We start from the raw sequence: 57,414 nt of genomic DNA, 5'->3' as shown, positions 1-57,414 counted from the left end.
CCGGGTGCCTCGATGGAGCAGGAGCACTGCTGCGACTGCGGAACGTTCTTCATGACGCTGTCGACATGTCGACCGCAGCCAGCCCAGGTGGTCTTACCGCATGCCGGACACGGGACGGGGTAGCACATGGCGGTCCTTTCTGGCGGGTACATCCCAACTCTGGCACATACCTAGGGGGGTATGCAAGTGCCCGTGGGGGTATGAGGGAAGGGGTGGGCCGGAGCCGATCGGTAGACGGCAGTGGTCTTGCCGGATTAAACGCGAGGCTGTGCTGGCGGCGGCAGAAGGCGTTTGATGGTCGCCAGTCTGCAAATGCGGTTGTCCCTCAGGGGTTGATGCTCCACGCACGCGCGAGTTGCGACGCTATCGTCCGCGAGTTTCTGCGAACCCGCGCAGTTGCGTCCCACTTCCATTCCCACACCCAGGCGGGTCCGGACGGGAGCATCCCGGCGGTGGCGAGCATCGGAGACAACGGATTCGGCGGCATCCATGATGAATGCCCGCGCGAGGGGCAAACGAACCTATCCAGGTGGGTACGCACGTTTGCGTGGACGACCTGTAGATCAGCGTGGCGGTTAGCATTGCGCAGGCTGAAACGACTCGTGCACGCGGCCCTGAAGGGAATGAATATTGTCCGAACCCGCGACACCATCGACCGGCGACGACTGGATCGAGACCGAGCTACAGAGAGTCAAGGACGAACACGTTCATGACCCACGAGACGATTGGTACACCGAGGACGATCTCGTGGAGAACGGGTATCGCCGCGAAGCCCTGGTCGATCTGTTCGGTCACCCGATTCCAGGACATGACGGGGTCCCCGGGTGGACAGTCTCATCGGTAGCGAAGATCGAGCAGACCCAGTTGGCACCTGCCTACGAGCTGCTTCGGTCGGCGTTCGGCACCTTCGATGACGAGGCCGACACGATGACCAGTCGCGTGTTCCACTACTACAACTAGTTCCGCAACTAGTTCCGCACGAGTCGGTCGACGGCCGACGAGGCCAACTCCTTCAGCTCATCGGCGAACGGACCGAAGTCCATCACGTCCGGGGCGTGCGCGTCTTGGCAGCGTCGAGGCGGTAGAGGCGCGAGAGAACTCCGTCGTCGACCTGCTCGGGACCCACTCCAGCGCAGACCACCTCCGAGCGAAGTTACGTGACGAGAACGGCTAGCTAGGTATACTCGAAACACTCTGTCTAGCAGACTGTTTGAGCCCTCACCTGACATAATATCTGTTATCGGCCATGATTATCATTTTCAGTAAAGGCTCTTGCATCGGGTCCCGACGCGACCGTTAAGAGCCACGGCATTCGTCACCGCGCAACGCCGGTTCCCCTCCCAGATACGCTCGCCGACGACAGCGTCCAGGTCGACGACTTCGGAGCCGATCGCCGTCCCGCCACTTGCTCCAGTCTCAACTGCCTAGGTCGGACATCGACCCTGCGAACTGAACACCGAGGTTGTCGATCGCGTCCACAGAAGGGGGATTCCACGCCGGTGGCAGCTCGATTGCCTCGTCGCGTTCTAGTCGAGACATTGACGGATACGACGTAATCATTCCGCTGGTGATCCATTCGACCACCGCCGCGCCCACGTCGCTGTCCCTGCCGAACCCTGTGACCGTCCCCAGCATGCAGCCGATCTCGATAGTCGCGAAGTGAAATCTCTCCGATATTTCAACTCCGTCGACCATACGCACTTTCGGCAGCGCGACTGATCCGCGGTGCGTGTGGTTGCGCCAGCTTGAATGCAGCACGGCTAACGTGACGACCCAACCGCCGGGAATTTGATCCATCACTGTCCGCCGGTCGCGGGGATCAACCGTCGGTGTGGGCTTCTCCGAATTCGGCTCAGCCATATGGTCAACTACAGCGGTTTTGACCAGCCAGCGGCGCACAACATCGACCTCAGCGCCCGTAAGAGTGGCCTCCCCGGAAATAAGCCGGCGGAGAACCGGATTCGCAGCAACTTCGAGCTCGCTCATCCATCCCGAGTTGCACTCACGGCAGACCCGACGTGAAGTGATGTCGAACATTGCCACCGGCCGAACGGCCTTCCCGCCTTTCAGCTGACCGGACTTATCGGTCGCGCTTGCGTAGGTGTGATCCTCAGCGTGCCTGACCGTGTCGCGAAGCGATCGGGCGAACACGTGTTCTTTGCTGAGCGACACCTCAGGCGCAGACCGTCCGCAGAAGTCGCAGGCTCGCGGAGTGTTCATTTTCGCATCCTCTTCCAGTTCTGCGGATGCACACCCGCTTTGAGAAAAGACAAGGTCAGCATAGTTGCGTGAGGCCAGCGAGCGAGCTGGGCCTTGGGCGACCGCTGCCACTAGATGTTGGGCCTCAAGGATGCGCCTGAGGCTACATGTGGGGTCCACCCAGGCGTGTCGTGTCCGATCTGTCGGACTCAACGCCTAGACTGACGCCTGCAGAAATGCCTGAAGCCTCGGGCATAGACGCCGAGGCTTCAAGTGTTGGTCGATCGTGGTTGACTTCCGACTCTAGGACTCACGGTGTCCCGCAACAAATCGACGCGCTGTAGTTCCAGTGAAGTCTCGGTCTGCAGGAGACCTGGATGCGCGAGATCTGGAGGAGCCACCTTGGCTACTTCGAAGCCCATGAAGTCAGGAACCAAAGCCCCGAGTTCGGGTCAGGTTGAAATCGTCGGACCTCGCGGCGGTCGCACCGGCGACGAGCGGACCACCACCAAAGGCAATCCACTGCCTCCGACCCCCAAGGCCGGCCAGGGCTACATCATGGTCGATCGCACCAAGAACGGCGCAGGCCGCAGCAAGTAGATCCACCGCTTCAGGCGAACAACCCACATCTCGGAAGGGGCGTGGGTTGTTCGCATTTACTAAATTGCGTTGGCTCGCCTCGGTCTTGACGTTGACCTACGACGGAAGCGCCGGCCCCGACGTCCAGGCGGTATGGACGTCGGACTTGAAGTCTTCGCCCTCCACACTCGCGGCAGTTGGCCGTCTCAAGCGTCCGCTGGCTGATCGATTGCCGCCTCGTAGAACGCGTCTGCCAGCGCCATGATGACAGCACTGATACCCGGGCCGTCGCTGAAAAAGTAGTCGGCCATGGTGTTGTGGGCATTCTGATTGTCGACGACCGCCTCGGTGACCGCCGCTTGGAAGTCCTGCGACTCGACGAACTGCTTCTTTGAGTTCACTCGTGTCTGGTTCACCAAGTCCGGATTGGTCAACAGTTGATGTACCAGTCCCTGTACGAATTCACGGACCTGGGCCGCGGAGAACGACTCGGCTCCGAATAGGTCGTTCATTTTGTCGATAACGACCTGCAGGGCAACGTATTTCGGGTCCTTCCGGCTACCGGTGCCAGCGGAGCTGATGCCTTTGAGCTCGCCGTCCCCGGTCAACGAGATGTCGACCGCACCGGCCTTGGTGTGTTTGACCCCGACCAAGATCACATCCGACAGGTCCACCTCCGCGGCCCAGGACGAGTCCGCGATGAGCTTGTCCAACAGTCGCAGGAAGATCGACAGCATCTCCATGAACGGGTCGCCGTAGTCGACGATCTGACTCATAAAGTCATACAGCCGGACGTAGGTGGAAACGTCCTTGCGAAAGAGATCGAGAGTGTTCAGTGCAACGGTGTCGTCGGCCTCGATGGCTGCCGCGTAGCGGCGAGCGAACTCGTTCTTAGCCGGGCTCATCGCTGCCGACAGTGCGTTGTGGCCCTTGCGTGTGACCCACAGTTCAGCGACCTGGCGCACATGCTCCGGCGTGTAGATCCCCGACTGCGCAAGTTTGGTGGCCAAGTGCGCGACGACGTACGGGTCGGTCTCGGTCTCCAGTCTGGCACCCGTGAAGTACGGCTCGAACGCCACCCTGATGTCCTCGGGCTTGTTCACGAAATCGATCACGAACGTCTTGCGTTTGCGTTCTCCGCCAGCCGTGCGGTGCGTGCGGTTGAGCCGGGACAAGGTCTGCACGGCAGTGACTCCCGAAAGCTTCTTGTCCACGTACATTGCCGTTAGTAACGGCTGATCGAACCCGGTCTGAAACTTGTTGGCGACCAGCATGATCTTGTAGGTCGTGCCCTTGAACGCGGCAGCCAGATCCGAACCCGCACCGGGATTGAGGTTGGGTTCGGTGAACTCGTCGTCTTTACTCGGCTGCGGCCCCCACCCCGAGGCCCACTCCTCGTTCTCGTCCATCGTCACCGAACCGGAAAACGCCACCAGCGTCCGGTAGTTGTACGACGCATCCTCGGCAGACCGCTTGTCGATGTAGGCATCGATTGCCTTCTTGTACTTCACCGCAGCCTTGCGGGAGTCGGTCACGACCATCGCCTTGGCTTTGCCCTCCAATAAATGCGCGACGTTGGCGTGGAAGTGCTCGACGATGATCTGGACCTTCTGAGCGATGTTGGTCGGATGCAACCTGACCCATCGCATCAACCCCTTGCGAGCAGCGGACTCTTCCACCTCTCTGCCGTCGCCGCTTTCGGCTTTGCCGGCGATCTTCAAGGCGGTGTCGTAGGTCTGGTAACCCTTGAGGACGTCGAGGATGTACTCCTCCTCAATGGCTTGGCGCATCGAGTACAGATGAAACTCCACCGGTTTGCCGTCAGGGCCCGGCCGGCCGAACAGCTCCAGGGTCTTGTTTTTCGGTGTCGCGGTGAACGCGAGAAAAGAGATGCTCTCCGATTCGGCGCGCGCAGTCATCTCCGCCGCCAGGATCGTCTCGACGTCGACCTCCCCGCCTTCCTCGATCTCCTGGACTTCCTCGGCGGTCAGCACAGCTTTGAGCTTGGAGGAGATTTGACCGGACTGCGACGAATGCGCTTCGTCGGCGATCACCGCGAAACGGCGGCCCTTGAGCGAGGAGTCCTTGCGGATCTCCTCAAGCGCGAAAGGGAAGGTCTGCACGGTCACCGCGATGATCAGCTCATTGTTCTTCAAAGCCGTTGCCAGCAAACCGGATTTCGATTTCGCGCCCGCCTTGCGGACGTCCTCCGGGCTGATCGTGGCCACGATCTTCCCCGACCCATCGATCTGGCGTATCGCGTCCTGCAGTTGCCCGTCGAGCACGGTGCGGTCCACCACGACGATCACCGAGTCGAACACCTTCTTGTCGCCGACGTGTAGCCGCGCCAGCCGGTGCGCGGTCCAGGCGATGGTGTTCGTCTTGCCCGATCCTGCCGAATGCTCGATCAGGTAGCGCTTGCCCACCCCTTCTTCGCGCACCGCGGCCACCACGTTCGTCACCGCCTCCCACTGGTGAAACCGGGGGAAGAGCATGCTCGTGCGGCGTACCGACGTCCCGGTCGCCACGTCCCACTCCTGCTTGGTCTCCACGAGCATCAGCCGGCCGATGATCGTAAGCCAGGCGTCCTTTTCCCAGACCCGCTCCCACAGGTAGGCCGTGGCCGACCGACCGCCCTCAGCGGGCGGGTTCCCCGCGCCGCCTTTGTGGCCGACGTTAAACGGCAGAAAGTGCGTCGTGGTGCCTTCGAGTCGGGTGGTCATCGCTGCGAGGTCGTTGGAAACTGCGAAGTGGACCAGCGCTCGGTGACCGAACGAGAGCAACGGTTCCGGCCGCCCGTTGGTCATGGGGCCTCGGTCCTTGCGGTACTGGCTGATGGCGTTGTCGAGAGACTGGTTGAAGTCGGTCTTGATTTCGACGGTGGCGACCGGGAGGCCGTTGACGAAGAACACCAGGTCGATGCTGCGTTGGTCGGCGGTAGAGAAATGCACCTGCCGCATCACCCGTACCCGCATCGCGGCGTACTGCTCGTTGCTGGTGGCGTTCAAGCTCGTTTCGGGGCGGAATTGCGCCACCTTGAGCCGGCCGCCGCCGATGTACTGCACGCCATTGCGCAGAATGTTCAGCGTCCCGCCGCCGTGTTCGAGGGGCTTGTCGAGGGCGATGGTCAGCACGTCGAGGAACTTCGCCTGCGACCCGGCAGCTTTCAGTGCTCTTTCATACGCCGGCTGTTGGGTCTGCTTCAGCCACGCGAACAGGTCCTCGGGAAACAGTGCCCGTTCCCGGTCATAGCCGGTGTCTTTCGGCGAATACAGCCAGCCGTGACCATTGAGGTACTCGCAGATCTCGGACTCGAACACGATCTCGTGGTGAACGGCCATCAGACAGTCTCCCGTACGTCGATTTGCCCCGTCACTGCGGCCGTGATCAGCGCCGATCGCCGTTCCTTCGAGAGCTCGATGAATCGCTCCGTCTCAGCGATGAGTGTGTCGATCTTGTCAGTCTGACCGTTGAGATACGCAGTAATGCGGCGCTGCACAGAGAGACCTGGAAGCCAAATCGGCGTTGTACGCAAGATTGGGAGCCGAACATTTGCCACCGTTGAGCCATTGACCGAGAGTAGAAAGTGGTCCTGCACACGATTGGAGTAAAGCTGCCACATTAAAAAATTTCCCACACAAACCGTGGGGTCGATCCGCAGCAGAACCATCCGCTGGCCCAGGCAGAGCTGATCGCTGGGAACCATGCATGCTTCACCAGCGGGTGCCTCACGTGTGAACAGGACGTCTCCGATGGATGGTGCGCCTCCCGCATTCCGAGCCTTCCATGTGTCTGCGTCGACAGGCAATCCGTTTCCCGGGCGAAACTTTCCGTTACGGACGGAGGAGGTTCGAACTGCCTCGTATGCACCGAAGTCTGAGACCTCAGGCGTGGTGTGCGGGCAGTCGACGACGTCGATGCAGGCGTTCTGCAACCGGACGTTTGGGACGTGATCGCCAAAGACGCTGTCAATGAGCGAGTGGCGACGCTCGCGGAGTATTTCGATCAGGCACCGCTGCTCCTCTATGAGCGTGTCGATGTGGGCGGTCTCGTGGTCGAGGTAGTCACAGACTGCACGCTGATACTCGACGGGTGGCAGGGGAAGAGGAATCCGAGCGAGCTTCTCGGCGGTGAGGTGTGGCATCGAGACAACGTTGGAGTAGGCGCGAATAAAGCCGCTCGCTCGTAGCGCGATCAGGTAGAACGCGATGAATCGGCCGTCGGCGTCCCCGATCGGTCGCAATCGGTTGATCGAGTTCTGGAATCCCCAGCCGGACAAGTCCTCGCCAACATACGCGGCGCGGCCGAATCCGCCTTGGCCGCCCTCGACGACGACAACGTCACCCGTCCGGATGCTCAACTTCTCCAACTCGGCAGCGCTGAACCACATCTCGTTCACGTCATCGAGGGCCAGCAGGCCGTCAGGTTGCACGTTCGCGGCGCGCATATATGGGGCAGTCACGTCGCTGCCTGAGTCCTTGCTCTGCAGCATCTTGCCGAGCGTCACAGTTGCAGCGTTCTTGATCAGGCCCCTCTGCCACCCATCCGGCAAAGAAACCCACAATGGCCCCGTCACTGCTCTACCTGTCGAAGTAGGTCGAGGATCTTGCCGACCTGTTTGTCTAGATCAGCATCGATCTCAGCGAGTGACCGCGGTGGGAGGTACCTATAGAAATGGCGCGTAAAGGGGATCTCGTAGCCAGTTTTGGTCTTCGTCCAGTCGATCCAGGCGTTGGGGGCATGGGGCTGTACTTCAGCCTCAAAGTAAGCCGCGACAACCTCGGTGATACCGGCTGCTCCCGCGGTGGAGCCGCCATAAGTGAACGGCACGTTCTCGGTGTCGCGCCTCTTGGCGTCCGGCTTGGGATCACCTTTGCGATCGGTAACTAGATTTCCGCCGTCGTCCAGCAGTGGCCGCTCGACGGTCACTGTCCAGTAGCCGAACTCGTCGTTGCGCAGCACCTTGGAATGGTGAGGATCGGCGTCAGTAAAATCGGCATACAGTTTCACGACCTCGGCGCAGTCACTCTCGCTGAGTTCGCGGTTCTTGGAGCCGAGGTTCTTGCGCATTTTGGTCCAGAACGACGTGCCGTCGACGAGCTGAATTAGACCCTTTCGGTCGGGGTGCTTGGTGTTGTCAAGGATCCAGATGTATGTGGAGATGTCGGTGTTGAAGAACATGTTGGTCGGCAGCGCAACGATGGCCTCGACGAAATCGTTCTCCAACAGCCATTTTCGGATATTTGACGGCCCAGATTCAGCGCCGCCGCTGAAGAGCGGCGAGCCGTTCAAGACAATGCCGACACGGCCGCCGCCGTCCTCGGGGGCGCGCATCTTGTGTGCCAGGTGAAGCAGGAAGAGCATCTGCCCATCCGACGTCGACGGAAGGCCGGGGGCGAACCGGCCGTACGGGCCTGCTTCGGCGTGCTCCTTTTTGACTGCCTTGGCGTACTGCTTCCAGTCGACCCCGTAGGGCGGATTGGCCATGCAGAAGTCGAACTTTCGTGTTTTGAATGCGTCGTCGGTGAGAGTGTTTCCGAACGCGATATTGGTCGAGTCGTGGCCCTTGGCGAGCAGGTCGGACTTGCAGATCGCATACGACTGCGGGTTGTACTCCTGGCCGTACAGGCTCAGCTTTGCATCGGGGTTCTGCGCGAGCAAGTGCTCCTCGGCGAGGGTGAGCATGCCGCCGGTGCCCGCAGTCGGGTCATACAGCGTGCGGACGATGCCTGCCTCGGTCAGGTCAACGTCTTTCTCGGCGAAGAGTAGGTCGACGAGCAGCCGGATCGCGTCGCGCGGAGTGTAGTGATCGCCGGAGGTTTCGTTCGCGGCCTCGTTGAACTTACGAATGATGTATTCGAACGCATCGCCCATGTCGGCGTTGGAAACGACCCCTGGATGTAGGTCGATGGCCTTGAAGGATGCGATGACCTCACCCAACAGCTCTGACTTTTCCAGAGCGAGGATCTCCTTCTTGAAATCGAAGTACTCGAATACGTCGACGTCGGGCGAGAACCGATCGATGTAGTCGGTCAGGTTGTTTGCCAGCTCGTCAGGCTCGTTCAGGAGATTGGCAAAGGAGTAATTCGACGTGTTGTAAAACGGCCGGCCGGTGGCCTTCTTGACCTCGACCTTGAGCCGGTTGGGGTTGTCATACCGTGTCGCGAGCTCGCGCACCACCTCCCGATCAGGCTCGATGATGGCGTCGAGGCGGCGCAGGATCGTAAGCGGGAGGATGACGTTGCCGTACTGGTTAGGTCGGTATGGACCCCGAAGATGGTCAGCGATCGACCAGATGAAACTACCGAGGGTGCTCACAACGCTCCTTACGAAATCACTCATTCATGACTGCTGCAGACCTCGCGGCGCACTCCAGCAGTTGACGTATCAAAGGGCATCATCGCAGCAACACCAGGCACAGCCGTCACACCCCGCCAAACGAAGCGATCGCGACTGGCCCTGACGACCGTGTTCAGCGAAACATCCTGAGCACAATGGGGCGGCCGGTTATCTGTCAAAGTTTCTCTATCGACCAGCGGTCTACGACTTTGAGACGCCGCAACGAAGACCCGTCGGCGGCTCCCTCGCCGTTGTGGCACACACGCCTATTCAGGGCCCACTACCCTTTCTGGGCCTGACATAAGGGCTCCTTATCGGCCGCCCATGATGAGGCCTGCTGGTCACTCCCCGCGGCTTTCGACGTCCTTCGTCAGGCGTGACTGGTACCGACTGTGCGCGGGGCACCGACTGTTCGTTCGCAACCCGTGAGCACGAAGTCCGCTCCACGGCGTCTCCCTACGACGTAGCCAGGCGCGCCGACGCACCATCAGAGGGGTCCTCGGAGCGAGGTGCTGTTGCCGTCGAATGCGTCCGAGAGGGCGTCGGGGTCGCCTCCGGCGTGCGATGCGATCCCCGATGACAGGTGCGCCGTGCCTCGCTCGAAGTTCGCGCACGCTGCGGTCAATCGCCGCTTCGTGTACCGCCAGCGCCGCGTGGTCGACGCAGGCGGTTGCCTCGATGGCCGTTTGGCGCTGCTACTGCGGTCGAAACACGGTCGCGGTCACGGTCGAGCGATGTTTTCCTCTCACCGAGCTGATGGAAGGGGCAACTGCTTGCGTCGTCGGAAGTCTGCCAGTGGCCGACACCGACTCGAATGTCAGGGCGCGCCGGCGACGGCCCGGCCGGTGCGACTGTGTCGGTAGGCCGACAGTCGCAATGCCCGCAGCCATTCCGGTTGCGGCCGCACCTCGGTGGGACTGTTGAGTACCGGATCGAACGCGTCGATTTCGTCCTCGGGCGGTACGAGACCTGTCGAGTGCACCACCGCGACCGGCGAATGCGCCGGACTCACAGGCATGTTCGATCACGAAGCTGACTTTGTCGTGTGCAACAGCGGTTCTGATGTCGTCGATGCTCATACCCTCGATGGCCGGACTGGTGATCCGTGCCCGCAGCCACCACATGTCACCTCGGTACTTCAGAGCCATCAGTGAGGACAGGTGGGCGGAGTTCCACGACGCCGATGGCCACGGCACCATGCGCACGATCCGTCCGGTGGCAGATCCTGCGAGCAGTAGATCCCACGGTGACCCGCCCTGTTCGGTCGGTGGTAGGCGAAGGGACAGGCCCGCAACGTCCGGTAGGCCGGACGGCACACCGATTCCTTTCGACACTCGTACCGACACAGCGCACGAGCGCAGAGGCAGTCCCGACTCCTCCGCAAGCAAGCGCACCAGAGCGCCGTCGAATTGGACACCGTCCGGGTGAAAAGCCCGCGCCGACCGCAGAGTCGATGCGACGCGGAACGGCAGACCCAGCACAGTGGCGATCATTGTGTGTCCTTGCTGCGCGGCCGGTGTGCGCGTACGACGACGAGAGTTTCGGTATCGGTGCCGGGTTCGATGCGGCCTTGCGCGGCGAGCCAGTGCGATCGAGCGTGCATGACCGGCCCGAAGCGGTGTTGGTGCTTGGCCACCACCCGGGCACCGAAACCGTTGTCGGACAACATATCGACGGTTCGGTCGGGGTTTGCGCAATCGGACTGCACCAGCAGCAGCACTCCCCCCGGCGTGAGCAGTCGGAGCGCGTGTGTGCACAGTTGATCGAGCACGACTCGGCCGTCGAGGCCGGCGTCCCACGCACGGGCGAGGCCGGTCCCGGTCGGCACGGTCGGTGAGGGTACGTACGGCGGATTGCACAGCAGCACGTCGAACCGCGCCAGTGCCAGTGCCTCGGCGAAGGAGCCGAGTCGGACATCGACGTCCACGCCCGCCGTGCGGGCGTTACGGGCCGCGCAGGACACAGCTCGCTCGGAAAGGTCGAACGCGACGACCTCGCGGGCCCCTGCGCGCGCCGCTGCGATGGCGACCGCCCCGCTCCCGGTGCACATGTCCAATACCCGCGCACCGCCCGCGACGCCGGATGCTGTCATCGCCTCGCACAGCATCCAGGTGTCGTGTTGCGGTGCGTACACACCCGCTGCCACCTCGATCTGCAGGTAGCGGGGATCAACCGTTGTCATCGTCGGGCTCCTGTGCTGATAGGGCTGAACTCGCTGGGCAAAGGATCATTCGCGGCGGAGCGACCCAGGAACTTGTCGAGCTATTGCCCGGACCGTCCGCGATTGTCGGTGGTAGGTCAGGTTTCGTCGGGGTCGAGGGCGTCCTTGATCTTGCCCATGACGCCCTTCTCGGTGCCGAATGCAGCTGCAGCAGGCTCGCCTTTGGATCCGTCGTAGGTCGCATACAGCTTAGGGTCGGGTGCAGGTGCGGATGCTTTGCCTCCCAACGGTTGTGGGTCGGCCAGGAAGCCCATCTGCCGTTTGCCGTCGGGCGCGAGACGGTTCGCCCACCCGCCTGTCGCGGAGAATTCACCGTCCGAGAGGTGCCACAGATCGGTGGCGTGCTCGGAGGCTTCTTCGTCGAAGAGCGCATCGGGGGCAACTGCGCCGGCGAGGTCGTCTGCTTGAAGTTCTTCGATGGCCGCGAGCCACAAGTTCTGATGATGGGTGTCGCGGGCCAGATTGAACTGCAGCATTGCCTTCACGCCCGGGTCGTCGGTCATGTTGTAGAGCCGGGCGGTCTGCAGACGGCCTTGCGCTTCGGCGGCGACGTTGGCGCGGAAGTCCGCGAGCAGGTTCCCGCTGGCGACGATGTAGCGGCCGTTCCACGGGTAGCCGTTCGAGTCCGCCAACAGCGGTCCCCCGCCAGACACGATGGCCTGTTGGGGGTCCATCCCGCCCATGACCGCGGCGACGACGGGATCAGCGGCCGCGTTCTTCGTCGATTCGGTGGCTGGGGCACCTTCGAGGAGTCGGGCGACCATGGTGGCGAGCATTTCGACGTGGCCCATCTCTTCGGTGGCGATGTCCATGATCAGGTCTTTGTACTTGCCTTCCATGCGACAGTTCCAGCCTTGGAACAGGTACTGCATGGTGACGGTCATTTCGCCGTACGCGCCGCCGATGAGCTCTTGAAGTTTGTGAGCGTAGACCGGGTCCGGCTTTTCGGGTTTGGCGTCGAACTGCAGGTAGTCGGTGTGTCGAAACATGTAAACTCCACATCGGATCAGGATTCGCTGGGCAACCCTGTTCTGGTACCCGCCCCTTGGTTTGGTAAACATTGCGCGACAACGGTTTCGAGCTGAAAGCAGTGCCCGTTCCGGCAACTCTTACCTGCCGCAATACACCTTGCGCGGCGACCCATCGCTCAAAAAACACTTCCTGAATCCTCGACGCTGACGATTGCGACTGGCCGTGGCTGCCGCGATCCACGTGTTCTCCCGATAGAGGAGCAGCACCTGCCGATGTCGACACCCGTCGACGGTTCCAGACTCGGTAGCGGTGCGCCTCACGCCTATGCCGCGCGCACGCCGATCCGTCATGATGTGAGTCATGTTCGCGGGATTCGAGGAATCGGTGATCGAAGTCGAGGGCGGTACCTCGATCCTGGCTCGCCACAGCGCCTCCGGCGGATTTCCGGTGTTGCTCCTGCACGGGCACCCGCGGACCTCCGCGACCTGGCACCGTGTCGCCCCGTTGTTGGTGGACGCCGGATTCACGGTGGTGTGCCCGGACTTGCGGGGATACGGCCGTTCCCGAGGCCCCGCACCGACACCGGACCATTCCGCGCACTCGAAGAGGGCTGTGGCCGCGGACATGGTGCAGGTCATGGCCGCGCTCGGCCACGACCGGTTCGGCGTGGCCGGGCACGATCGTGGGAGCTATGTCGCACTGCGGCTTGCGTTCGACCGTCCCGACCGGGTCGCGGCGGTCAGTTTTCTCGACGGGATCCCGATCACCGAGCATCTCGATCGTGCGGATAGTCGGTTCGCAATCCAATGGTGGCATTGGTTCTTCTACGCTCAACCGGACCTGCCCGAACGCGCCATCGCCACTGACCCCGCAGCCTGGTACCGGGGCGACCCGGACCTGATGGGAGCCGGCAACTACAGGGAGTGGCGTTCGGCGATACAGAATCCCGGTGTGGTGCGTGCGATGCTCGAGGACTACCGCGCCGGCCTCACGATCGATGTCGATCACGAACGCACCGACCGCGCGCAGGGCCGAACACTGGCCATGCCCGTGCAGGTGCTCTGGTCCTCACGCGACGACCTCGAGGAGCTCTACGGTGATCCTCTCCATATTTGGCGGCCCTGGGCACCCAGCGTCGTCGGGCACAGCATCGGCTCGGGGCACCACATGGCCGAAGAAGCCCCGAACGAACTCGCCAGCGCCCTGTCTACGTTCTTCGGTCCGCTGCACCCGTAATGGGGGGGATCGACGGAAATCGAAAACCGTACCTGCCGCTGGAGCCATCTCGTACCGCTTGTCCGAGACGTCGTCTTTGCCACCGCTTCCCGACGGCCTGCGACGCCGACCCCGCACTGTCCTCCGGTTTGTCGACGCAGGCCATCAGGGTCGATACGATACCGACGATGCGTTCGGCGGAGAGAGTGAAGGGCGGTGTGGTGTTCGATGTCCATTGATGCGGTGGCGGCAGGGTTCGAGGTCTTCGAGGTCACTGTCACACATGTCTACGACCTGACCATTCTCTCGGTCAGCGGCGAACTCGATCTCGTAACGGCACCTCAGTTGACCGAGTCGATCGACGCGGTCATCACCGAACACACACCCGCTGCGTTGATCATCGATCTCACCGGTGTGCCGTTCCTGGCATCGATGGGCATGACCGTTCTGGTCCGGACCTGCGAGTATCTCGGACGGTCGACCAGGTTCGCTGTCGTCGCCGACGGCCCGCGGACGAGCAGACCGTTGACGCTGATGGGTCTCGATGACACCTTCGCCCTCTACAGCGACCTCGGCTCCGCAGTCGCGGCATTGGCCTCGTGAACGCAGCGCGGGCGGCCGACATCCCTCAGCGCGAAAAGCCGAGTGTCGACGCACCGAACGGGCATCGACCTGTCCCGGCGCACGCACTCGGTGAGGTCATGTCGGCCCTGGCTCTGACTTTGCAGCAGGACTTCGACAGCGTCGAGGACACGCTGACCAAGATCACCTCCTCCGCTCTGGAACTGGTGCCCGCCGCCACCGACGCAAGCATCAGCTTGGTGATCGCCCGCCGCTCCATCGAGTCGCGAGCGCCGACGAGCGACCTCGCCCGCCAGGTCGACAGCGTGCAATCAGATCTCGGACAAGGACCGTGCATCGATGCGGTGTGGGCCGAGGCCGTGGTGGCGGTACCCGACACCGCGTCCGAGCGGAGGTGGCCACGGTTCTCCCTTGCCGTCGCCGAGCTCGGTGTCCGGTCGATGTTGTGCTTCCCGCTCAACACCCACCGCGACAACCTGGGCGCTCTGAACTTGATGTCGGACACACCCGGTGCGTTCGACGACGACGCACACCGGACCGGGACGCTGGTCGCCACCCACGCTGCCGTCGCGCTGATCGCCGCCGCACACCAGGATCAGATGAAGTCCGCGTTGGCGACACGCGACGTCATCGGTCAAGCCAAGGGCATCGTGATGGAACGCTACGGCGTCAGTGCCACACGGGCTTTCGAGATGATCAACAAGCTCTCCCACGATTGGAATGTTCCCGTCGCCGAACTCGCCCGCACCATCACCGTCAAGGACAACCCCGGACCTCTCGGCGGGGTTCGGTAGATCCGGCGCAGGGTCCAGTCTCGCTCGGTGGAGCGCCCGCGCAGGTTTTCGTCGGTGGGTCCGGGGGTAGACCGGAGCCGGCTCGACGGTTGAGTACACAGCCCTTGGTCAGCGTCGAGCGACCCGTCGGGTTCGCTCGATGCGGATGCCCGCAGGCTGAATCATCGAGCGGTCCAGCCTGCTGGCGTTCCGGAAAAATCACGAAACGGTCACGCGGTGGTAACAGCAAGGCCGCGGACCGGGGCCGGTTCGATACGAGAGGGCCTGAGCAGCCAATTCCCTCTGTGTTCGTGTTGGAGGACGCTGCCGACCGTTGAATACTCGGCGGATGGACGCGTCCGAAGCTCGCACAGCCACCGCTGCGTCGTTGCCCAGCATCACTGCACCGTCCGTACGGTGGAATCGACCCGAGCAGTCCTCGGACCTGCTGACCGTCCTCGGTACGACGATCACCGACGACGCCGACCTCATCATCGCTCTTCGAACGCTGGTGTCCCTCGCTGCTGATGCGATCGACGGCGCGGCCAGTTGCGGGGTGACCGTCGCGGTCGCCGATCGCACGTTCACCGCAGTGCACAGTGACGTGCGCACGCTGATCGTCGACTCCGATCAATATCGGGCCGGTGACGGGCCGTGCCTGCACGCCGCCCGCACCGGTGAGGTGGTCCGCGTCGATGCCATTGCCTCCGATCTGCGCTGGCCGGACTTCGCCGCCTCCGCCCGCCGAGAGAACATCTACTCGTTCCTCGCTGCCCCGCTTTACAGCTCGAGCACCCGGTTCGGGTCCCTCAACCTGTACGGAGAGAGACCGTCTGCGTTCGATGATCGTGACGTCGCGACCGCGACGGCCCTGACCGGCGCGCTCGCCCGCGCACTCGGCGACTACGAACGATTCGACCTCATCCGCACCGAGAACGCCGGGCTCCGCACCGCCATGGTGCACCGGGCACCGATCGAGCAAGCCAAAGGCATGCTCATGGCGATCCACCGTATCGACGCCGACGCCGCATTCGAGACGCTCATCGAGTTGTCCCAGAGCCGAAACATCAAAATCCGAGACCTCGCCGTCGACCTCGTGACCGAATACTCCACGCCACACGACTCGACGCCCGTAACCGAGCGGGGACGCGTCGCGAAGGCTGCGGTGTTCAACCACCCGGTGAATCCACCGGATGCGGTCAGCTTTGCTCGCCCGACGCCGAAGTCCCGCCGGTAGCAACCGAATCCCTCCATGACATCGTGCCGGACGGTCCATTTTCCTGTGCGCTACAGTAGGTCCTGTTCGACCGTCGATGAGGGTCACGGTCGAGCGTCCATCCAGCGACAGCGCTGCGCCGCACCTTTTCGGGTCTCGACGTCTTCGTGCTGTGGGCTGGCCGACGCTCCCAGTGAAGGCCCTCCATGTCGATTCCTCATCCGCTCTCGCCGAGCCATTTTCCAGTCCCGCCCCATGTCGACGGTGGTGACCGTCGATGACCAGTCGCACCGTCTCGACCGCCGAGTTGCAGCGCCGCTCACAGATCGCTGCAGCAGCCTACGAACGTGGTCGCCGCGCCACCTTGGCTGCTGCACGACGCCGTAGCCTGCCCGACCGCGCGCACACCCGGCGTGAAGAAATTCGCGCACGCTCGCACTCCTACGTGCCGCGCAGTGACAGTCGCGCGTTCGGTCTGCTCGATTCCGACGCGTCGTTGGTGCGGGCTGCGGCATTTCTCGCCGCGACCGGTGTTGCACACGAGCTGATCGCAGCGCAGACCTTCACCGACCCGGTGCAGCAGGAATGGGCGGACGCCACGTTCGACCGCACGGCTGTGCACGAGGATGCATGGCGGGAACGTTTGATCGACAACGGCATCGACGACGCGGTACTGCGCCCTGGTCTGTCGCTCGATGCTCTCGAGCTACCGGCCGAGCTCGACGCTCTCGACTTCGACGACATCGCCGAACGCACCCTCGATGTGTCCTCCACCGCTGCGGACGTCGAACCGATCCGTCTGGCCGATCTGATGCTAGAGACACCACGACAGAACCGCCCGTCGGAGTCGGTCATCGATATCACCGACCGAGTCGCGAACGTCATCGAAATCGACCGCGGCATCGCCACGGCCACCGGGGCTGGTGTGGACGCATGGTGACCAAGAAGCCGACCTCCAAAGGAGCGGGGACATCGTCGTCGACGTTTCCGTTGATCGCCGTCTCGGTGGTGATCGTGTTGATCGCGCTCGGCTACGGCTCACTGTGGCTCGGGCACGTCTTCGTCGACACCGGTGAAGATATCCCCGTCAACCCGTTCGGGGCGCTGTTCTCAGTCGCCGGCGGGACGCTGACGTGGCCGAGCGTGTCGACATGGATCTTCGTGATCGCGGTGATCATCGTCTCCGGTCTCACCGGCGTCGCCGCCGCTGCCCGCGCAACGGGAAGCGGCAAGAACGACGTCGACGCCAAGGCCCGCCTGATGGGACCGACATCGAAGCTGACCGGGGTGACCGGCAAGCAGGCACGCGAACGCGCGAAGTCGCTGCGATCCGATCTTGCCGAGTTGGACACCCTCGACGACTCCGACATCGGGGTCGTCGTCGGACGCACCGTCCAGGGCAATCAGAAGGTGTTCATGTCGTGGGAGGACATGCTGTTCGCCCTCGCCGGTCCTCGTATGGGCAAGACTGCGGCGTTGGCGATCGACGCACTGTGCACCGCGCCCGGCGCGGCGCTGTTCACCTCGAACAAGCGGGACGGTCATGATTTCACTCGCGGTGTCCGCGAGCAGCTCGGCAAGGTGTGGCGCTACGACCTGCAGGGAATCGCCGAAGGGCCGCTCACCACGGGCGACGGGTTCTGGTGGAATCCGCTGCGCGGAATCGACTCCATCGTCGCCGCCCGCAAGCTCGCCTCGTACTTCGCTGCCGCATCGCGCGACGATTCGGCCCGCGTCGACGCCTACTTCGACGGCGGTGCACAGGAGTTGTTGGCGCAGATGATGTTCGCGTCCGCGTGCGGTGGCGGAGATCTGCTGCACGTCTACGGCTGGCTGTCCGACGAGGCGAACGAACTGCCCCAGAAGCTGCTGCTCGAGCACGGGCACGCCATCGTCGCGATGCGCCTGAAATCGACGAGCGATCTCAACCCGCGCCAGCGAGACGGCTTGTACGACATGGCTCGCCGGTTCATCGGCCTGCTGGAAGAAAAGTCCTACGCCATGTCGATCCTGCCGCCGAACAGAGTTGACCTGTCCACCGAGGACACTCCGGACACCACGATCGGTGCCGGAGTGAGATATCCGCACGCGATGACAGAGTTCGTCGTGGAGAAGTTCGTCACCAGCCGTGACACCCTCTACGCGCTGTCGAAGGAAGGCCCTGATTCGTCGTCGGCGCAGACCACCGCGCTGATCGGGTCGATCATCGACGCCGCGCAACGGATTGCCCGCCGCAGTCCGCGCGGCCGGTTGCCGGTGCCGATGCTGTGCATCCTCGACGAGGCAGCGAACGTGTGCCGCCTCCCCGAGCTCCCGGCCTGGTACTCCCACCTGGGCTCGCAGGGGATCTGTGTGATGACGATCGTGCAGAACCTCTCTCAAGCTCAGAAGGTGTGGGGCCAAGATGGGGTCAAGCAGCTTCTCGATGCCGCGAACTTCCTTTGGTACGGCGGCGGACTGAAAGACAAGACCACCCTCTCGGAGCTGTCCGCGCTCGTCGGTGACCACGACGTCGAACGCTGGTCGAACTCTCGCAGTGGCGGCATGTTCGACGGCGGGTCGTCGTCGAAGTCGCAGTCCTGGTCGAAAGAACCGATCCTGACTGTCGACGACCTGGGAGCGATCCCGAAAACCCGCGCACTGGTATTGATCTCCGGTAACCGGCCGGTGCTGGTGGTGAAGGTGTACTGGTCCGACGGACCGAACGCCGACGGCATCGACTCCTCGTTCGCCCGCTACGGCATCCCCGAAAAGGACCGGATCCAGGTCGAGCGAACAGCAGCCACGACCGCCGAGACGGTCACCGCCATCAGCGACGAGGAGCCGTACCGATGACCGAACACGACGAGACTAGTTTCGACGAGACCGAATTCGACGAGCCGACATTCGACGAGGGCGTACACGACGAGATCCCCTCGACCGACAAGGAAAAGCCCCGACGATTTCCCACGTTCGATGCTTGGTTCGATGCGTGGTTCTCGGCGATCGTGTCCCGCAAACTCTCGACCTCGCCCGGCAAGAACCAGGTGTTCTGCCCGAGTTGGTGGGAGCACCCCGAAGTCGTGGTGCGGCTGCACTCGTTGTGGACCGCATGGGAGTCCGCGACGGCCGCCGATGACGACGGGGCGGCGATGTCGGGGTGGTGGGTCCATCACGCCGACCCACAGTTGCGCACGATGCTCGACGCCGAACACGGCCCGATGTACCGGTGCAGCCGCGATTCCCATCAGAACACCCCAGCGCTGCGCAACGAGTTCGTTGCTGCACCGCCCGGATGGTTCGACGACTTGGGCGTCTGACCGCACAACCTGACACAACCCCTGACCGAAGTAGCCAGAGGCCCTGGTGGGTGGCTAGACCCACCAGGGCCGATGTGGCCGGAGAGCGCGTCTCCGACCGACGACGACGGTAGCGACCGCCTCCCACCACAGCAGGTGCGGGTTGCGTATGCCCGTCTCGCCCGACTCCAGGAGCGCACCCACCATGGCCAAAGATTCCGACGATTTCCAGCTCGATTTGTTTGCCGAGACAGAGGACAGTGAGACCCATGATCGACCCGATAACGCAAGAAATAATGAAGCTGTATCTCGAGCACCAGGGGCTGCCGCCGGAGTTGAACCCGGACGATCAGCAGGAGTTCCTCGAGCGGGAGAGCGAGCGGATAGCGGAGCGGATCGACAACATGAAGGTCCACATGCAGAGCCAGGTTCTGGAGAGGTATCTGCGGGAGAACGGGGAGCCGGCACCGTTCATGGAGCAGGTCGGGTTGATCAACCAGGCGTGGGCGCAGGCGACGGACTTCGTGATCAACGAGGAGATCTACAACCAGCTCCCGGTGGAGATGGAGGCCTATCCGCCGGATCAGGAGAGCCCAGAAGCGGAAGCGGAACGGGATCGGGCGCGGATTCAGGTGCACCGGAGCGATCCGGAGCGGTGGCGCGATCCACTGAACTGCGCGGATCCGATCCAGTCGACGTTGTGGCTGACGGACGCACTGTGGAAGGACAAGCCGGTGCAGTTCCGGTACTACGCGATGCATCTGTTGCAGGCGAGGATCGAGGACGACCTGCCCTACCCGACGTCGCAGAGCCACCCGCTGTTTCTTTCGTTCACGAGCCTGCTCGACGAGAGGGTGGCCGAGCACGCGGCAAGCGGAAAGTAAACCGGCGCAGCGAATCCGACGCCCAGCTGGATCTGTTCTCGTTCGACGCCGACGGGGCCGCACCGATCGATCCGACTGCCACCGACGTCGGCGGCACACCGCTCCCGGTGCCGGTCGACCCGGAGATCCTCGTCGTTGATGCTGCTTCCCCACCGGTGCCGGAGTTGCAGCCCGCACCGGAGGTCGTCGCGGACACCGCCGTCGACGGCCCTGCGGTACCGCCGTCGGCGACAGAGCTGGTGCGCGATGCCTACGGCCGGCTCGCCCGCGAGGACGAGGCGTACGTGCGGCTGGCGCGGATCCGCGCCGACCTCGACGGGACACTGACCGCCGAGCAGGTCACCGATGCACTGATGGAGCTGCGACGCGCGGGCGATGTGTCGCTGATTCCGGAAGAGAATCAGAAGACTCTCGGGCCCGACGATCACGCTGGCGCGATCAGCTACGGCAATCAGAGTCGTCACCTGATCGCCGTCGACGGTCGCCGCGTCGATCAACTCCTCGCCGCGCAGAGCACTCCCCCGTCCAGGGTCGAGACCGACTCCCCCACAATAGAACCGACCCCCGATCCCACGGCGACTACCGCAGTCCCTGACACCACCGAAGGGATGGTGGTCGACACTCAGACGGTCGCCGAGCGACTGTGGAACGTCGAGCCCGTCGACTTCCGTCCCGGCACACAGGTTCTCGTGCCGTCCGGAGCGAAAGCGCGTGTGGCCGCGAACATCGACGCCATGCGCACTCTCGCCGTCGTCACCGCGCAGGACCGCTACGCCACCGCCGACGAGCAAGCGGTCCTCGCCCGCTGGTCGAGTTGGGGCGCGACACCGCAGGTCTTCGACCCACGCCGCGACGACTGGAACACCGAACGCGAGCAGGTCCGCGCCCTACTCGACGACACCGCGTGGGCTCAGGCGCAGCGGACCATCCTCAACGCTCACTACACCGACCCTGCCATCGCTGCCGCGATGTGGAAGGCGACGATCCGGGCCGGGTTCACCGGCGGCCGAGTTCTCGAACCGGGTTGCGGGGCAGGGACGTTCATCGCTCACGCCCCGGCGTCGGCGCAGATGGTCGGGGTGGAGCTCGACGCGACCACCGCCGCGATCGCGGCCGCGCTGAATCCGTCGGCGCAGATCCGCGGCGAAGGATTCGAGAAGACCACCGCACCGGAGTCCTCGTTCACCGCGGCGATCGGCAACGTCCCGTTCGGGGACTACCGGCTCTACGACCCGGTCCACAACCAGGCCAAGCACTCGATCCACAACCACTTCATCGTCAAATCTCTCGCCATGACCGCACCCGGCGGCTACGTCACCGTCCTGACGTCCCGCTACATCCTCGACGCCCAGAACCAACGGGCCCGCCGCGACATCGCCGCCCTCGGCGACCTCGTCGGGGCAGTGCGGTTGCCGTCCAACGCGTTCCGCCGCGTCGCCGGCACGGAGGTCGTCACCGACATCCTCGTGCTGCGCCGACGCGCCGACGGGGCGAAACCTGCACCGTTGACCGAGCGGTTCCTGCAGCTCGAGAACGCCACCGCTCTCGACGATGCCGGCGAGGACAAAGGCGTGCCGATCAACGCCGTCTACACCGATCACCCCGAATGGGTGCTCGGGGACCTGCGGGTCGGGCACGGCATGTACGGCAACGACACCCTCTCCGTCGCCGCCCGCGACGGCGTCGACCTCCCGTCACTGGTCGAAGACCAGCTCGGAACCATCGTCGACGCCGCGAAAGCTGCTGGACTCGGACACACCGCGTCCTGGCGCGACACCCTCGGCCCGACCCGCGAGGACTTCGAGCGCGGGCTCGTCGCTGCAGGACGCGGCCCCGCAGAGAACGATCTGGCGGTGGGAACACTGCGCCACGACGACCAGGCGAACACGATCGAATGCTGGAATTCGCAGGATTGGGAGCCGGTGAACACACGCGGAGCCAAACAGGTCGACGAATGGGGGCAGCTCCTCGCCCTGCGCGACACCACCCGCGCGTTGATCGAGTCGCAGAAGGACGCCGCTACCAGCACCGGACAGCGGCAAGCCTTGCGGGAGATCCTGGGAGAGCAGTACGACGCCTACGTCGGCCGCTACGGCTATATCAACCGATTCACCATGACTGTGCCCAAAGACCTCACCGACGCCCAGCACGACGCCGCTCTGACGAAGCTGATCGACACCTGGCGTAAGGACGAAGGCGTCGCCGGAGACCCGTACGCCGGAGAGATCCCCGAAGACGTCTACGGCCGGCTCTCCGACGATGCGTGGATCAATCCCCGCCAGCCCACCAAGCTACAAAGCCACCTCGGCAAAGCCCTACGGACCGATCCGACGTTCGCGCCGGTGTTCGCGCTCGAACACTTCGACGAGGAGACGATGACCGCCCGCAAGGCGGCGATCTTCCACACCGACGTCCTGCATTCGCGTGAGCTGCGGGACTACGCCGAGACGGTCGACGAAGCGATGGCCATCAGTCTCGACGAGCAAGCCCGCCTCGACGTCGGACGGATTGCCGAACTGCTCGGCACCACTGCCGAGCAGGCCGAGACTCAGATGGAAGGACGGGCCTTCCGTACGTTGACCGACCCGACCCGCTGGGTGTCCTCGTCGACGTATCTGTCGGGCAACGTCCGCACCAAGCTCGCCGACGCCGAAGAGGTCGCCGCGCTCGATCCCCGCTACCAGGCGAACGTCGACGCCCTCAGCGCGGTCATCCCACCGCGTAAGACCGACGTCGATGTCTCCCTCGGTGCGCCGTGGGTGCCGATCGAGACTTACACCCAGTTCGTCCGCGAGACGTTCGAGGTGCCGAGCGATGTCTCGGTGACCATCGAACGGGCGTCGGGGCGCTGGGAGGTCGCTGTCGGCCACTACCCGGGCAGCAACGAGCAGGACCTCAAGTGGGCACTGATGCCCAAACGTCACGCATGGTCGACGAAGTTCAACTTCGAGCACCGTCCCGCCGAAGACCGCGGGATCGCCAACGCCGGGATGCGCGCCGGGGACTACACATGGAAAGAGCTTCTCCAAGACCTGCTCAACAGCGACACCGTCGAGATCACCAGCTCGAAGGAGTTCCGTGATCGTGCGGGCGCAGGCGCAATCCACGATGCTGCGACCCGCGCCGCGCAATCGAAGGCCCGGCGGCTCTCACAAGAGTTCGGGCAGTGGGCGCTGCACGCCGACGAGGTGCGCCGCGAGCAGCTCCTCGACATCTACAACGACAAGTTCAACTCCCTTGTCGCACCTGTGCATTCGGGTGCACATATGTCCTTCCCCGGTCTCGGGGACAAGTACTCGCCGTACCCGTACCAGCGCGACGCAGCGGCGCGGATCGTCTCCGAACCGACAGTGCTGCTCGATCACGTCGTCGGGGCCGGCAAGACCGGCACCATCTTGATGGGCGCGATGGAGCTCAAACGTCTCGGTTTGGCGAACAAGCCGTGGGTGGTGGTGCCCAACCACATCATCGACCAGGTCGTCCGCGAAGCAGGCCAGTGGTATCCCGGCGCGCGAATACTCTCCGGATCCGCCGCCACCGACGCCGAAGGGCGCCGATTGCTCGTCGCCCAGTCCGCCTCGCAGGACTGGGACATGGTCATCGTGCCGCGGTCGGTGTTCTCCTCGATCGGTGTCGACCCCGGTACGAAAGCGGAATACATTCGTGGGCAGGTCGCCGAGCTGGACGACGAACTCGGCAACGTCGACGAAGGTCTGACCAAAAAGCGGCTCGAAGCGATGAAAGCCAAGCTCGAGGAAAAGCTCGAAACCGCCCTCGAACAGGCCGGGAAGGATCGGGGGCTGACGTTCGAGGCGTCGGGTGCGGACTACCTTTTCATCGACGAAGCCCACGAGTTCAAGAACCTGGCGCGCGCCTCCGGTGTGACCGAGCTTGCCAATTCCGGCTCGCACCGGGCGACCGACATGGATCTCAAACTGAACTATCTGCGGTCGATGCGCCGCGAGGAAGCGATCACCAAGGGCATCCCGCAGGAGGAATACATCGAGCGGGTCGCCACGTTCGCCACCGGCACCCCGGTCGCGAACTCCCTCGCCGAACTGTGGGTCATGCAGCACTACCTACGGCCCGACCTCCTCGAGGACGCCGGGGTGGCCACGATCAACGACTGGGGTGCGACGTTCACCGACACCGTCGAACGGGTCGAGCTGAACTCGTCCGGATCGAGACTGCGGGCCGTCACTCGGGTCGGTGAATTCACCAACGTCGGTGACCTCATCGGCATGACTAGCGTCTACACCGACGCCGTCACCCGCGATCAGGTGCCGGCGAACCTGCCCGTCAAGGACGGTGGCCGCAACACCGACGTCACCTTCACCCCGGCCCTCGAGGTGCAGGATTTCATCGCCGACCTCGGGTATCGCGCCGACCATGCCGACGCCAAACGCCCGGACATCGACAATGCCCTCAAGGTCGCCAACGACGGCCGCAACGCCACCCTCGACCCCAGGGTCGCGCACCTCGATCCGGCACCACCGGAGCATTCCCGCGCCCACATCGTCGCGCAACGAATCCTCGACGTGCACAACGACTCCAGCGAGAACACCTACCTCGACTCGGCCGGTGCACCGCATCCGACACCGGGGGCATTGCAGATCGTGTTCTGCGACCGATCCACCCCGAAAGCCGACGGGTCGTGGTCGATCTACGACGGGATCCGCGCAGAGTTGCTCGCCGGCGGGATGGAACCCGCCCGGATTGCCTACGTCCACGACTACCCGAAGCCGTCGGAGAAGGCCCGCCTGTTCGAGATGTGCCGCACAGGAAAGGTATCGGTGGTGTTCGGGTCCACCGAGAAGATGGGCACCGGCACCAACATCCAAGACCGCGCGATCGCGCTGCATCACGTCGACGTGCCGTGGCGACCGGCCGACCTCGAACAACGTGAGGGCCGAATCATCCGGCAGGGCAACCAGAACGCGCACGTCAAGGTGTTCAACTACGTCGCCGAGAAGACCTTCGACACCGTCATGTGGCAGACCGTGCACCGCAAAGCGCACTTCATCGAACAGCTCAAGAAGGCGGACCGCTCGATGCGCCGCGTGGTCGACCTCGACAGCGACTCGCTCGCCGAGAACTCGGCCATGACCAAAGCCCTCGCCACCGGCGACGATCGATACATCCAGCAGATCGAACTCGACTCCCAGCTCCAGGAGCTCCAGTCCGAAGCGGATTCGCACTTCGCCGAGCAACGCTCCATCGAACGCGACCGCGACCGCCTGCGCCGCGAAGTACCCCGCGCACGCCAGCGGGTAGCCGGATTGAAAGAAGCAGCACCGGTGCTCAAAGGCCGGCGCGAGGTCGACCGGTGGCCCGGCATGACCATCCGCGGGAAGTTCTACGACACCCGCAGCGACGCCGCGAACGCGATGGCCAACGCTTTGCAGGGCACCTACCAGGCCCTCAAGGGCGAAGGCCTGACCAAGACGATGGTGATCGCCGAGATGAGCGGATTCCCGATCGAGGCCTCCCGTTCGATGCAGGACAGCGCGCTGTATCTCTCGTTCTCCGGACTCGGTTCGTCGACGAAAGTGATCGAAGCCCACGATCTGTATCCGAGGATCGGGGACGGCGATCGCAGCCAACACTCACTCGGACTGCTCACACGGGTGGAAAACATGGCCTACACCGTCGACACAGACCTCGCGAAGGCCGAGCGCTCACTCGATCGAGACGAACAACGCCTCGACGATCTCGAACTGGTCGAGCTGTCCGACTTCCCGAAAGCAGTGCAGCTCAAAGACCTCTCGAACGAAGTCTCCCGATTGCGGCGAGAAATCAAGGAGGCCGAAACCAGCCCCGAAGCCCTCGCACGGGACGCCGCCCGCGCGGAACGTGCTGCAGAGAAGGGCCGCGAGCCGAAGTGGTCGCTGATGCTCAACCCCACCAAAGCCCTCGTCGAAGAACTCGGCATGGAAAACGCTGACGAGGTACGGGCCATGATGCACGCCAAAGCTGTTGCTGCTCAACATGCGAGCGCACAGAACGCGGGAGGAAGCGAACATCTGCAACCGGGCGACACGTCGACTCGGCCCGGACATTTCCTCCGCGCAGTAGAAGACGGTCCGGGGCCCGCTAAGCCATGGAAGGGCACCGAGCGTGAGGGGCCGGAAGCAGGTCACGAACCTGACAACGGGTACGGCCTCGACAGCTAGTCGACGGACCGCCTAACTCGCGACTACGGTTCGTCAATATTTCTTGACGAACCGTAGTCCCTCCAACACGTTCGTCGGCTGTTGCGACATCACCTCGCGCCGTATCGTCCGACCATGATTTCTCTACCGGGCATCGCAGAAACGGCTACATGGTTGAAGAAAGGACCGCTCAGAGATTTCGCCCAGCCGACAGAGAGGTCAGATGCTCATGGAACCACTGTCAAAAAATCGCTTACCCGAGACGATGTTCCGGTACCGGCGCTGTGGAAAGCAGCTCTCGAACTGGTCGATCTGAAAGCAGGAGGCCCCGGCGATAAGGTCGCCTGGTGGATCGCTTTCACCTATAAAACCGAGCCGTGCACCTTGGCAAGCGAGAAATTTGGAGTTCGGCTGTACGTAACGACAGTCGACGAAGATCAAGCCCAGAAGGTCACAACCGAGATCACCAAGAAGGTGAGTTCTGCGGTGGAAGCGGTAGAGAAAATGATTGAGTCGGCTGCCCCGAACTTGTTCGGGCAAGGCCACGCAACGGTGGTCAACCAACACTTTCATCTACGTCATGCCTACGAGTATTTCCGTCAGAGAGCTCTTGATCCCACTTCGATCGAGACTGTCACCACCGAGCGTCATTCCGCCGACGGCACGTTCCTCGGGGCGTCCATAGCGGACGGCCCTGCTCGCATGCAGGTGAATGCGGTCAACGACCTCGTCGCGGCGATTACCGCATACCTGAGTCTCCTCGAGCACCACCTCGTCCTCGCACTGGGTTTTCAAGAGTTCGATCCGCCCACGGACAATTTGAGTGCCATCATCGGACTCCCCTGGGGACAGAAGTACGAGCGAATCCTTGGCAAGGGCGGACTCGCGTCGACGTACCGCGTCCGATTGACAGAAATCGTGGAGCGGTGGCGAAACATGTATGCGCACGGTGGTTTCGAGAAGAAGCACACCGGTTCGGTCTACCTGCACGTTCAAGGGGTGGGACCGCTCCCCGCCGGTCTCACCAACGTGCGCTCAAGCCCACTGTTCACGCTTTTCCCGGCGAACCCAACAGACATTGCCGACGTCTTCTCGTTCTTCGACGAATTCGATATGTGGCTCCGAACGACACTTCCCGAAGCGATGGCTTGGGTGGAATCAGGCCTAGACGTCCGTTTCGATCAGAAATTTCGTGACGAGGTGGCTGACGCGATTGCGGCCGGGGAGATCAACGGCCTCATCGATCGCACAGGATGGTTGATAGACCGCTTAACCAACATGGACTTCTGACTATCGACCAAAGCCCTACAGGCCGTGGTCGTTGTTGTACTGGCGTTCGGTGAGAACAGAGTCGGGCAGTTGTTCCGGCTGCAGTGTCTGCCTGCCGCTGTGCGGACGCCCGGGTCCGGGTGCGTCTGCCAGAAGCCGCGCGATGTTTTTCTGCGCGTCCGGATCGGCCGGCTTGGCATCGGAACTACGACGGTTCACGGCATCGGTCACACCGTCGATCGCAGTGGCCTCGACCAATCGAGCAGTCGCTGGGGCCGAGCGGATGCACTGTTCGGCGGCGTGACGCTTGCCCGCCAACGTCACGGCCCGCAGACGTCGGCCTCGTTCGGTGATGGCGGTGTCGAACACAGCCGCGGCGGCAAGGTCAGCGGCACGACGGTCCGGATCGGTCGCGCGCTGCACGATGGCGGACCATTCACTGTTCTCTGCCTGAACACGTCCGATGGCGTCCTGAGCTGCGCGTTGGGTGTCGCGGGCCTGTCGCGCGAGTCGTTCCTCCCGTAGTCGTGCGTCGTCGACGGCTGGTTCGAGGGTCTTGCGTTCGCGCCGTTTGGCCGTCGACAGTCGCTCGGTAAGGGCGCTGTGTTCACTTCGGGCTGCGTCGTGGTCTGCGATGGTGCGGCGCAGTTCGGTGGCAAGTTCGCGGGCGGCGGCGATCGCTGCGGCTTGCTCGTCGAGTCGGGCGTACAGCTTCTCCGTGTCCGCGACGACGGTCGGTGCGGTGCGCGATCGTCCGGCGCGGTCGACGAACGCGATCAACTCCGCGTCCGGGACAAGTCGGATCGGGTCTTGTTGCATCTTCGCGAGCAAGGCGGCGTCCGCCGGCGAGAGCACCGGCGGCGGCTCGGGTGCAGCCTCGATGGCGTCCTCTACTGCCAGCTCTGTCGGAGCCGTCCGCTCGAGCTGCTCGACTACGTCGGCTGCTGGTGCGTCGACGACCTCGACGGAGGGCTGCACCCGCGTCGGTGGGGTGTCGGTCATCGCTGCGCGCTGTGCTGCTTGTTCGGCCCGCCACAGCATCGCTTCGGTGCGGTCGACGTCGGCCTTGAGGTCAGCGAGAGCGGCGAGGTCGATGCTCTCGGCCGCCAGGCGTGCAGTGGTGACGTCGACGGCGGTGACTTCTCCCCCGTCGGCGGCGGTGACCCGCTCGTACTCGGCGGCGGCGTCGTGTGCGCGGGCACGGGCGGCGGTCGCGGTGTCGTCGACGAAACCGGCCCGCCAGATCTCCCAGTCGAGACCGCGTTGAGCGAGGGCGCGGTCGTCGTCCCCGGCAGCCGCAACGTCGGCGGCCACGGCGGGCCGGATGACGGTGTCGATGTGATGCCAGAGCGCTTCGGCCTCGAACTCGCGGTCGGTCCACTCCTGCCGGGTGTCGAGCATCGCAATGCGGGCGGGGCGTTGCCGATCGGCTTGCTCCTGCAGCTCGGCGAGCATCGTGCGGGCATGGAACTGTGCGGGGCTGGTGCCGTCGGAAATCCGGCCACGCAGCTGCCGGTACCTGGTTTTTGCGTCGTCGAGATCTGCGGTGAGCAGGCGGACTCGTTCGTCGGTGGTGACCGTCGGGTACGGCAGCTCGATCGTCTCGATCTGCGAGCGCAACGCATCCCACACATCGGCCTCATGGTCGGCGGTGCCGATCGTGTCGGCGGCCTCGATGTCGAGTGGTGCGTCGGCCTCGTGGTCGATTCCGGTGTACTCGTCCTCGTAGCCGCCGTCGTACTCCGGTGGCGGCTGGTCGTAGCCGCTGTCGTACTCCGGCGGTGGCGCTTGGTCGTAGTCGACGGGGGCGTCGAGCGCGTCGAGGGAGGCGAGGTAGTCCGCATCGGCATCGACCGGGATCGCAGGAGTCGAGCCGTCGACGACGGTATCGGTCGCGGCAGCCTGAGTGGGTAGTGGTGCCGGGATGACGAACTCGTCGGGCAGCTCACCGCCGACGGTGTCGGAGACCGCGTCGTCGACTACGAGAACGGCTTCCTCGTCCTCGATCGAGAGTGGTTCGGCGGTGGGTGGGGTGTAGGTGCGGGCGAGGTGGTTCTCACGCACCAGCATCTCGGCCCGCCACGTCAGCGCGGTGGCGAGTTCGTGGGCGGGCAGGGTGACACCGTGATCGACCGGGTCGATGCCGCCGTGCAGGAACTCGTACGCAGTGCCGAGCAACTGTCCCGGTGTCCACAGTGTCGGGTCGGCGTCGTCGACCGTCGCCACGAGCGACGGCCACGCCGCATCGGACATGACGCGGACGGCGGCGGTGTAGCCGAGCAGTTCAGTCAGTACCGGTGCCCACGACGGTGCGAGCGCTGCGGTGTCCGCGGCGTCGGCGTCGAGCGCGGCGTCGGCGTCGAGCGCGGCGACGGAGAGTTCACCGGACAGTCGCCACCACAGGGCGGCAGCGGGCAGCTCGTCGGGCAGCGGCGAGGACGCGAGGGAGTCGCGGACGAGGGTGTGGACTTCGATTCCGGCGCGTGCGGCGGCGGAGAGTCGGTCGGCGAGGATCGGGAAGTACGGATCGCGGGCGATGTGGGGGTCGAGTTCGTCGACGAACGGACGCCACCGAACGACGGCGTCGTTGGTGGTGCCGATGACCGACTCCGCGCGGGTGTCGAGGCGACGCTGCACGATCGCCGACGCGGCCGCGTACTGCTCGGGCCCGGTGGGTCGACGGTCGGCGGGGTCGACATCGTGGGCGGCACGGAACACCGCGAGATCTACAAGCAGATCGAGGTCGGGTTCGTCGGTGAGCAGTGCGCGCGCCCAGACCGGTGCCGATGTCGGTGTCCACCCGGCGGCGTCGGCGGCGATGCGTTCACGGTGGACGGCGATCGCGTCGGCGCGGGCATCGAGGTAGCTCGCCCACTCCGATTCCTTGCGCAGTGCGTCGGGGATGGCGGGCAGCCACGGCAACGGTCCCTGCGCCGATGCTCCACGTGCTGTGGAGTGGCGTCCGGTGGAGTCGAGTCGCCAGTCCAGGACTGCGGCCCGGTCGAAGGCGGTACCGAGTTCGCGTTCGGCGATTGCGGTGTTCAGTGCGTCGACCGGGTCCCGTCCGTGTGCGGCGAGGATCGCGAGGTGTCCACGCAGGACCGGCCATGCGGCGTCGTCGGTGAGGCCGGCGATCGCGGTGTCGGCGGCGGTGTCGATCGCGGCCATCACTGTGGGTCCGGCAAGGACTTCGCAGGCGGTGGCGACGGAGTAGTCGTAGGCGTTCGCGGCCGGTGCCAAATGCGTGTGCGGGTCGTCGGCGGCAGCGAGGGTCGAGTGCGCGGAGACCTGTGCGCCGTCGCGGCGCAGGATCGCCCGGAAGTCGTCGACGGCGGTCGGGGGAAGCATTCCGCGTTCGGTCATCGCGGTGTGCAGGTCACCGTCGGAGGCGGTCGCGAGATACATGTGGTTGTTCAGTCGCCCGCGGGTGAGTGCGACGTAGGCGAGCTGACGGGTTTCGTCGCCGGTGGCCACGACGTGGCAGGTGTCGGCGGTCGATCCTTGCGCGGAGTGCACCGTTCCGGCGTAGCCGAGTTCGGTGGCGGACTGGACGTAGTCGGGTGACAGGGTGACGGTGCGTCCGAGTTCGAGGTGCCGCACTATCAGTGATCCGTCGCGGCCGACGTCCTCGACGGTCCAGCGGTCACCGTTGCGGACCCAGTCGGTCTGCGAGAGCGGGTTGCGGCGATCGTTGGAGCGGGTGCGGACGATGTCCCCGACGCTCGCGCGGAGGCCGTCGGCGAGGACGGCTTCACGTCCGACCTTGGCGGTGGCGGCGGCGAGGCGGTCGGTGCGCGCGCGGGTGTTGAGTTCGGCGACGAGCTCACGGGTCGGTGCGAGCAGCAGTGCGTCCTTGCCGGCGGCGCGGTCGACGCTCCACGCGCTGTAGGCGTCGTCGGTGACGGTGGCGATGGAGCCGACGTGCAGCCGGGAGTGGTCGATGTAGAAGCCGATCGCAGCGTCGTCTCCGTCGCGCAGTGCGAGCGATGCTGCGCCTTCGGCCGCGCCGGTTGCCTTGTCACGGAAGCGCACCACCTGCGAGAGGGTGAGCGCACCGACGCGGTCGTGGATGTCGCGCAGGACACCGCCGGATGTGACGGACGCGAGCTGTTGATCGTCGCCGATCAATCGCACCGTCGCACCGCGTTCGGCGAGGGCGGTGACGGCGTCGTCGAGGTCGAGGGTGCCGGTCATGCCCGCTTCGTCGACGATGACGAGAGTGTCCTCGCCGATCGCGGAATACCACTCGGGAACGGACACCGGATCGCCGTTGCGTAGACGTTTGGTGATGTCGACGAACTTCGCCAACGTATCGGTAGTCGTCAAGATATCTTGACGCAGGACTGCGGCAGCGGCAGCGGTCGGTGCGAACCCGACGACGTGTCCGCCTGCGTTCTGCCACGACCGTGTCAGCGCGGTCATGGCGGTGGTCTTGCCGGTTCCGGCGGGTGCGAGTGCGAGCTGAAGCTTCGCACCGGACGTGGCCATCGCACGCACCAGTGAGCGCTGCCCAGCGTTGAGTTCGCGACCGTTCGCAGCGGACTCGAGCAGTGCCATCTCCACGTGCTTGTCGGGGAGGGCAACACCGTCGTTGCGCTGTGCAAGGGCGACGATGCGTGCTTCGGCGTCGAGGACGGCTGTGGTGGTGAACAGGGTCGCTTCGTGGCGGGTGTGCACGTCCGCGCCGTCGCGGCGGCGCATCACATTCGGGGCGAGATCGGCAGCGACGTCGTCGCCTGTCTCGTCCCCCAGGGTGACGGCGTGGTCGGTGCTGCAGGCGCGGTCGGTGATCGCGTCGACGAGGTCGGTGATCCGATCGGCCGGCGGGTTGGCGGTGCGGACCTGACGGATCGCTTCGGCGCGAATGTTGTGCCGTTGGTAGCGCGAGCGTGCACGGGAGACGACCTCGACGACTTCGGCTGCGGTGTAGTCGATCCAGCGCGGGTCGTCGATGTCCACGCTCGCCCGGGTGCGCTTCTTGCCGGTCACCTCGGCGACCATTTTTGACAGTGCTTTTGGTGATCCGAGTACGTCGACCGCCTCGGCGCGCCACCCTCCGCGTTGCTCGGCGTGCGAGCGCGGTTCGTGTTTCGCCTGCCGGGTCTCCAGGGTCGCGCGCTGCGCCAACCGGATCGCTTCGATGGCGGTCGGTTCGCGGTGATGCTCGGCCTGGAACGCGCGTGCGAGTTCAGCGGTGCGCACGACGATCGCGGCATTGCGGGAGGACCAGCGTTCGGCCAACCGTGTGTCCAGGCCGACGATTTCACGTACGGCCCGCTTCGACCGGTCCTCGCTCGGGCGTTCGGCGAACTCGACTCCGATGCGTTCACGCAGTTGCGCTTCGAGGGCGGTGTTGTAGACCTCGGAGGCGGGAACGTTGTTGCGGTACAACGCGGCACCGTCGAGCGCGAGCCACTTCGTCGTGCCGTCCGGCAGGGTCGTGGAGACCTTGTTCGAGATCGCGACGTGGGTGTGCAGGTTCGGATCACCCGCGCGCGAATCGCGGTGAGTGAACGCTGCGGCAATCAATCCGTTCGCGTCGACTTGCGCGACACCGCCGTTGCCGAGACGGGTGAAGCAGGCGTGCTCTTCGAGGTATTCGAGTGCGGCTGCGATCGCGGCGTCGTGCGCTGCTTCGATCTCCTGCGAGATCTCCCGCGGCGCAACCGCCCACAGCGCCGACACCGACTTGACCGGAGTGAACGTGAGGTCGAACCCGGCGACAGCTTTGGTGTTCTGCCGCCCCGATTTCGCGACCCACCCGGACAGTTCACGCTCGTCGGCCGGGGCGCGTCCGTACTCGCGCTCGAACATCTCCCGTGCGACGCGGGTGCGGATCGCCGCGCGCGATTCGGCCTCGATAGGTGCGTTCCACTTCTCGCCGGCCGCGAGGTTGTGCTCGACGAACGCCTTCGCGCACGCGACCCGAAAATCCGACGCTCCGTTGTCGATCTTGAACGCGCGACCGAGCTTGATCGCCGCCGATGCCGCGCGCTCTGCGTTCTTCGTCGACGCACCGGCAGCGAGCTCGGCCGCGAACTGTTCCGCGTACATCGTGTCGGCCTCGGGATGCAGGCCGTCACCGAACAGCGCCTTCATGTGCGCCTCGGAGACGTACTCGCCCGCACCGATCGTCTCCAGCTCGGCGAGACCGGACCCGGTCCAACGGCCCGGAGACTCCCCTCTTTCGGAGTAGTACTCGGCCAGGGACGCAGCCCCTCGCTCGGTGGAATCTGCCGCTGCAACCTGCCTGGTCAGGTACGTATACCCGTCCCCAGCAGTGAGCTTGTGCAGACCCATCATGGACCGGACCCTACCAGCGAAACCCGCATAGCTGCCTTAATGCATGAGGTCTGTGGGGTTGAGCTTGGCCTTTGCTAGTAGATCGATAGGGGTTTCGGATTGGTGGCTTGGGACGGGGTTTCGGTGGTGGTGGATCGGTGATGCGGGAGGAGGTTGTGTCAGGATCTGTGAATTCGAGGGTGTTCGGGGTTAGGGTGGGCGGCATGGCGTCGACTCAGGCTCGGATGACTGCGCGTGCTCGGGCGCGGGCGGCGCAGCAGAAAGTCGTCGCCGACCGCAAGGCACGCGACGAGAAGAACATGGGCTCGTTGACGGACTACTTCGCGGCCGCTAACCAGATCGACGCGGCCCGGCTGGCGATGGCGCGCGCGCTCGACGACATCCGGGGACGGGAAGGAACGCTCAGCGCCGCTGCAACGCTCGCGGGCATCACGACCGGCGAAGCACGCAAACTTCTGGCGCTGCTCACCGACGCCGCATTGACGTCGGCGAGCACGGACAGCGGCGACGACGCCTCGGTCTCCGACTCGGATGCGGCGGCAGATTCTCGCGACGGATCGGCTGCGCCCGATGCCGCCGATCCGGCGGCGACAGAGGACGCAACGACGAGCAAGACCGCGACCGTCGACAGCGTCCCGAACGCCGAGCCCGCGACGGGTCAGGGGTAACCGGTGAGCGCTCCGGTGATGCAACTGGCGTTGTTCGGCGACGCCACCGACGCCGCTGAGCCGCAGCCGGTTCCTCGGGTGTGGCGACCGCTGCAAGGGCCGTTGACCGCCAAGACGGTGGCACGGTTCTGGACGAAGGTCGTCAAAACTCCGACATGCTGGTGGTGGCGTTCAGCCGTCAGTTTTCCTGATTCCTATGGGAGGTTCACCTTCACCGACGGCGACACGCCACGCACATTGTCCGCGCATCGGTTCGCGCTGTTGCTCGAATACGGCGACCTCGGTGACGGGATCGTCGGCGAGCACGACTGCGACGAAACCTTGTGCGTGCGAGTCGCCGACGGTCACCTCAAACGCGGCACCCAGTCGGCGAACCTCGCGCACGCCGTCGCGGTCGGCCGACACATCGGACCGACACCGGCAGGCGGCGATCCGCGCGGACGCTACGGGCGCGCGATCGCGATCCGCGACGCACTCATCGGCGGCTACGACGAACCACGGATGCTGTCCGCGCTCGCCGGACACAGCTTCGACGCACAAGCACCACCAACACTGTTCTGAACGCGTGCGCGACCGATCAGTGTCGGTGGCGCACGGTACACATTGATCCATCAGGCTTCGGGCCGCGCCGCCGCACCGGTGAGAGCAGTCCTCACACGACAAGGACGTACACGATGACGCTCTCTTCGCTCTTCACCGACGACGTCGGACCACTCCCCCTGCTCGCTGTCGCCGGTGCCGGATTCTTGATCTGGTACGTGCGGTATCTCGGTGAGAACGATCCCGGATGGAAGGGGTTCGTGGCGAACATTCTCACCGTCATCGGTGTCGGCGCGTACCTCGTCGTTCTCGCTGTCGTGTTCGGCGCGTTCATCGCGGTGATCGGCGCGTTCATCGCCGTGATGCTGTTCATGGTTCCCCTGTTCGCACTTGGCGGTGCCAGCGGAGTCGCCGACCGCAGACCCCGTCGCGGGTACCACCGCGACCCCTACGGCAACGACTACTACTGACCGTCCGGCGCGCTTGCACCGACGCTTCTGCACGCGTCGCAGCGGTGACGTGTGCAGCCGATGAAATCGCACTGTGCACGCGCTGCAACGACGTCGGCTACACCACCGCACCGGCCCACAGCGACGACCGTGCACGGTTCGCTTATGCCGACTTGCCGTACATCCAACTGATGACGTCGAGGACGCGCAGCGCACTGATGTCGTCGGGCAATGCTGCGGCCGCTCTGATCTTCAGCAGTCGAGTGTGCAGCGCACCGCCGTCCGCGCGTAGAACTTCCCGGATCGGATCACGGTGCACTTTCTCGGTATTGAGAACGCGACCGACGACCACGTCGTAGATCGGCACCAGGCGGGGACGTTTGCGGGCCATCAACTTCGTTGCGATGGTGCGGCCGACGTCTGTCACGGTTCGTAGTTCGTCCTCCAGCAGCAGGATCGGTGCATCGGGCGTGAGCCCGTCCGTCTCGTCGACGAGGTCGCGATCCGGGCCGACGGCGTCGAGCAACTCGGCGAATCGTGCGGCGCGGGTGACGAGGAGCTCCCGTGCTGCTCCCGCTTTGACGGCGACCGACACGAATGTGATCGCGACGAGATCGTCGGCGGTGAACCGGTTGCTGTCGGCGACGCGGTTCTCCGGTGCCCAGCTGTCGAAGAGCGCACCGGTATAGCACCCACTGCCGAGGTAGGTGCTCCCGTAGTACCGCCGCAGCAGATTGACTGCGTCGTCGTCGGTGTCGGCGATCAAGGGCGGGGGGAGAGTGACGCTCATAGCGGTCGATCGTGTCAGACAGCAGTGCGATCGATGCCGGGTTCCGGGTGGGGTTCGATGCGCTCCATGCTGTTGACGATCAGCGCGGTGCGCTGCGGCGGGCCGGACACACTTGCGGTCGCAGCGATCGGGCCGGCCGTCTCGACGCACGATCGGCCGGAGCGTGCGAACGCGCGCGGGAACATCCAGAAGTCGATCGAGTCCTTTCCGTCGACGAGTCGCCCCATCGCCCACTGACCTGTCTGCTCATTCGTCTTCACCGTGACTTCCTCAAGGGTGCCGTGCACGACGACGTGCGTCCCATTGGGGACATCGCCGTCGAGCACCTCCCGCACTCGCACGAGAGGCTGCGGTGTGGTGGCGTCGTCGTAGGACATGGTCGGCACAGTGCCATCGAGTACCGACACGAACACCGCGCCCGCCGTGAACCGAGATCGACCGCCGGTGAGGATCGTGGCGGGACGCGCCGATCTGCATTAGGCTCTGCACCAAGTTCGAGCGTCGATGAGGGTCACGTTCGAGCGCGCCCCACCCGTACCGATTCACCCCGCACTGCGTTCACCGCACTGTGGGTTGTGTGGCTCTGTGAGCGATCGGTACCTGTCCGGTGGGGATGTCCGCGCACCGAAACTGGAAGGCCCTCACCTCTGATGTCCATCTCCCCCACGGTCGACAAAGACACCGTCATCGCGCGCGCACGCGCCGCGATCGAGAACCGCACCAAATACATCGAGTCCCTTTTCGACGCCGCCCAGGCATCCGCTGATGCTCGCGAGAAGGTCGCCGAGGCCACTCGCGCCGCTGAACGCGCGAACGCCGAACACGCTGCCGCGTACAAAGAGGCGATCGACGCCGGGTGGACAGTTGCCGAACTCACCGGCAGTGGTCTGACCGCACCAACGCCGCCGACCGGCAAGAAGGCATCCAAGGCGTCAGCGAAACGCGCCACCGGTCGCGGTACGCCGCGCCGCCGAGTCGGTGCCGAGAACACCGCCGGCCCCGAGCTGCAACGCGACGACGTCGCCTCCTCGCCTGCACCCGACGTGTCGACCGAACCGCAGTCCTCGCCAGCCCCTGCGCACTGACTGGCCGCACTGCCCTTGCACCACCCGCGCACCGGCACGGTCGCGGATCCCCCGTGCGCCCTTGCACGCTCGACATTCTTCTCCTCGTGCGGGCGCACCCACATCACTGAGAAGGACCACTGACCATGAGCCAGCCCGAATTCAACGTCGAAGTAGCCTCCCTCGACCGCAACGGCGACCCCGGTTTCGTGCACTATCGCGGCGCGTTCTACACCTCCCGCTCCGCCGGACAGTTCGCCCTCACCCAAGCAGCAGCGCTGGCAGACACCCGCGAAGTCGACACCGTCTCCGTCGTCATCGACGCAGTCGGCGAGGGAACCTCACGCCGTGATGTCGAGTTCATCGGCACCCCCGGCGAACTCGCCGCCGAACTGACCGCACTCCCCGCCTACGCCTCCGGCGCACGACGCACCGTCATCCCCGCACCACGCGCAGTGACCGCCGCCGTGGCCGCCATCGTCGAAACGTCACCCCCGTTACCCGACTCGGCGGTCGACGGCCCCGACGCCATCGCGGTTCTCGACGTGGAGGTGTACTCCACCCGGCCCGGCCCGATCCCCAACTCGCGCACCGACGTCGGCGCGTACACACCCGAGGACGCGCACCGCATCGCCGAGCAGCTCGCCGCCGATCTCGGCGGCACCATCGAACCGATGCGCAACGAGACGGTACTGCGGGTCACCCACACAGCGGACGTCTCCGACACCGACCGCATCGCCGCCGACCGGTCCGTGCAGGTACGGAACCTGCGCGCGAACCTCTCCGTCCTCGACCCGGTCGCCGACGCCGAACACATCACCGCACTCGCCGCCGACCTCGACGAGCTGCGAGCTCGATCGAGGCCGGCCGCACGCCCGGACAACACCGCAGCTGTCTCCGCGTCGGTATCGACGCCGCCGATGGCGCACGCAGCGGATGCCGAACGCTCCTCGACACGTCCGCGCGGGTTGGTCACTCCCCCGACCGGACGCTCGTCCGGAGCTGCACGGGCCACCTCACCCGCACTGCACACCTCCCCTGCCCAGACGCACACAGCAGCGACATCGCGGTCTGCCGATCACGGTCTCGGATGACCACCGACCATCAGTTCCCACCGCAGACCCGGGAAGGGCGGCACCGACTACCTCGGCCCCCGCAGCGGTCCGACGCGACCGACGACGAGAGCGGCGGTAAGCCTGCTTTCCGGCTCGACGGCGGCGACCTCGGCGCGGTCCTCGAGTTCGAGGCGGTGCTGTGGAACGAACCGATGACCGGAGTACTCCGCGAAATCCACATCACTCCCGGACGAGTACGCGTGGTCGTTCTTCAGACCGAACAGCAGAAGGGCCTCTACCCGCGATACACATCCAGCGGTGACCCCGATGCGCCGTATCTGGTCGACATCGACTTCGGCGATGAGGTCCGGATCGGCGATCGCCACTGACACCGCTCGTCCGACTCGGCTCGTCCGTTGACGCGAGAAAGGCACTCACACAGCCTGTGTGGGTGCCTTTCTCGTTCGGGTCGGGTTCGGCGCGCGGTCAGCGCTGCGGGTGCGGCGCGGTGCCGGGTGCGCCGAAGATGCCAGCCGCCAGTGCCCACGCGGTCAGAGTGCGGCGTTCGGCGTCGGTCGTCTCATCGGCGTGCAGATAATCCCACTCCTGCAGCGCATCGAGGTCGTGTGCGTCGGCTCCGACGTGTCCGCACCACCACAGATACGCCCCGATAGGGGACTCCACCTCGGGCCCGCGGGAGTCGACACCGCAGGTGTCTCGTTCGTTACGGGGTCCGGTGCGGGTGCGGGGACTGTCGAGGGTCACTGCCCTGCCCGAAACGTGTTGAGCCGCCGCCACAGTGCGCGTTGAGCGCGCCCGTGCTCCACGAGATGATCAAACAGCTGTTCCTCCGGCAGCTCCTCGGCGGCGTGGACGATGGCAGCTGCCACGGTCCGGTAACTGCGCCGGTATGACTGCGAGAGAACGATGTCGGCGTAGTGGACGGCGGTGAAGCCGTCTGCCCCGGCGGTGATGACCTCGTTCAAGCGGCGACGCAGGGGCGCATCTTTGGCTCCGCCGGATCCGGATCGCATGAATGCTGCGGTGACGCTCGCCGGGTCGTAGGGTTCGCCGGCCGCGACGAGACCGGCGATCACGACGAACATTCGCCGGTATGCGACGTCGTCGAAGTCGTCGGCGGTCACGATCGCGGTGATGCGCAGATCTTCGGCGGATACTCCCCCGGTGTGGGCACTCCACATCAGGGCGCACAGCAGCAGTGCCTCGGGGTCGGTGGACGGTTCGTGAGCTGTCTCGTTGTCGACGGCAATGTCGTCGTCGACAGCGGCGAGGCTGCGAACGACACGCTCGGGCTCGTCGGGCGGTGGAACTGCGCTCAGTGGCGTCATCGTCGGGCTCGTTCTCGCAGGTCAATCTCGAACAGGGTCAACGGAGTGATAGGTCAGGCCGCGGTGAGCTTGTCGATAGCGTCGATCCGAAAGCCCGACCAGTGGGTGTTCTCGTCGACGACCACGACGGGCATCTGCCGGTAGCCGAGGCCGTCGGTGACGAACTCGCGGGCCGCTACATCTTCGGTGACATCGACGGTCGTGTAGTCGATCCCGTGCTTGTTCAGGCGTCGTTTTGTTTGATCGCAGTTGTTGCATTCGGGTTTCGTGTACACGGTGATCGACATAGCTCACTCCTCGCGAGAATTGTTCCGATAGGTTCCATTTTATCCCACATTTCCCCGATTAGCTATAGATAGAGTGAGTATTTTAACTCGAATATGTTGGCGCACAATCGATTCCTGACTGCCTAGCAGTTCGCAATTACGTCGGTTGCGTTTCCTTGTCTGGCAGCACACGGAGAGGAATGCGAAATAGCGACGGGGAACAGTTCATTTCGCATTTGGGCATGGTGCCGTCGCCCGACTACTGGTGCGACGCCGTGATCGAGACATGCGAAACGCCGCCGGAGCTGTTGCTCTGCGGCGGCGTCAGTCGGGGGGTGCTTCTATCTCTTTTGCAAGCCCCGCTCCGTACATGTTCAGGTGACTAGTTTCGGATCGGGCGCGTTGATGTCCGGTTTCTGGATTTGGCTTCGACATCTTGGTGAGCGAGGCTATCGGGCGTCGCCGAAAGTGGAGGGTTGCGATGAAATACATGCTTCTGACCTACGGATCACAGCAGGAATACGACGCACTGGCGGGTCAAGGTTCAGCACAGGCACGGTCCGCCGAGGAGCTCGCCGAGATGGGAAGCTTTCTCGAAAAATTCACCGGGGACCTTGCAGGCACCGGTGAACTCGTGCAGGCAGCGGGTCTGACGGCTCCGGCATTGGCGAGCCGCGTTCAGTTGCGGGACGGGGTCAGTGTGGTTACTGACGGACCCTTCGCCGAGACGGAGGAGGTGCTCGCCGGCTACTGGATCGTCGATTGTTCAAGTATGGATCGCGCGCTCGAGATCGCGGCCCGGTTGAACGAATGCCCAGGCCCAGTTCCGGAATCGGGAACCGTCGTTAGGGCAATCGAAGGTTTTGCGGACGACATCGGGGCCTGAGCTTTGACGCACCACGAACTTGAGGCGACGCTGCGGCCACTTGTGCCCCGGGTCTTAGCCGCCCTCGTTCGCCGGTACGGGCATTTCGACGCTGCTGAAGACGCCGTCCAGGATGCACTCCTGGCGGCGTCACAGCAATGGCCTATGTCGGGTGCCCCAGACGATCCACGCGGATGGCTCATCCGAGTCGGTTCACGCCGACTCATCGACACGCTACGGGCCGACCAGGCGCGTCGGACACGTGAAGACCGGGTAGTGAGCTGGGTACTTCCTTCCGACCGCGTATACCGAGAGTCCGACACCGATCGGGCGGCTCCCGACGACGACACACTGACCCTTCTGACACTGTGTTGCCACCCGGCGCTCCCACAAGCCTCGCAGGTTGCGTTGACACTTCGCGCGGTGGCGGGCCTCACGACGACTGAAATCGCTCGTTCCCTGGTCACCACAGCCGATGCCGTCACGCGGCGAATTTCCCGTGCGAAGAAGACCATCCGGGACACCGGCGCTCCGTTCCGTATGCCGCACCTGGCAGAGCGGCAGACCCGGCTGGAGTCGGTTATGGCCGTGATCTATCTGACCTTCACCGAGGGATATGCCGCCACTTCTGGCCCTGACCTCAACCGGCCAGATCTCGTTGCCGAGGCCATTCGGCTCGGCGAGTTGCTCCACACCCTGCTGCCGGACGACAGCGAAGTAGCTGGCCTCCTGGCGCTGATGGTGCTGACCGACGCACGTACCCCCGCTCGCCTAGATGAACACGGCGACCTGATCTCGATGGCCGATCAGCGTCGCAGCCTGTGGAAGCATGAATCGATCCGCCGCGGAGTCGCGCTTATCACGGAAGCACTGCCGCGCGGACCCGTCGGTGCCTATCAGTTGCAGGCCGCGATCGCTGCCGTCCATGACGAGGCACCGACCGCTGACGCCACCGACTGGCCCCAAATAGTCGCTCTCTACCGACTTCTCTTGGTCGTGTCACCTGGTCCGATCGTTGAGCTCAACTACGCTGTGGCTGTGGCGATGACGGATGGACCCACGGCAGGACTGAAGCTGCTCAGCGGTCTCGAAACCCGGCTCAGCGACAACTACCACCTCACTGCTGCCCGAGCCCACATGCTCGAAAGGGCCGGTGACACTGCAAACGCTCGCCAAACCTTCCTCGACGCGGCGCGAGAGGCAACCAACCTGCGACACGCACGACACCTAAATGCCCATGCCAATCGACTGCAGGGCCGCATCGATCACGGTGACGCCGAGAAGTGCCCTACCAAATCGAGGCCCGATTCGCTCTGACTCCCGAGTCACGCTGTAGGCACGCCACGTTGGTGAAGGCATAAGGGCTCACTCAAATAGATCTCATGAGATCGAGGGCCTTCTGGTGCTTGGCCGATGCAGTCGCGATATCCATGATGTTCCCGTTCGTTGGTTCGAGGTCGGTCAGTCGTTGGATGCGGTGTTGCGGCGTTGATCGCCGACGAACTTGGCCCTGTTCGCGGTGGCGACGATCTCTTTCGTGCCTTTCGAGCCCAGTTCGTTGCCGATACGGACAAGAGCGAACACCAATGCCACTGCAAGAGCGGGAAATGCGAGTTCGATGATGCTGACGTCAGATCCGTCGAAGCCCATCTGACGTTGTATGCGGCAGCGGCGATCCCGAGGACGCCCACCACAACAGCGGCGAATCTGTTGAGCCCGATCCGCGTCCATTGCGTCCGCTGACTCGAAGTAGCGTTCCGCATTCTCTTCGCTGTCGTCGGACAGGAATTCCTGGCGGATCTGGCGGTGGTCGCGGAACGTGGCGAAGGGGTTCATCGGTGGTTCCTGTCATCGTCGAGGGCGGTTTGGGTGAAGCTGAGTTGCTGACTGTCCTCGTACTCCCGGCGAGTGGTGTTGAACGCCCGTGCGCTCAGGTAGCCGAACAGGATGGACCCTGCGATGAAGGCGGCTTTCCATCCCCAGGCGATGTCGGGGTAGGTGACGGCGAAGACGCTGGCAGCGACTACGGCGAACCCGATGAGGGCGAGCGCGTTGCTGTGCAGTTTCACTCGCGAGGGCTTGCGTATGTAGGCGGTGCCGACGGCGTAGGCCCCGGTGACGAGGACGACGAACACGATCAGTGCTGTGCGGTTGACGAGATCCATGTCTTCTTTCGTTCCGATCTGCGGTGTCCAGTCGTGATCGACCAGCTGTGTCTGTCGTTGTGTCGTTGGTGGGTCATGTTGCCAGGTGGTGCCGACACACTGCTGGGTGTCGGCACCACCGGGCCGGGTTGGGGTCAGCCGGTGAGTTGTTTGCGTGTGGTGGTTTCTATGGCGATCTTGGCGCTGTCGTAGATCCGGTCGGGGATGGTGACGATGCCGGCCGCGAGCTCCTGAACGGTGCGGAGCGCTGTTTCGCGTTCCTGTCCGGTGGCCGAGTCGTCCAGGGCGATCCCCAGGGCGCTGCGGATACGCCGAACGGTGCGGTGGTCTTCGGTACTGGTCACGCCCATGCCGATGGCGCGGGCGTAGCCGTCGGCCTTCCGCCAGGCAGTGTGCGCCTTCTGAGCGGCCACGGCGAAAGCCTGCACACGCTCGACGGTGTCGGGGCACTGCTCGGGCCGAACCTGGTTCATCTCGGCGAAGGCGTCGATGAAAGCTGCCGTTCGGGGCTCGTCGAGGTTGTCGAGCAGGGGCCTGACGAAGATGGCGTACGGGTCGGCCAGGTACGCAGCGTAGGCGTCCGTGACCTCGCCGTAGACGGCGTGGGCTGCGGCGTAGTCGGCTTCGAGTGCCTTCTTGGCGGTGCGGCGGTCGGTGACGTGGCTGCGGGTCCTGATGATCAGGTAGGCAGCCAGTGCGACCGAGACCACGACTGCCGCGATGCCGCCGAACCAGATGACCGGTGTCCAGTCCATCGGAACGTCGGGTGCGGCATCGACCACCGGGGTTGCCGGGGCTGCCGGAATCGAGGGCGGGTCGACGGGAGCAAGGTCCGCCGCCGCCTCCTCTGTAGACACCGGCGGGAGGACCGCTCGGACTGCGGTGGCGGCGACGGCGAGGAAGAGCCCTCCCCCGCACATCTGTAGCGCGGTCCTATCGTCGTCGCCGTACATGCGTGACCAGAAGAACTTGGCTCCGCCGCCGATCATGGCGAGGACACCGAGCGTGGTGCACCCCCACATCAGGAAGGACAGCACCATCTCGATTTCCGCTGAAGCGGGTGGCATCGTCTGGGGCACTGGATTGTTCATCGGTGATGGGCCTTTCCGGTGAGGTCGGATCGAGAGATCAGGGCTGGCGGGCGAGGTGTGCGTCGGCTGAGGCGGCGGCGACGTCGTAGCCGCCCCACGGTGAGCGGTTCGGGACCGAGCGCAGGCCGATGGTGTCCCCGCGTCGGGTGATGACGGGCCATCCGGTGGGTCGCTCACCGACGAGCTCGATGACCTTCGCGGTCCACACCTGGTCCTTCTGCGACGGTCTGCGTTCGGGGATCACGATCGAGAGGTCGTCGATCCAGCCGGGATGGGCGTGATCGAGGGCGTCGCAGACTGCCTCGTGTTCGTCGGCGCGGTTCTCCCCTTCCCACGGGCAGCCGGTGCACGCGCCGCGGTAGACATCGCCGCCGACGCACTCATATAGAGCGTCCCTGCTCGTGTCCGGGCAGCAGCAGTCGAGGTCTGCTGCAATGCAGGTGGGTTGGCAGGTGTCGGTGGGTGTGGACGGGTCGCAAATTCCCGGTGCGAACGCGTGGGAGGCGGCGGTCGAGCCGTGTCGCCCCCAGGTGGTCGCCCAGGTCTCGAATTCGGCGATGCGAGCTGTCACCCCTCGGGTGGGGCTGGCGAACAAGGTCGGGATGCCGTGCCGCTGGATGCGGCTGTTCTTCTCGTCCAGCTCGGCGGCGGCGAGCACCTCGAAGATGTCGATCTGGCCTGCGGTCTCGGTCATCACCGCTCGCCCAGCTCGGGGCGGGTGAGGGACTGCAGGGCGAGGGAAAGCCGGACGTCGCTGGCGTCGAGGACGACGGGGTGGGTGCGGCTGTACCAGGCACCGGGGGCGTCGAGGATGGCGGTGACCTCGACGCGGCCTGCGGGAGCAGTGCGGTAGCCGAGAATGTCGACGACCGTTCCGTCGAACTGGGTGTCGAGCGAAATCAGTTTCATTCCAACTCCTGTGAGGCGGCGGCGCGCGGTCATGGGCGCGGTGAGAGTGGCGGTCATGGATGTGCTCCCAAGGTCGGGTGGTGAAAGTCGTGAGCGGCAACGGTTGCGGGCTGTGCGCAGGCGTTCAGGACGGCAGACTCTGGCAGTCGGTGCATTCCCAGCGCCCGCCGGTAGAGGTGCAGGTCCGCCGCTCGTCGCAGAGCCAGCAGATCTGGTTGCGCTTGCGGGGCGAAACCTCCTGCGCCGCAGCCACGGTCGCGGCCTGCGCCCGGTACTGCTCACGGGTGCTCGCGTCTCGGGCAGCGAGGTCGGCGCGGACCTGCTCCGGGTCGAGGTCAGGACCATCGGTTCGCACGGTCAGCATGGCCCCGAAAGCCACGCGGCAGGACTGGCACACGTCCCCCGGCGTAACGACTGGAGCGCCACAACCCGGCAAAGCGCAGTCATCGAACAGCGTTGACTGCCAGTCACATTGGTGTGATTCGGTGCGGGTCACGGCCATGCCCTAACCTTACAGTTTCACACTGTACGGTGCAAGACGTGGAGCCAGAATCCTTACAGTCGGAGCCTGTAAGGTCAGGGCATCAACCACTGCAACCCCAGGAAGCACCCGATGACCGACGAACTCACCACCGCCGACGTGCTGGCGCTGATCGAAGACAAGACCGGCAAGGCCATATCGGCCAAGACGTGGTCGTCGTACGTCGCGCGCGGGCAGGCCCCGAAACCGGCGCGACACCTCTCGCGCACGCCGCTGTATGCGCGGGAGGACATCGAGCAGTGGATCACCGACCGGCCAGGGAGCGGTGCACGGACCGACCTCCGACCGTGACAAGCGAACCCACCGACCCCTCGATCGTCAACATCTCTTGACGAACAGGAAGGGCCCTGCCATCGGGTGATGGTCGGGGCACTTCTGTTGTTGCGGTTCGATCAGGCGTCGTCGTCGACGGCGGCGTAGGCGGCGCCGACGGTGATGTTGCCGATCGCGGCCTGTTCCACCGGGGTCAGGGCGTGGCCGCTGTCGGCGAGGAAGGTCAGGTAACTGTCGATGCCGACCATGCCTCGGTAGTGCTTGGAGGAGAAGCGCCAGTAGTCCTTGGCGTCCTGGGGGCCGGTGAGTCGGGCCTCGAACGCGGTGAGCACGCGAGCAAGGAGCAGCACCTCGGCGCGGGCGGCGGTGGCACCGTCGACCTTTCGAGTGACCTCGCGCAGGGGGGAGCCCATGATCTCGGCGTACCGCTCCGAGCACTTTGATTCGGTGAACACATCACCATGGGTGGCCAGGGTGGTCACCATCCACTTGGTGGCGTTCTTCGGGACGTCCTTGCGTGAGAGCAGGCCGGTGAGGAACGTACGACGCGCCTCGGTGGCGGTCGCTCCGGCACGGTTGAGGGCCTTGACCTTGCGGCGTTCGGCCCGCTCGGTCTCGATGCGTTCGGCTTCGGCACGGGCCGCTTTCCGCTGCGCCGGGGTCAACCCGTCCTCAGCGTCTCCACCACCCTCTGTGTCGGCGGCGGCGATCTTCTCGAGGGAGAGTTCGAGGCCGGCCGCAGTCCGGCTGTCGTGATGGAGGAAGAACTCGTGGCCCCAGGCGGTCACCTTCTCGACCGTGTTGGCGTGCCGCAGCTCCTCGTACGCCTCGGCCTCGTCATCGTCCTCGGTGTCGAAGTCGATGTCGTCCTCGTCGACTTCCTCACGGGTCGCCTTGTCGACCCAGACGGTGCCGGTCTCGTGGACGTGGACGTGCCACAAGTGCGGTGCCTGCTCGGGTGCATCGGCCGGGACTGCGCTGCCGTCGGCGGTCCGCAGATCCACCAGCGAGTACCACTCCCCCTCACTGGTGGACGGTTCGTCGTGGAGCAGGGCGAAGCCGCGTGCGGTGAAGTCGGCTGCGGCAGCGGCAGCGGTGGCCTCGGCGCGCTCGTCGATGCGGCGCTGGAGGGTGGCCAGGCGGTACTCGAAGCCGAATCTGTTGTCGAAGATCTGCTCGATTGCCTCGGTGATCCACGGCTCGGCCTGTGCGACGGCTTCGAGATCGGCCAGAATCGCGGCCCCTTCGAGGGTGAGCTGCCGGTCGTCGAGCTGGCGGCGGGCGCGCTCGGATCGTCCTGCTCGACCGGCCTTTTCGACGTAAGCCTTGGGGACGTGCAGTGCTGTCGAAACCTTCTGCACGCTCAGTCCCAGATCGCGCAGCTCTGCAACGGCACCGGCGCGTTGGCCACTGGTGAGGTCTTCGCGCTGTTCGTTGGTATTGAACTGCTCGGTGACGCGCTCGATATCTGCTGCACGCTCGTCGGCGTTCTGGTCACGCACCATCACCGGAATGGAGGTCAGGCCTACCTCTCGGGCGGCAAGGATACGGCGTTGCCCGTCGCGAACCGAGAGGGTCCCATCGGCGCGGCGGACCGCCGAAACAGATTGCAGGACTCCGAGTTCTGCGATGGAGGCGATGAAATCGGGTGCTGCGGTGATGTCGACGCCCGTGCGGACGTTGGCGCTGATGTCGAGTTCGTTGGGATCGGCGTGGACGAGGGTGTAGCCGGTCGAGGTCGGTGCCGTGGCGGTGGTCATGATGGCGGTCTCCCTAGTTAGTGTGTGCAGGTGAGGCACCGGGTAGATATCAGCTGCCCGGTGCCCGTTCGCAGGTGGAGGGTCGAGCGAGGGTCAGCGGTCGACGGTCTTCGCGATGGGTAGTTCCCAGATCGGGTCTTCTGCAAAGGGGGCGCTGATGTCGACCCAGCGCCCGGTGACCGCGTATCCGCGGCGGTCGAGCAGCACCTGCGCCATGTCCGGGGTCCAGTGCATCGGTGCGTGCTCCTCGATGCCGGTCACGTCGATGTACTCGACCTCGATGCCGCCCCGTCGGATGGACACTCCCAGGCCGCGTTCGGGGCGTTCGTCGCCGTATTCGGAGGTGACTGCCGTGAGGTCTCGCTGCGTTTCTCCCATGCCCCTAACCTTACAGTCTCAAACTGTAAAGTCAAGCGCTGCAACGTATTTCGGTGCCTATGCACAGGGGAGCCGAATCGTTGCGGGTACCGAGAGGCGGTACTGCGAACACTCGGATCGCCTACAACACAGGATGATCGAGCCCGCGGCTCACGCTGAGTCGGTGCGCCGGGTGGGGTTCTCGATGCGGGGGCGCAGATTGTAGGTGTCGTACCACTGCTGTGCGGCTTGCTTGCTCATGCCGAGCATCTCGCCGATCTTCGACCACGGCACGGGTCGCTCCTGATTGCGGAGGCGTCCGATGATGGCGTAGCGGTCGGCGATCATCGTCGAGGCGAGGAAGGCGTTGATCTCGAGTGCGTCGACATCGGAGACCGCGTCATCCATGCGTCGTTGGGCGTTCGCGGTCCACGTCCCGGCGTCCTTGCGCCCCTGCTCGTGCACCATATCGGCCAGGTCGACGTCGGCGAGAGCGTCCTTGTACTGGACGTAGAGCTCCGTCAGCTCGGTTGCGGTGAGGGCCTTCTCCGATTCCATATCGTCAAGGTATCTTGACGCTCTCTGTGTCGTCAAGATATGTTGACGATTGGTCGGGTGTTAGTCGACGGGAGTCGCTGCCTCGGCAGGGCACCACTGGCCTTCGAGACGAAGAAAGCCTTTACCGTTACCAATGGGGATGTCGAAGCTCAAACGGCAAAGCCACTGTCCCCGTGATGTTTTCACCCACGCTGAGAGCAGACCGGGGACCTTGACGTCCATTGCCAAACCTTCGGAACGGATTTTGAGAGGTGTCCCGTCACGGAAAGAGCCGCCTCCGGTCGAACCTGCCACGGTGAGCGCAGCGTTGACCAACACTCGTCGTGGAGGATCTACGATGCGGCGGGTCGGTGGGTCGAAGCTCACTGGCCAGTTCTCGTACAGGTCGGGCGTCATTGTGCGACTGCCAGCCGGTGCGGCCGGTGCCCGGCGGCGGTGTCGTTGACCACCGGGGACCAGCGCAGGCCTTGCTCGCCGAACGTGGGGGCGGTGAGGGTGTATCGACCGGTGCGCTGGGTGATTCCGCGTCCGTGGACGGTGGTCTCGAGGGTGATCGAGCGGATGCGGCCCCTGCCTTGCTCGATGCCGCCGTAGCCGACCGGCCGAGAGGAGATCGTCAGATCGAGACCGGGCATTCGACCGTCCGTGATTGCGAATATCCCTGCATGAGTGCGGTTTCGGGCCAATAGTGCACGTGCGCGGGTCGGCGGTACGTCGCGACCGTGGACGGTGCTGATGACCAGATCGATCCCGTCGATGCAGATATTGGCGGCGTCGAGAGGGTCTGCTTGACCGGGGTCGATCAGGGCGATCTTCGACAAGTCCCCGCCGTGTTCGTGGACGGCGAGGAGCCCGAACTTGGGTTGACCGATCAGTGCGACGTGGTGGCCGGCCGCGGTGGCTGTGGCGACGAGTCCGACGAGAATCGATCCGGCACCGGTGATCGACAGGGCCGTTCCTCGGGCCAGTGCGCCGCGTGGGAGCAGTTCCGACAGCGGCATGGGTACCGGCAGGGTTTTGAGGGTTCGTGAGCGCACGGGGCCGCTCAGGGCTCGTTCATCGCCGTCGGTCGCGGCGGCCTGCGCGTTCGGCTGCGAGGGGGCGAATGCGGGCGAGTCGTCGGAGTCGGTGGGTGCGTGGTCGCGGCGTCCGGGGATGGCGGCCATGCTGCGGCGAAGAGCGGCGAGCTGTGCAGCCTTGTCCAGGTTGGTCAGGTCGGGGATCGTGTCGGCGGTACCGGCCATGAGTGCGACCTTTCGCCGGACGGATCAGTGCCCTCAATCTATGCGAACATACGTTCGATGTCGAACTACCTCCGTACGCCCGTAGCTGGCCCTGGTTCGCGAATCCTGGCGGCGTTCACGAGGTGGTCGAGGGAGAGTTCGGGGTCGGCCGTCAGGTGGCGATGTTCGGCGAGCAGACGCCTGACGTGATCGAGGTCCGCGCGCACGGTCGGGTCGTCGGGGTCGTAGCCCTCGTCGATGATGGCGGCGCGTTCGTCTGGGTCCATGTCTAGTTCGACGCGGCGGCGTCGGGTGCGGTTCCCGTGTCGTAGATCAGGTCGTCAGAGCCGTCGTAGCGGTAGGCACGCTGTCCGCTGGGGAGTGTCACCCATCAGGCCTGTCCGTGATCGGGATTCGGATCGAAACTGCGGTCGCTGGTCATGGGATCAGCATCTCGTTCGCCGTGCCTGCACGGTCGGGTGGTCAGCTGTTGACGAGTTGGCTGGCTCGCTGAAAGGTCACGCCGAGAAGCGATCCGATATCCCGGACGGGTACCTGAGCGGTGGCGAGTTTCTTCGCGAAGGCCTCGGTGCTGGCTTTGACGCGGGCTTCGTCCTCGGCAAGGCGTGCTCGCTGTGTTGCGATCTCGGCGATGCGGACTGCGAGATCCTCTCCCCCGGGTTCGAGTTCGATGTGCTGCTCGATCTCGACATCGGCGAGGGCGACTCCGGTTTCGAGGGCGATGAGTTCTTTCGCCGCGGTGGGGACATCGTCGATGCGACGGGCTTGGGTGAGGGCATCGAGTTCGGGGACTGCGATCATCCACCACTTGCCGTCTCGGGTCACCGACACCGTGTAGGTCTTATTCACTGCTGCGCCTCCTTCATGGCTGCGAGGATCTTGCGGTAGACGCCGGGCGAGATCGTCCGGTGCCCATCGGGCACAGTCACTTTGACTGCGCCATCGGCCGAGACCCACGTGCTGTGCGAGCCGACCGTGCGGACCGAGGTGAACCCGGCCGCCTTGAGGGCCTTGACCACTTTCCGCGTGGGCTGCTCGGTAACCATGACGTTAGTCTAGTCGATTGGACACTTTCTAGTCAAGTCGACTAGACGAAATCTGGTCGAGTGGTCGAGTGGCTGTGCGATGGTCGACACGGAGGAAGTGCCTATGACGCATTTCCTCATCTGGTGCATCTGCCTGCCGGTTCGGTCCGGTTAGGGTGGCCATGGACAGCAGTGTGTTTCTATTCGAGAGAGGCCGCATAGAACCGTGGCGAAAAAAGTATTCACCCAATTGGTCGACGATATCGACGGCTCGGTCATCGACGACGAATCAGGCGAGACGATCGAATTCTCCGTCAACGGTATTGACTACCTCGTAGATCTGAAGGCGAAGAACGCCAGCGAGTTTCATCGAAAGATCGGCTACTACATCGAGCACGCGACCCGTGTCGGCGGGCGTAAGCGTCGGCACTCCCCCACCTCCACGTCCCCATCTGCTGCACCCTCGAACAGCGGGGCCACACGTGATCCGGCTCAGACCAGAGCTGTACGGCAATGGGCCGCAGACAATGGTTACGAGATCAGCGATCGGGGCCGCATTCCCGCTGCAATCGAAGAAGCATTCAACGCTGCACACTGATCATTACTTCGGGATCACCGCGCGAACTCGACGGTGTATCCGGCCTGACCGTCGATCGACAGGCTGTACTGCACACCATCGAGCGTTGTCATGTTCCAGCCTTCCTTGACGGTCAGCGTCTTACCCTTGGGCAGCGTTTAAATTCGACTGACCGCGAACGCTGGCTATGCAGATTTTCCTTCGTTCAGCTTTTTCAACTCCTGTAGCTCTGCCCATCGCTGCTCCAATCCGGTAAGAGTCGGGCTGACGCCTTGAGTGATCAATGCTTGGGAGTGGGCGTCGATGTACCGGCAGGCCTCCTCGAACACGTCGGTGACCTTGGGGATGATTTCACCGAGCTTGTCGATATTGATGTTGGCAAGCGTCGTCATCTGGACGTTGGCCTGATATCGCCGAGTCACACCTTTGAGCAGCTCGTCCTCGGTGAAGACCTCACACCAGGAACGGAGGTGACTGTAGCCACTGTGCACCAGTGCATCTCGGGCTTCGCCATCCAGCTTTTTCGCGGCCTGAATGGTGTTGTTGATACGCGTCTTGATCGCGTTCAAGGAGTCGATGCGCGGCCCGGTGGCACGAGACACTTTGCCTTTGCCGCTTTCGTCGGTGATCTGGAAGTAGGCGCATCGCTTAGATTTTTCGAACAAAGCCAGCAGTGTCGTGGCGAACAGGATGTCGTGAGTGAACACGATGACCTGGTTGTCTTCGGCCAGACGGGCGATGCGTTGGGCGACTTCTTTGACTCGACGATGGTCGAGGCTCGAGACTGGATCGTCGAATATTACAGGTGCCGTGATGCCCGCAAGTCGCGCTTCGGCGAGGAAGTCTGCGAGCGCCAGCACTTTCTGCTCGCCCTCGGAGAGCACCTTGGACGGCTTATGTTTGCCACTGAGCACTTTCCGGCGATGCGCTTTACCATCTCGGCCGACGAACTGGACCTTCAGTGACGGTGCGCGGAGCGCTTCGCATTCACCGAGGAACAGTGCATCGAAGCTTTGATTGATGAGTTGGTTGCTGGCGGTCTTGGCTAGCTCGGTCACCGATCGGCCGAGGCCGGGCAGTGGGCGTTTGAGCGTCTTGAGGCGATCGGCCTCCTTGGTGTCAGTGACGTGCGTGTCGATCTGCGACCAGGATTTGCCCAGTTCGACGGCGTCTTGGAGTTCGAGCAGTTCCGCTTGTTTGTCGGCTAATGCCTTGGTTCGGCCCGCCTGCAGAGCTTCGAGCTCCGCGATGTTGTCGCCCACGGTGGTCAACGCAGCGGCGACGTCGACGCGGGGTTCAGCCACCAGGTCAGCAATCTGAATTTTGATTGGTTGGCTGGTGTCGACTGCCGTCGTGGCGGACCTATGTGCGGCTTCGATCGCTTCGATCGCTGTGAAGTATGTCGGGCGCTCGCCTGGAGCGGCTTCCTTGTATTGCTCGATAAACGAGGCCATCTCATTGCCGTGCAGAGCGGCGATCTGCCGCTTGTAGCCGCCGAGCTCTGTGTCTGTTGCGCGAATATCCGCCGAGATCTTGTCCTCGAGGTACGTCGAGTAGCGGGTGAGCAGATCACGCGCCGGATCGAGCAGTGGTTGGCGGCAATAGAGACAGCGGTCTGCGTCATGAGCTTCGACCTCGACGAGATGCTGGCGGTAGGTCTCGCCCGCCTCGATGAAATCGTTCCATGTGTCGTCGGGGTCAGCAGGCAGATCCGCAGCCGAGAAAAGTTCACGGCGGAAGGTCTCGTAGTCGGTCGTAAGCCGTCCGCGCGTTGCCAGTGCTTTGTTGTACGCACCCTGCTCGAAGCCATGGAGAGCTTCGGACGTAGCTACGGCCTCCGACAGAGCTCGCTGCTCGCTTTTGAGGCCCGCGACTTGGGCACCCATCGTGTTGGCGCGTAGGGCTGCCACACCCTGGGTCAGAGCATCAATCTGTTGATCGACGTCGTTTCCACTCTTGGCCTTGGTCTTGAGGTCAGCGAGATCGGTGGACGCACCGAGAGTTTCGATTAGCGGGTAGATCGTCGATCCGCGCTGAAACCTCGACAGCAGTCCCGATCCGCTCGTACCTAGCTCGGAGATCGCCGCTTCGATTTGTGCGGTCACCGCTTGGATTGCGGTAGTGACGTCGTTGAACAATGCCAGGGAAGCCGGGGTGTACACGTAGTCGAGGTCTTCGTCGACGTGAGTACGGACAGCTGGACTGTCAAAAATGGACATGCGTGTGAACGGTGACACACCCAATTCGCCCGTCCATGTCAGAGAGCGAGTGTCGTCTCCTAGATTGAACTCGATCTTGGCGGACTGCGCTTCCTCGGCACCGGTATCGATATTGCCCAAGATCGTGTCGGCGGTACGACTGTTGGCCAAGACCTTGAAAATTCGCGAGTAACCCGTCTTTCCAGTGCCGTTCTCGCCGTAGAGAATTGTCAGCCCCTCGTGGGGCTCGATCACTGCGCCCGCCATGAGTGCGTTGACTCCACACACCTCGGACAGTCGGGTCAGAGACAGAGGCGGTGCCAGCTCGTCCTGGCGAGCCTCGATTGTGAGCAGTGGAACGTGCGGGAACTCCCGCTCGTCGAGCGCCTTCTCCTGGCGGAAGAGCAGGTATGCCTTCTCGACCACTGAGGTATCGACTGGGCGGCCGGTAGCGATCACCTCGGCGACGAGCAGGCGCACCCATTCGTCATTGGCGTTCGCCCATTGAGCGAGCAGCGCCCGTGGGTCGATCAACTCGGTCGGCTCATCGAGGTCGGTTTCAGCCGGCGTGGTCATCAGGCCTGCCTCTCCTGCGGGTGCGCAATCGCGATTCCGTCCGATCGGCCGGGCGCGCCGACGGTATCTAATCCGCTATCGTCTCGCAAACCTTCGTCGCCGTGGCGAACCCTTGTCCATTGTTGCTGCACGAACACCGCTTCTGCGTTAGATGCACGCTCCCTATGCTTGGGGCATGAACTTCGCCCACTGCATCGTGCGCTGGGAGTCGCGTCGCAGCCAATGACCGACAACATGCTCGATGAAGCGGTGATTGCGGGTGTCTCAGAGACCGACGATCTGGATTGGAAGTCGGAGCTGCCGCCGATGAAGGGCCTTCCGCAGACAGACTTCCCGAAAGATGTTGCTGCCATAGCGAACAGCTCTTCCGTCATACCGATGATTCTGGTCGACGTATCGACCGTCCGCACATCGACCGCCCACTCCCACCACAGCCTTGAACACCCCGACCTGTGATGCCGATTGTGCAGTCCACTTCTGCACTCAGAATGTCAGAAGACGACTGCAATCACGGGTAAAAACTCAGCAAATCGTGCAGCCTACTTCTGAAACTGACAACCAATGTCAGTTTCAGGAGTCGCGTTCACTGTGTCAGAAGTCGAATGCACTGAGCGCCAGCAATTGATGTGGGTTCGGCTCCTACTCCGGCTCGTCGGCGTTAGTGTTGCCTATGGGCATGTCGAAAGTGGTACCTGCGCTGCCGGTACGAGACATCGACACCGCTGTAGAGATATACGTCCGCGCGTTCGGCTTCACGACCCGGTACACCGACCCGACTTTCGCGAGACTTACCCGCGACGACGTCGAGATCCACTTGTGGGCCGCCGACGACGACAGCTGGAATACCCGTTCAGACCCTGCGGCATGGCCGGTATGCAGCGGAGCCGAGACGTTCCTTGCCGGCACAGCCAGCTGCCGCATCGCCGTGGACGAGATCAACGACCTTTACGCCGAGATGTCCCGCGCGGGAGTGCTCCATCCCGCAGACGCGGGTCGTCCCGTCTCGACGGACTGGGGAACGACGGAGTTCGCAGCTGTCGACACCGACGGCAATCTGATCACTTTCCATACCGATGAAAAAAGCCAACACGAGCCCACCACGGCAGGCAACGGCGCACCCTGACCGCACCCTCGAGCAGAAACTCGATGACCCGGACGTCCGTCGACGCGCTACGCGTGGTCATCGTCCTGAAATAAGCGCATGCTGGACTTGTCCACCCGCGCGCAGTCAGGCGACGGTCAGATAGATCAACGCGACATTGAGTGCGACGACGATTCCCGCGATGAGCCATGCCGCGTATGCCGTGATCCGGTGATTGACATCGCCGCCCATCAGGATGCGGTCCGAGGTGAACCGCACCAAGGGAATGAGCGCGAACGGAATACCGAAGGACAGGACGACTTGTGAGACGACCAGTGCCCGACTGGGGTCGACCCCCGCGGCCAGAATTGCCAGTGCGGGAACAAGTGTCACCAGTCGTCGCACCAGAATCGGAATGCGCTGACGTAGTAGGCCGTCCATGATCATCGCGCCGGCGTATGCCCCGACCGATGTCGATGCCAGGCCCGAGGCCAGCAGGCCCACCGCGAACAGCAGCGCTACCACCGGCCCCAGAGTGTCTCCTACTGCTGTGTGAGCTCCTTCGATGGAATCGACGCCCTCTCGGCCTCCCAGCGTCGAGGCCGCCAACAGCAGCATCGACATGTTCACTGCACCGGCCAGCAGCATCGCCAACCCGACATCGATCCGGGTGATCCGCAACAACCGCTGCCGGACAGGCCCTGCCTCGGGGTGTCCGTGCCGGTCACGTGCAAGGCCGGAGTGCAGATAGACCGCGTGCGGCATGATCGTCGCACCGAGCATAGCGGCGGCTATCAATACGCTTTCCGCGCCGTCGAACCGCGGAATCAACCCGGCGGCAGCGGCGGTGAACGATGGCGGTTCCACGACGACGCTGGCAAGAAATCCGACGGCGATGACACCGAGTAGACCGAGAATCACGAACTCGAACGGGCGCTGGCCCCGGCGATCCTGGACCAGCAACAAGATCATCGATACGGCTCCGGTGATGAGGCCGCCGATCAGGAGCGGCAGGTCGAAGAGCAAGTAAAGAGCGATCGCACCGCCGACGATCTCTGCGAGGTCGGTCGCCATGGCGACCACTTCTGCTTGCCCCCAATATGCCAGTCGCACACTCTTGCTCGACTTCTCGCGGACCACTTCGGGCAGTGTCATTCCGGTGACGATGCCGAGTTTGGCGGAGAGGAACTGCACGAGGCCGGCCATCACGTTCGCGGCGACGATCACCCAGACCAGCAGGTACCCGAACTGCGCGCCGGCGCTGACGTTGGAGGCGACATTGCCGGGGTCGACGTAGGCGATCGCGGCGACGAAAGCAGGACCGAGCAGAACGAGGCCAGACCGAAACCTCGAGGGCGGCCGAGACGATCGGCGCTGCAGCACAGACATGACCACACCCTCCGGCACCAACAATATGTCAGAACCCTGAAAATATAGTTCGGCCTCCCGAACAATGCAATGCGGCGTGGCGGTTCGGCGACATCACGATCAGATGGGCAGGATCACTGCACTGACGAATTCGTTGCGGATCCAGGCGATGAACAACCCCCACACCCCGGTCAGCAGTGCGATGCCGACGGCGATCATGATGACACCGCCCGCCACCTTGATCCTCTGAGAGTTCCTCCGAAGCCACCCCACACCGCGCATCGCCGAACTCGAACCGAACGCAAGAACGACGAACGGTAGGCCGAGTCCCAGGCAGTACGCGACGATGAGAGTGACCCCGCGGGCTGCGGTTGCACCTTCGGTGCCTGCCGCCACGGACAGCACGCCGGCAAGGGTCGGACCCAGGCACGGCGTCCAGCCGAGCGCGAACACCCCACCGAGCAGCGGCGCTCCTGCAAGGGACGAGATCTGCCGGGGTGCGAATCGGGTGTCGCGTTGCAGTGCGGGTATCAACCCGATGAACGCCGCACCCATGATGATCGTGATGACCCCGCCCACGCGTTGGAGTACTTGCTCGTTGATGCGCAAGGTGCCGATGACTCCGAAGACCGAGGCTGTGGCGAGGACGAAGACGATGGTGAA

53 protein-coding genes are annotated in these 57,414 nt (G+C 64.2%); 24 read left to right on the top strand and 29 right to left on the bottom strand.

What is annotated here, in order from left to right:
- Window positions 1–630: 630 nt before the first annotated feature.
- A complete protein-coding gene (locus RHODMAR_RS24610) occupies window positions 631–960 on the top strand; it encodes a hypothetical protein (RefSeq protein WP_008720241.1) in 330 nt (109 codons plus the stop codon).
- A gap of 456 nt (window positions 961–1,416) precedes the next feature.
- Here the strand turns inward: RHODMAR_RS24610 and RHODMAR_RS24605 are convergent, their stop codons facing one another.
- A complete protein-coding gene (locus tag RHODMAR_RS24605; protein ID WP_008720239.1) occupies window positions 1,417–2,220 on the bottom strand; it encodes a hypothetical protein in 804 nt (267 codons plus the stop codon).
- 381 nt (window positions 2,221–2,601) lie between these two features.
- Between RHODMAR_RS24605 and RHODMAR_RS24600 the strand changes: the two genes are divergently transcribed.
- Complete coding sequence (locus tag RHODMAR_RS24600; RefSeq protein WP_232433754.1) at window positions 2,602–2,799, top strand: hypothetical protein; 198 nt, start codon at window positions 2,602–2,604, stop codon at window positions 2,797–2,799.
- 185 nt (window positions 2,800–2,984) lie between these two features.
- On the opposite strand, the gene RHODMAR_RS24595 is transcribed toward RHODMAR_RS24600, so the two are convergent.
- The 6 genes from RHODMAR_RS24595 to RHODMAR_RS24570 form a co-directional block, all read right to left on the bottom strand.
- Complete coding sequence (locus RHODMAR_RS24595; RefSeq protein WP_008720237.1) at window positions 2,985–6,119, bottom strand: type I restriction endonuclease subunit R; 3,135 nt, start codon at window positions 6,117–6,119, stop codon at window positions 2,985–2,987.
- Window positions 6,119–7,285: a restriction endonuclease subunit S gene (locus tag RHODMAR_RS27160; protein ID WP_157226201.1), complete on the bottom strand. Its 1,167-nt coding sequence runs from the start codon at window positions 7,283–7,285 to the stop codon at window positions 6,119–6,121. Before RHODMAR_RS27160 ends, RHODMAR_RS24595 begins: the two co-directional genes overlap by 1 nt.
- A 65-nt stretch (window positions 7,286–7,350) precedes the next feature.
- On the bottom strand, window positions 7,351–9,096 hold the full coding sequence (locus RHODMAR_RS24585) for a type I restriction-modification system subunit M (protein WP_008720232.1): 1,746 nt from the start codon (window positions 9,094–9,096) through the stop codon (window positions 7,351–7,353).
- 716 nt (window positions 9,097–9,812) lie between these two features.
- Window positions 9,813–10,610 (bottom strand): hypothetical protein, encoded by a 798-nt coding sequence (locus RHODMAR_RS24580; protein ID WP_051048265.1) that lies wholly within the window; start codon window positions 10,608–10,610, stop codon window positions 9,813–9,815.
- Window positions 10,607–11,299, bottom strand: coding sequence for a HemK2/MTQ2 family protein methyltransferase (locus RHODMAR_RS24575; protein WP_008720230.1), 693 nt, complete (start codon window positions 11,297–11,299; stop codon window positions 10,607–10,609). Before RHODMAR_RS24575 ends, RHODMAR_RS24580 begins: the two co-directional genes overlap by 4 nt.
- 116 nt (window positions 11,300–11,415) lie before the next feature.
- Window positions 11,416–12,327 (bottom strand): manganese catalase family protein, encoded by a 912-nt coding sequence (locus RHODMAR_RS24570; protein WP_008720228.1) that lies wholly within the window; start codon window positions 12,325–12,327, stop codon window positions 11,416–11,418.
- Between the two features lie 343 nt (window positions 12,328–12,670).
- On the opposite strand from RHODMAR_RS24570, the gene RHODMAR_RS24565 reads away from it, so the two are divergent.
- From RHODMAR_RS24565 to RHODMAR_RS24520, 10 genes are all read left to right on the top strand, one after another.
- On the top strand, window positions 12,671–13,546 hold the full coding sequence (locus RHODMAR_RS24565) for an alpha/beta fold hydrolase (RefSeq protein ID WP_008720226.1): 876 nt from the start codon (window positions 12,671–12,673) through the stop codon (window positions 13,544–13,546).
- 207 nt (window positions 13,547–13,753) lie between these two features.
- A complete protein-coding gene (locus RHODMAR_RS24560) occupies window positions 13,754–14,128 on the top strand; it encodes an STAS domain-containing protein (RefSeq protein ID WP_008720224.1) in 375 nt (124 codons plus the stop codon).
- Entirely contained in the window at window positions 14,125–14,901 is a 777-nt protein-coding gene (locus tag RHODMAR_RS24555) for a GAF and ANTAR domain-containing protein (RefSeq protein WP_008720222.1), read from the top strand. Before RHODMAR_RS24560 ends, RHODMAR_RS24555 begins: the two co-directional genes overlap by 4 nt.
- A 328-nt stretch (window positions 14,902–15,229) precedes the next feature.
- Window positions 15,230–16,117: a GAF and ANTAR domain-containing protein gene (locus tag RHODMAR_RS24550; protein WP_008720219.1), complete on the top strand. Its 888-nt coding sequence runs from the start codon at window positions 15,230–15,232 to the stop codon at window positions 16,115–16,117.
- Between the two features lie 256 nt (window positions 16,118–16,373).
- Window positions 16,374–17,036 carry a hypothetical protein gene (locus RHODMAR_RS24545; RefSeq protein ID WP_008720218.1) on the top strand — a complete coding sequence of 221 codons (663 nt, stop codon included), beginning with the start codon at window positions 16,374–16,376 and terminating at the stop codon, window positions 17,034–17,036.
- Window positions 17,030–18,931: a type IV secretory system conjugative DNA transfer family protein gene (locus tag RHODMAR_RS24540; protein WP_008720215.1), complete on the top strand. Its 1,902-nt coding sequence runs from the start codon at window positions 17,030–17,032 to the stop codon at window positions 18,929–18,931. The genes RHODMAR_RS24545 and RHODMAR_RS24540 overlap by 7 nt, the downstream gene beginning before the upstream one ends.
- A complete protein-coding gene (locus RHODMAR_RS24535; RefSeq protein ID WP_008720212.1) occupies window positions 18,928–19,395 on the top strand; it encodes a DUF4913 domain-containing protein in 468 nt (155 codons plus the stop codon). The genes RHODMAR_RS24540 and RHODMAR_RS24535 overlap by 4 nt, the downstream gene beginning before the upstream one ends.
- Window positions 19,396–19,643: 248 nt before the next feature.
- Window positions 19,644–20,258 carry a hypothetical protein gene (locus tag RHODMAR_RS29515; protein ID WP_008720211.1) on the top strand — a complete coding sequence of 205 codons (615 nt, stop codon included), beginning with the start codon at window positions 19,644–19,646 and terminating at the stop codon, window positions 20,256–20,258.
- A 353-nt stretch (window positions 20,259–20,611) separates the two neighbouring features.
- Window positions 20,612–26,431 (top strand): helicase-related protein, encoded by a 5,820-nt coding sequence (locus tag RHODMAR_RS24525; protein WP_332307790.1) that lies wholly within the window; start codon window positions 20,612–20,614, stop codon window positions 26,429–26,431.
- Window positions 26,432–26,545: 114 nt separating this feature from the next.
- Complete coding sequence (locus tag RHODMAR_RS24520; protein ID WP_008720205.1) at window positions 26,546–27,700, top strand: hypothetical protein; 1,155 nt, start codon at window positions 26,546–26,548, stop codon at window positions 27,698–27,700.
- A gap of 15 nt (window positions 27,701–27,715) precedes the next feature.
- Here the strand turns inward: RHODMAR_RS24520 and mobF are convergent, their stop codons facing one another.
- Window positions 27,716–33,982, bottom strand: coding sequence for a MobF family relaxase (gene mobF / locus RHODMAR_RS24515; protein WP_008720202.1), 6,267 nt, complete (start codon window positions 33,980–33,982; stop codon window positions 27,716–27,718).
- 203 nt (window positions 33,983–34,185) lie between these two features.
- On the opposite strand from mobF, the gene RHODMAR_RS24510 reads away from it, so the two are divergent.
- The 3 genes from RHODMAR_RS24510 (at window position 34,186) to RHODMAR_RS24500 (ending at window position 35,660) form a co-directional block, all read left to right on the top strand.
- Window positions 34,186–34,650: a hypothetical protein gene (locus tag RHODMAR_RS24510; protein ID WP_157226200.1), complete on the top strand. Its 465-nt coding sequence runs from the start codon at window positions 34,186–34,188 to the stop codon at window positions 34,648–34,650.
- Window positions 34,651–34,653: 3 nt separating this feature from the next.
- A complete protein-coding gene (locus RHODMAR_RS24505) occupies window positions 34,654–35,211 on the top strand; it encodes a hypothetical protein (protein WP_008720200.1) in 558 nt (185 codons plus the stop codon).
- 113 nt (window positions 35,212–35,324) lie between these two features.
- On the top strand, window positions 35,325–35,660 hold the full coding sequence (locus RHODMAR_RS24500) for a hypothetical protein (protein WP_042940252.1): 336 nt from the start codon (window positions 35,325–35,327) through the stop codon (window positions 35,658–35,660).
- A gap of 142 nt (window positions 35,661–35,802) precedes the next feature.
- On the opposite strand, the gene RHODMAR_RS24495 is transcribed toward RHODMAR_RS24500, so the two are convergent.
- Both RHODMAR_RS24495 and RHODMAR_RS24490 read right to left on the bottom strand, forming a co-directional pair.
- Window positions 35,803–36,429 carry a DUF6308 family protein gene (locus tag RHODMAR_RS24495; RefSeq protein ID WP_008720199.1) on the bottom strand — a complete coding sequence of 209 codons (627 nt, stop codon included), beginning with the start codon at window positions 36,427–36,429 and terminating at the stop codon, window positions 35,803–35,805.
- Window positions 36,430–36,443: 14 nt separating this feature from the next.
- Window positions 36,444–36,806, bottom strand: a complete 363-nt coding sequence (locus RHODMAR_RS24490) for a hypothetical protein (RefSeq protein ID WP_157226199.1) — start codon at window positions 36,804–36,806, stop codon at window positions 36,444–36,446.
- 273 nt (window positions 36,807–37,079) lie between these two features.
- Between RHODMAR_RS24490 and RHODMAR_RS24485 the strand changes: the two genes are divergently transcribed.
- The 3 genes from RHODMAR_RS24485 (at window position 37,080) to RHODMAR_RS24475 (ending at window position 38,937) form a co-directional block, all read left to right on the top strand.
- Complete coding sequence (locus RHODMAR_RS24485) at window positions 37,080–37,514, top strand: hypothetical protein (protein WP_042940250.1); 435 nt, start codon at window positions 37,080–37,082, stop codon at window positions 37,512–37,514.
- 125 nt (window positions 37,515–37,639) lie between these two features.
- Window positions 37,640–38,587, top strand: coding sequence for a hypothetical protein (locus tag RHODMAR_RS24480; protein WP_042940249.1), 948 nt, complete (start codon window positions 37,640–37,642; stop codon window positions 38,585–38,587).
- Window positions 38,584–38,937, top strand: coding sequence for a hypothetical protein (locus RHODMAR_RS24475; protein ID WP_008720196.1), 354 nt, complete (start codon window positions 38,584–38,586; stop codon window positions 38,935–38,937). The genes RHODMAR_RS24480 and RHODMAR_RS24475 overlap by 4 nt, the downstream gene beginning before the upstream one ends.
- A 97-nt stretch (window positions 38,938–39,034) precedes the next feature.
- On the opposite strand, the gene RHODMAR_RS24470 is transcribed toward RHODMAR_RS24475, so the two are convergent.
- From RHODMAR_RS24470 to RHODMAR_RS24460, 3 genes are read right to left on the bottom strand one after another with little or no spacing between them, the layout of a single operon-like run.
- Window positions 39,035–39,313, bottom strand: coding sequence for a hypothetical protein (locus RHODMAR_RS24470; protein ID WP_008720192.1), 279 nt, complete (start codon window positions 39,311–39,313; stop codon window positions 39,035–39,037).
- Window positions 39,310–39,897, bottom strand: coding sequence for a DnaB-like helicase N-terminal domain-containing protein (locus tag RHODMAR_RS24465; RefSeq protein WP_008720190.1), 588 nt, complete (start codon window positions 39,895–39,897; stop codon window positions 39,310–39,312). The genes RHODMAR_RS24470 and RHODMAR_RS24465 overlap by 4 nt, the downstream gene beginning before the upstream one ends.
- 53 nt (window positions 39,898–39,950) lie before the next feature.
- Complete coding sequence (locus RHODMAR_RS24460) at window positions 39,951–40,184, bottom strand: glutaredoxin family protein (RefSeq protein ID WP_008720188.1); 234 nt, start codon at window positions 40,182–40,184, stop codon at window positions 39,951–39,953.
- A gap of 460 nt (window positions 40,185–40,644) precedes the next feature.
- On the opposite strand from RHODMAR_RS24460, the gene RHODMAR_RS24455 reads away from it, so the two are divergent.
- Both RHODMAR_RS24455 and RHODMAR_RS24450 read left to right on the top strand, forming a co-directional pair.
- Complete coding sequence (locus RHODMAR_RS24455; RefSeq protein WP_008720186.1) at window positions 40,645–41,049, top strand: YciI family protein; 405 nt, start codon at window positions 40,645–40,647, stop codon at window positions 41,047–41,049.
- Window positions 41,050–41,091: 42 nt separating this feature from the next.
- Window positions 41,092–42,345, top strand: coding sequence for an RNA polymerase sigma factor (locus tag RHODMAR_RS24450; RefSeq protein WP_008720184.1), 1,254 nt, complete (start codon window positions 41,092–41,094; stop codon window positions 42,343–42,345).
- 144 nt (window positions 42,346–42,489) lie between these two features.
- Here the strand turns inward: RHODMAR_RS24450 and RHODMAR_RS24445 are convergent, their stop codons facing one another.
- The 6 genes from RHODMAR_RS24445 to RHODMAR_RS24420 form a co-directional block, all read right to left on the bottom strand.
- Complete coding sequence (locus RHODMAR_RS24445; protein WP_042940248.1) at window positions 42,490–42,864, bottom strand: hypothetical protein; 375 nt, start codon at window positions 42,862–42,864, stop codon at window positions 42,490–42,492.
- On the bottom strand, window positions 42,861–43,193 hold the full coding sequence (locus RHODMAR_RS24440; RefSeq protein ID WP_042940247.1) for a hypothetical protein: 333 nt from the start codon (window positions 43,191–43,193) through the stop codon (window positions 42,861–42,863). The genes RHODMAR_RS24445 and RHODMAR_RS24440 overlap by 4 nt, the downstream gene beginning before the upstream one ends.
- Window positions 43,194–43,327: 134 nt before the next feature.
- Window positions 43,328–44,284: a hypothetical protein gene (locus RHODMAR_RS24435; RefSeq protein WP_042940246.1), complete on the bottom strand. Its 957-nt coding sequence runs from the start codon at window positions 44,282–44,284 to the stop codon at window positions 43,328–43,330.
- 37 nt (window positions 44,285–44,321) lie between these two features.
- The gene (locus RHODMAR_RS24430; RefSeq protein WP_008720181.1) at window positions 44,322–44,978 is read right to left on the bottom strand and encodes a DUF6349 family protein; all 657 of its coding nucleotides are present in this window, start codon (window positions 44,976–44,978) and stop codon (window positions 44,322–44,324) included.
- Entirely contained in the window at window positions 44,978–45,250 is a 273-nt protein-coding gene (locus RHODMAR_RS24425) for a hypothetical protein (protein ID WP_008720179.1), read from the bottom strand. The genes RHODMAR_RS24430 and RHODMAR_RS24425 overlap by 1 nt, the downstream gene beginning before the upstream one ends.
- Window positions 45,251–45,317: 67 nt before the next feature.
- On the bottom strand, window positions 45,318–45,572 hold the full coding sequence (locus tag RHODMAR_RS24420) for a hypothetical protein (RefSeq protein ID WP_051048263.1): 255 nt from the start codon (window positions 45,570–45,572) through the stop codon (window positions 45,318–45,320).
- A gap of 234 nt (window positions 45,573–45,806) precedes the next feature.
- Here RHODMAR_RS24420 and RHODMAR_RS24415 point away from each other — a divergent pair, with 234 nt between their 5' ends.
- Window positions 45,807–46,025, top strand: coding sequence for a helix-turn-helix transcriptional regulator (locus RHODMAR_RS24415; protein WP_008720175.1), 219 nt, complete (start codon window positions 45,807–45,809; stop codon window positions 46,023–46,025).
- Between the two features lie 101 nt (window positions 46,026–46,126).
- On the opposite strand, the gene RHODMAR_RS24410 is transcribed toward RHODMAR_RS24415, so the two are convergent.
- The 7 genes from RHODMAR_RS24410 to RHODMAR_RS24380 form a co-directional block, all read right to left on the bottom strand.
- On the bottom strand, window positions 46,127–47,767 hold the full coding sequence (locus RHODMAR_RS24410) for a ParB/RepB/Spo0J family partition protein (protein ID WP_042940245.1): 1,641 nt from the start codon (window positions 47,765–47,767) through the stop codon (window positions 46,127–46,129).
- 93 nt (window positions 47,768–47,860) lie between these two features.
- Window positions 47,861–48,145 (bottom strand): hypothetical protein, encoded by a 285-nt coding sequence (locus RHODMAR_RS24405; protein ID WP_008720170.1) that lies wholly within the window; start codon window positions 48,143–48,145, stop codon window positions 47,861–47,863.
- A gap of 150 nt (window positions 48,146–48,295) precedes the next feature.
- Window positions 48,296–48,682, bottom strand: coding sequence for a hypothetical protein (locus RHODMAR_RS24400; protein WP_008720168.1), 387 nt, complete (start codon window positions 48,680–48,682; stop codon window positions 48,296–48,298).
- 392 nt (window positions 48,683–49,074) lie between these two features.
- Window positions 49,075–49,926, bottom strand: coding sequence for a hypothetical protein (locus RHODMAR_RS24395; RefSeq protein ID WP_008720164.1), 852 nt, complete (start codon window positions 49,924–49,926; stop codon window positions 49,075–49,077).
- A 65-nt stretch (window positions 49,927–49,991) separates the two neighbouring features.
- Complete coding sequence (locus RHODMAR_RS28420) at window positions 49,992–50,192, bottom strand: Esterase/lipase-like protein (RefSeq protein WP_008720162.1); 201 nt, start codon at window positions 50,190–50,192, stop codon at window positions 49,992–49,994.
- A 196-nt stretch (window positions 50,193–50,388) separates the two neighbouring features.
- On the bottom strand, window positions 50,389–50,775 hold the full coding sequence (locus RHODMAR_RS24385) for a hypothetical protein (protein WP_008720161.1): 387 nt from the start codon (window positions 50,773–50,775) through the stop codon (window positions 50,389–50,391).
- Window positions 50,772–50,972 carry a type II toxin-antitoxin system HicA family toxin gene (locus RHODMAR_RS24380; protein WP_008720157.1) on the bottom strand — a complete coding sequence of 67 codons (201 nt, stop codon included), beginning with the start codon at window positions 50,970–50,972 and terminating at the stop codon, window positions 50,772–50,774. The genes RHODMAR_RS24385 and RHODMAR_RS24380 overlap by 4 nt, the downstream gene beginning before the upstream one ends.
- Window positions 50,973–51,177: 205 nt before the next feature.
- Here RHODMAR_RS24380 and RHODMAR_RS24375 point away from each other — a divergent pair, with 205 nt between their 5' ends.
- On the top strand, window positions 51,178–51,549 hold the full coding sequence (locus RHODMAR_RS24375; protein ID WP_008720154.1) for a histone-like nucleoid-structuring protein Lsr2: 372 nt from the start codon (window positions 51,178–51,180) through the stop codon (window positions 51,547–51,549).
- A gap of 164 nt (window positions 51,550–51,713) precedes the next feature.
- Here RHODMAR_RS24375 and RHODMAR_RS24370 read toward each other — a convergent pair whose 3' ends face one another.
- Window positions 51,714–54,302 (bottom strand): AAA family ATPase, encoded by a 2,589-nt coding sequence (locus RHODMAR_RS24370; RefSeq protein WP_008720152.1) that lies wholly within the window; start codon window positions 54,300–54,302, stop codon window positions 51,714–51,716.
- A gap of 222 nt (window positions 54,303–54,524) precedes the next feature.
- Between RHODMAR_RS24370 and RHODMAR_RS29250 the strand changes: the two genes are divergently transcribed.
- The gene (locus RHODMAR_RS29250) at window positions 54,525–54,758 is read left to right on the top strand and encodes a hypothetical protein (RefSeq protein ID WP_008720150.1); all 234 of its coding nucleotides are present in this window, start codon (window positions 54,525–54,527) and stop codon (window positions 54,756–54,758) included.
- 220 nt (window positions 54,759–54,978) lie between these two features.
- Window positions 54,979–55,425 (top strand): bleomycin resistance protein, encoded by a 447-nt coding sequence (locus RHODMAR_RS24360; RefSeq protein WP_197077431.1) that lies wholly within the window; start codon window positions 54,979–54,981, stop codon window positions 55,423–55,425.
- A gap of 105 nt (window positions 55,426–55,530) precedes the next feature.
- On the opposite strand, the gene RHODMAR_RS24355 is transcribed toward RHODMAR_RS24360, so the two are convergent.
- Together RHODMAR_RS24355 and RHODMAR_RS24350 are read right to left on the bottom strand one after the other, a co-directional pair.
- Window positions 55,531–56,772, bottom strand: coding sequence for an Nramp family divalent metal transporter (locus RHODMAR_RS24355; RefSeq protein ID WP_008720147.1), 1,242 nt, complete (start codon window positions 56,770–56,772; stop codon window positions 55,531–55,533).
- A 99-nt stretch (window positions 56,773–56,871) separates the two neighbouring features.
- Window positions 56,872–57,414 (bottom strand): cytochrome c biogenesis CcdA family protein (locus RHODMAR_RS24350; protein WP_008720144.1); only part of this gene is annotated, 543 nt, incomplete at its 5' end.

Source organism: Rhodococcus sp. AW25M09 (genome assembly GCF_000333955.1).
In the GTDB taxonomy this organism is placed as follows: Bacteria; Actinomycetota; Actinomycetes; order Mycobacteriales; family Mycobacteriaceae; genus Rhodococcoides.
The sequence above is the reverse complement of the archived record's forward strand: the minus strand, read 5'-3'. Positions and strand labels throughout refer to the sequence as shown.

Coding starts and splice junctions, on each gene's coding strand:
- RHODMAR_RS24575 (WP_008720230.1), bottom strand. CDS start 11,299: ATGACAACGGTTGATCCCCGCTACCTGCAGATCGAGGTGGCAGCGGGT.
- RHODMAR_RS24510 (WP_157226200.1), top strand. CDS start 34,186: ATGGCGTCGACTCAGGCTCGGATGACTGCGCGTGCTCGGGCGCGGGCG.
- RHODMAR_RS24580 (WP_051048265.1), bottom strand. CDS start 10,610: ATGATCGCCACTGTGCTGGGTCTGCCGTTCCGCGTCGCATCGACTCTG.
- RHODMAR_RS24490 (WP_157226199.1), bottom strand. CDS start 36,806: ATGTCCTACGACGACGCCACCACACCGCAGCCTCTCGTGCGAGTGCGG.
- RHODMAR_RS24550 (WP_008720219.1), top strand. CDS start 15,230: ATGGACGCGTCCGAAGCTCGCACAGCCACCGCTGCGTCGTTGCCCAGC.
- RHODMAR_RS24475 (WP_008720196.1), top strand. CDS start 38,584: ATGACCACCGACCATCAGTTCCCACCGCAGACCCGGGAAGGGCGGCAC.
- RHODMAR_RS24605 (WP_008720239.1), bottom strand. CDS start 2,220: ATGAACACTCCGCGAGCCTGCGACTTCTGCGGACGGTCTGCGCCTGAG.
- RHODMAR_RS24440 (WP_042940247.1), bottom strand. CDS start 43,193: ATGGATCTCGTCAACCGCACAGCACTGATCGTGTTCGTCGTCCTCGTC.
- RHODMAR_RS24380 (WP_008720157.1), bottom strand. CDS start 50,972: ATGGTTACCGAGCAGCCCACGCGGAAAGTGGTCAAGGCCCTCAAGGCG.
- RHODMAR_RS24400 (WP_008720168.1), bottom strand. CDS start 48,682: ATGGAATCGGAGAAGGCCCTCACCGCAACCGAGCTGACGGAGCTCTAC.
- RHODMAR_RS24445 (WP_042940248.1), bottom strand. CDS start 42,864: ATGAACCCCTTCGCCACGTTCCGCGACCACCGCCAGATCCGCCAGGAA.
- RHODMAR_RS24495 (WP_008720199.1), bottom strand. CDS start 36,429: ATGAGCGTCACTCTCCCCCCGCCCTTGATCGCCGACACCGACGACGAC.
- RHODMAR_RS24430 (WP_008720181.1), bottom strand. CDS start 44,978: ATGACCGAGACCGCAGGCCAGATCGACATCTTCGAGGTGCTCGCCGCC.
- RHODMAR_RS24595 (WP_008720237.1), bottom strand. CDS start 6,119: ATGGCCGTTCACCACGAGATCGTGTTCGAGTCCGAGATCTGCGAGTAC.
- RHODMAR_RS24525 (WP_332307790.1), top strand. CDS start 20,612: ATGGAGCTGCGACGCGCGGGCGATGTGTCGCTGATTCCGGAAGAGAAT.
- RHODMAR_RS24520 (WP_008720205.1), top strand. CDS start 26,546: ATGATTTCTCTACCGGGCATCGCAGAAACGGCTACATGGTTGAAGAAA.
- RHODMAR_RS24360 (WP_197077431.1), top strand. CDS start 54,979: ATGTCGAAAGTGGTACCTGCGCTGCCGGTACGAGACATCGACACCGCT.
- RHODMAR_RS24540 (WP_008720215.1), top strand. CDS start 17,030: ATGGTGACCAAGAAGCCGACCTCCAAAGGAGCGGGGACATCGTCGTCG.
- RHODMAR_RS24370 (WP_008720152.1), bottom strand. CDS start 54,302: ATGACCACGCCGGCTGAAACCGACCTCGATGAGCCGACCGAGTTGATC.
- RHODMAR_RS24425 (WP_008720179.1), bottom strand. CDS start 45,250: ATGACCGCCACTCTCACCGCGCCCATGACCGCGCGCCGCCGCCTCACA.
- RHODMAR_RS24395 (WP_008720164.1), bottom strand. CDS start 49,926: ATGGCCGGTACCGCCGACACGATCCCCGACCTGACCAACCTGGACAAG.
- RHODMAR_RS24410 (WP_042940245.1), bottom strand. CDS start 47,767: ATGACCACCGCCACGGCACCGACCTCGACCGGCTACACCCTCGTCCAC.
- RHODMAR_RS24415 (WP_008720175.1), top strand. CDS start 45,807: ATGACCGACGAACTCACCACCGCCGACGTGCTGGCGCTGATCGAAGAC.
- RHODMAR_RS24545 (WP_008720218.1), top strand. CDS start 16,374: ATGACCAGTCGCACCGTCTCGACCGCCGAGTTGCAGCGCCGCTCACAG.
- mobF (WP_008720202.1), bottom strand. CDS start 33,982: ATGATGGGTCTGCACAAGCTCACTGCTGGGGACGGGTATACGTACCTG.
- RHODMAR_RS24355 (WP_008720147.1), bottom strand. CDS start 56,772: ATGTCTGTGCTGCAGCGCCGATCGTCTCGGCCGCCCTCGAGGTTTCGG.
- RHODMAR_RS24560 (WP_008720224.1), top strand. CDS start 13,754: ATGTCCATTGATGCGGTGGCGGCAGGGTTCGAGGTCTTCGAGGTCACT.
- RHODMAR_RS24485 (WP_042940250.1), top strand. CDS start 37,080: ATGTCCATCTCCCCCACGGTCGACAAAGACACCGTCATCGCGCGCGCA.
- RHODMAR_RS24480 (WP_042940249.1), top strand. CDS start 37,640: ATGAGCCAGCCCGAATTCAACGTCGAAGTAGCCTCCCTCGACCGCAAC.
- RHODMAR_RS24535 (WP_008720212.1), top strand. CDS start 18,928: ATGACCGAACACGACGAGACTAGTTTCGACGAGACCGAATTCGACGAG.
- RHODMAR_RS28420 (WP_008720162.1), bottom strand. CDS start 50,192: ATGGACCCAGACGAACGCGCCGCCATCATCGACGAGGGCTACGACCCC.
- RHODMAR_RS24570 (WP_008720228.1), bottom strand. CDS start 12,327: ATGTTTCGACACACCGACTACCTGCAGTTCGACGCCAAACCCGAAAAG.
- RHODMAR_RS24405 (WP_008720170.1), bottom strand. CDS start 48,145: ATGGGAGAAACGCAGCGAGACCTCACGGCAGTCACCTCCGAATACGGC.
- RHODMAR_RS24565 (WP_008720226.1), top strand. CDS start 12,671: ATGTTCGCGGGATTCGAGGAATCGGTGATCGAAGTCGAGGGCGGTACC.
- RHODMAR_RS24435 (WP_042940246.1), bottom strand. CDS start 44,284: ATGAACAATCCAGTGCCCCAGACGATGCCACCCGCTTCAGCGGAAATC.
- RHODMAR_RS24455 (WP_008720186.1), top strand. CDS start 40,645: ATGAAATACATGCTTCTGACCTACGGATCACAGCAGGAATACGACGCA.
- RHODMAR_RS29515 (WP_008720211.1), top strand. CDS start 19,644: ATGATCGACCCGATAACGCAAGAAATAATGAAGCTGTATCTCGAGCAC.
- RHODMAR_RS24500 (WP_042940252.1), top strand. CDS start 35,325: ATGACGCTCTCTTCGCTCTTCACCGACGACGTCGGACCACTCCCCCTG.
- RHODMAR_RS24465 (WP_008720190.1), bottom strand. CDS start 39,897: ATGACGCCACTGAGCGCAGTTCCACCGCCCGACGAGCCCGAGCGTGTC.
- RHODMAR_RS24460 (WP_008720188.1), bottom strand. CDS start 40,184: ATGTCGATCACCGTGTACACGAAACCCGAATGCAACAACTGCGATCAA.
- RHODMAR_RS29250 (WP_008720150.1), top strand. CDS start 54,525: ATGACCGACAACATGCTCGATGAAGCGGTGATTGCGGGTGTCTCAGAG.